This is a genomic window from Viridibacillus arvi (genome assembly GCF_001274945.1).
Lineage (GTDB): Bacteria > Bacillota > Bacilli > Bacillales_A > Planococcaceae > Viridibacillus > Viridibacillus arvi.
In genome coordinates, this window is record NZ_LILB01000001.1 from 140,351 (window position 1) to 198,021 (window position 57,671).

Consider the following 57,671-nt stretch of genomic DNA (forward strand, 5'->3'; position numbering starts at 1 on the left):
CGCTCAAATTGGTAATAAAAACTATAAATTCAATTATACGTTTAAAAAGAGGTGGAAAAATATTTTTTATTACATCATGAAGTGATGAAAACCGTTGATACTTCAATGTTTATAGAGGGAGGTTAGTTGAAGAAGGAAAGGACTATTTGAATCATAAATCGAATAAATAATAATAGAGGTATGTAGATGTATAACTTTGAAAATGAAATTAAACAAATAAAAAATAAGCAATTAGACGATTTTTTTGGTAATGACTACTTTCATGATGGATTCATTCTTTCCATAGATTGGATTGATGAAAATTCTGTAAGGATGAAATTCTCCTGCGAAAGAGAGTGGGGATACTTTAAGAAAATAATTTAAGTACATTTTACAAAACTTAATATTCTAAATATATAGATTTTCAAGAAAAGCTTTACAATAAACTAAATTATCTGTATTATTCGTATAAATTAAATATATTTACATTGATTGGAAATAGTAAGGAACACTTATTGTATAGAGAACTGTTGGTTGGTGGAAAACAGTCAGTAAATTCCCGAACTCGTCCAGGAGTATTTATGCTGAAAATAAGTAGGTATAGACGGCAGCTACCGTTAAAGTATAAGTGGGTTAATACTTTTTAACCAATTAGAGTGGTACCGCGAATCGAACTTCGTCTCTTTATTGAGACGGAGTTTTTTTATTTTTAAGGAGGTTAAATCATGACATACGAATTTATAGAAATAGAAAACAAATGGAAACATTATTGGGAGAAAAACAAAGTATTTGAAACAAATGTCTATGATAATACAAAACCGAAATATTATATTTTAGACATGTTTCCATACCCTTCAGGTTCGGGGTTACATGTTGGGCATCCCAAAGGCTATACGGCTACAGATGTTATAGCACGTATGAAACGAATGCAAAGTTATAATGTTTTACATACGATGGGCTGGGATGCATTTGGCTTACCAGCTGAGCAATATGCGATGCAAAATAAGCAACACCCGAAATTTATTACGAAACAAAATATTGATACGTATCGTCGCCAAATTAAAAGTTTAGGGTTTTCTTACGATTGGGATAGAGAAGTTAATACAACGGACCCTAATTATTATAAATGGACACAATGGATCTTTATTAAGCTTTTTGAAAAAAATTTAGCTTACATGGATGAAGTGTCGGTGAACTGGTGTGAGGAACTAGGTACAGTATTAGCAAATGAGGAAGTGATTGACGGGAAAAGTGAACGAGGTGGCTATCCTGTTATAAGAAAACCAATGAAACAATGGGTTTTAAAGATAACAGAATATGCGGACCGATTACTTGAAGATTTAGAGGATCTAGATTGGCCTGAAAGTTTAAAGGAAATTCAAAGAAATTGGATTGGCCGTTCTGAAGGGGCACAAGTGAAATTTAAAGTTACTGGCAAAGACAAAAGCTTTGAAGTCTTCACCACTCGTCCAGATACATTATTTGGTGCGACTTACTGTGTATTAGCGCCAGAGCATACATTAGTAAAAGAAATCACAACCAATACACAATGTGAAGCAGTAGAAGCATACTTAGAAAAAGTAGCGTTAAAATCTGACTTAGAGCGTACTGATTTAGCAAAAGAAAAGACAGGAGTCTTCACAGGTGCGTATGCAATAAATCCAATCAACGGTAAAGAGGTGCCAATTTGGATTGCTGACTATGTATTATCAACATATGGAACAGGTGCAATTATGGCCGTTCCTGCACATGATGAGCGAGACTACGAGTTCGCAAAAGAGTTTGATTTAGATATCACACCAGTACTTGAAGGTGGTGACATCGAAAAAGAAGCGTTCACTGGTGACGGTGCACACATTAACTCATACTTCTTAAATGGCTTAAATAAAGAAGACGGTATTGCAAAAGCAATCGCTTGGCTTGAAGTAAACGGATTCGGTGAAAAGAAAATTACGTACCGTTTACGTGATTGGTTATTCTCTCGTCAACGCTACTGGGGTGAACCTATCCCAATTATTCATTGGGAAGATGGTACAATGACGGCTGTTTCAGAGTCGCAGTTACCTCTAATGTTACCTGAGACGAACAATATTTATCCTTCTGGCACAGGTGAATCCCCTCTAGCTAATATTGAAGAATGGGTGAATGTTGTAGATCCTGCTACAGGGATGAAAGGCAGAAGAGAAACCAATACAATGCCACAATGGGCAGGTTCTTGCTGGTATTATTTAAGATATATAGATCCTAATAATCAACATGCAATTGCAGATCCCGAGTTATTAAAAGAGTGGCTACCTGTAGATACATATATTGGTGGTGTAGAACATGCGGTTCTTCACTTACTGTATGCACGTTTTTGGCATAAAGTATTGTATGATATTGGTGTAGTTCCAACAAAAGAGCCATTCCAAAAACTTTATAATCAAGGGATGATTCTTGGTTCTAACAATGTGAAAATGAGTAAATCAAAAGGGAATGTAGTAAATCCAGATGATATTGTATTGAGTCATGGAGCAGATAGTTTACGTTTATATGAAATGTTTATGGGACCACTTAATGCTTCAGCACCTTGGACAACGAATGGGCTGGACGGAGCCAAGCGTTATTTAAAACGTGTTTGGGATTTAGTCATCGATAATGATGGTCAGATAAATTCAAATGTAATTATGAAAGAATCTTCCGATGAACTTTTATTTGAGTATCATCAATTAATAAAAAAAGTGACGGAGGATTTTACAGAGTTTAGATTTAATACAGGAATTTCCCATTTAATGACATTCCAAAATACTTTAAGTAAAGAAGAAGTACTTCCTCAGGATATTATTGAGGGCTATATTAAGTTATTATCACCAATTGCGCCGCATTTAGCTGAAGAATTATGGAGTAAACTTGGTCATGAAGATACAATTGCCTATGAAAATTGGCCAATTTCTAATGAAAAATTTTTAGTGAAAAATGTTTCTGAAGTTGTTGTGCAAATTAATGGTAAATTCAAAACTAAAATAAATATGCCGATGAATCTTGATCAGCAACAGGTAGAAGACTTAGTGCGAGAAGACACAAAAGTTAATATTGCGCTTGAAAATAAAACGATTATTAAAGTGATTTACATTCAAAATAAAATAATAAACTTCCAATGCAAAAATTAATGTATAAATAATGAGTTGTATTTAAGTTGGGGGTTAGATTAATGGGAAATAGAAGAGCAACAGTTGCTGATGCAGCGGATATTGCTAAAGTTCATTTAGATTCATGGCGTACTACTTATGATGGAATCATACCTGCTATTTCTTAAACAATTTAACTTATGATGAGCGTTCTTCGCTATGGAAAACAAATATTACCCGTGCAAATAATATGGTTTTTGTAGCTGAAAATGGAGAAGGTCAAATTATTGCTTTTGCTGATATAAGTAAAAGAGAAAAGAACTTAGAGGAAAATACTACCGATTTAACTTCGATTTACTTTTACAGTTTTTAAAAAATTAACTAGAAGTTGAATGGCTCTCTAGAACCTGTTGGAAAATGTTTTAAATCTTTTTTACTAAACTAAATTTCATTTATCATCAAACCCAACCCACGATTTTTATCTATGTTCAAAATTCGTGGGTTTCTCCTATTATAAAATCAACGTTCATATACTACTTTTAGTTGAACTATATTCCAAACCTACACAAGTGATGGGTGGAACAAAATAACCATACAGAATAGTAAAGATGAACCTTTGTAAAATTGAAGTGTATATCCATGAAAAAAATATATTGTGAAACATTTCACTTAAACTAACGGGGCAGGTTTGTTCAACAGTGAGTGTTGAAGAAAAATCCATTACTACAAATAATTAAATGATATACTAATCATAAAATACGTTAAAAAGAGAGGATATACAATACAATGGTTGCAAAGACTAAAGAGGATTTTACTGGATTAAAGGTAATTGGTGAAATTTGTGGTGCTATTCGAGATGAATTAGTCCATAGTACGAAACCTGGAATTACCACAAAAGAACTCGATGAAATTGCGAGAGAGATGTTTGAAAAAGCAGGAGCTCAATCTGCCCCGAAAAGTGAATACGATTTTCCTGGTTATACGTGCATTAGCATAAATGAAGAAGTAGCGCACGGAATTCCGGGGAAACGGGCAATTCAAGAAGGGGACATTGTAAATATTGATGTTTCAGGTTCAAAAAACGGGTATTTCGCAGATACCGGAATTTCCTTTGTAGTAGGGGAAGGAGAGGCAATTTTACATAAAATATGTGACGTTGCTAAAGGAGCATTCGATGCTGGACTTAAGAAGGCAATGCCAGGTTCAAAAATAAGCGCGCTTGGAAAAGCTGCACACAATGTAGCAAAACAGCATAGCTTAACAGTCATAAAAAACCTTACTGGACACGGTATTGGACGTTCGATTCATGAAGAACCAAAACACATTTTAAATTACTTCTCTCACTGGGATAACGAAATATTAAAAGATGGTATGGTAATTGCCTTTGAGCCTATGATCTCTACATTTGAAGAGGAAGTTTTCCAATCCGAAGATGGATGGACCTGCCTAACCGATAAAAGCTTTGTGGCTCAATACGAACATACGATTATTCTTACCAAGGAAGGACCAATTATTACTACATTGTAAGAGCACTAATACCACAATAAGGCGCGATTGTTTAATAACGTCGCTGTTCTTCTTAAACTAACGGGGAACTTTACTTTAAGATTATTGGGTTGCATATGCAGCTCTTTTTTCTTTATTGAACTAACGGGGCAGGTTAGTTGAAGAAGAAAATTTCCAATAATCGGGCGAAATATATAGAATAAAATATTTTGAGGAGGATTAAATTGAGTAATCTTGTAAAAATTAAAGCCCTTAAATTCCCTGATATTCTTCACTATGAGTGGGAAGGCGAACTGCTTCTTCACACCTCCGATTATTTACTTGTCCTATGCAAACCAGGTCGCAAATTAATTCATCATACCAAAAATAAGATTTTTACTATCGAAAATACCTCTTTAGAGTATTTTTCCTTGAAAGAATGGTTCACGGCTGCGATGGAAGTTGAAGATGGAAAAGTTGTATCTACATATTGTAACGTGGCAAAACCTTCTATATTTAATAACGAAGAAATAAGTTTTGTTGATTTAGATTTAGATTTTATCCAGGAAAAAAATAAAGAATGGATAGTGGTTGATGAGGATGAATTTGAATCAAATAGTATTAAATTTGGGTATTCAATAGAATTAAAGAGGGAGACACTAAAAGCACTAAAAAGGTTAAAGGAAGAAGTGACACGGGGAAATTTTCCTTTCAACAATCAAGTGGCGTCTATATTTGAAAACCAAAATTCTTAGACCCGGAGTAGGTATTACTTTTCCTATATAATCGAGCAGATTGTGAAGATTGTACTTAAACTAACGGGGAGCTTTACTTGAAGATTATTGGGTTGCATATACAGCTCTTTTTTCTTTATTGAACTAACGGGGCAGGTTAGTAGAACAAGAAAAACAATAATAGCGACTATATAGAGTGTCAGTAATCAGTGATTGGGGTTAGTGATATGGGGAAGAAAATATGGTTATTAATTAATGAGAGTTTGAGTGTCTTAAAAAAGAAGACATATTCCCTTTAGCGAGGGGAATATGTCTTCTTTGTCTTTTTTTATGCAATAGATGTGCTTTTTGTAAACATGTTGGTGGTACCCCATATAGTAATACAAAAAAAGCCTTCAAGAAAAAATATTAAAGGTAAATGTAAAAGATACATTCTATTTCTTAAATGGAATATTCAACAATTCTGGAACTGTGACAAATTCATATCCTTGCTCTTGCAGTTTTGGGATAATTTGGTGAAGCGATTCGATCGTATTCGTTCGATCTCCACCCGATTCTGCCCCATCGTGCATGAGAATAATCGCGCCTGGATGAATGTTGTCTACTACATTCGAAGCAATAACTTCCGGCGGGTCTTCCTGCCAATCCAACGAATCAACCGACCAGGCAATCACGTAATAGTTCATTTCCCTAAGCTTCTCGACTAATTCATTGTATAAGAAGCCATATGGTGGTCTAAATAATTTTGTCCTGTATCCAATAATGTCGTTAAGAGCATCTTCCGTTCTAGTTACTTCCCTCTCTAGGGTTCCGAGGTCGGATTCTTTGACAAGGTTAGGATGGGAATAGGTATGGTTTCCGATTACATGACCCTCGTTTTGCATTCGCTTGACAATTTCAGGGTTAGCAACGGCTTTTGAACCTAACACGAAGAATGTTGCTGGTACATTGTACTGTTTTAATACATCTAATACATCATTTGAAAAACGTGGATCAGGACCATCATCAAAAGTTAAAGCAACTCGTTTTTGATCAGTAGTACCTTGTAAGAAAAATATTTCTGGATACCGTTGTTGTAAAATTCTTAGGTCAACAGGCTGCTGAGGATCCCGCCCGGAATTTTCAGATCCTCCTTTAAGGTCAGGTAAATCTTCTTCCGGATCAGCTCGTAAGTCCGCTTTCAACCATTGCCTCGATACATCTACCAAGGGTCCCTCATTCGCATAAACAGTCATGATATCTGTTATATGCAAACAAAATAAAAACCCCGTAAGCAACAACCACTTGAATATTCGTTCTTTCATCCATTCATCTCCTTTTTATATTGATACCCGTTTTAGCGATGGCTATTCTAACCTGAATGTGTTTTTATTTCTCATAGTTGTTTAGCATAATAAAAATTTCATTTTTTGTTCAACTAACGGTTTTGTTGAACTTATTTAACTAAAGGGGCAGATTAGTTGAACAAACACATGATTTTTATGAACTGGGCAAGCTACCTTGACTGATAAAATAAGGTGGTTATTCAAATATGAAAAAAAAACAAATTACCTCTATTTTGATTTCACTCGTTTTGGTATTAACGTTTATCACTTCGGGAGTGATGTTGTCGAATACAGGTAAAGCTGAAGCTGAAAAAGTAAGTTCTGAAGAAGAGCATTCCGATTTTTATGATGTATTATTAGTTTTATTAGACCCTGAGGCTAGGAAAGTGATTAATAAGGAATATCCAAATCGTAGTTATGCACTTTGGAATGCAGAAATCTTAGAAGTAAAACGACTAACTGGCGGGTATTCTCAATATGATTTTACTGTGAAAGTAAAATATGATACGTATACAGGTCCATTTAATCCACCTGAAGGTCCTATTACAATAACCTTTCATGTAACAACAGATGGAGTTTCAGTAGCGAAAATTCAAAAATGAGTCTTGATACAGCTTTGTATCTAATTCAACTAACGGGTGCTTTAGTAAAAGATCCAGTCTAATCCAAGAATGATAACGCTCTTTTCTGTTGAACTTATTAAATTAATGAGCTAGGTTTGTAAAAGAATGCAGGTACAAAGGTTTTTCTGAAACTAAAAAATTAGAATCCTGGGGGAGAGTAAAATGAAAGATATTCATGATGAAAGCACCTGGCCCGTTTGGGCTAATGAGACAATAGACATTGTCGAACCAAATCCGAAGTGGGTAGAAAAAGGTATTCAGGAAAAAGAGCTTCTGCTTAATCTTCTTTCAAGTTTCGGCATAACGGAAATTCAACATTATGGAAGCACATCTATTCCTAATTTACCAGCTAAACCTATCATTGATTTAATGGCTAAAATTGATTCATTTCAAAAAATTAAAGAAATATCTTTATGGTTAGCTAATCACGACTGGCATTATGTACCACCTAACTTAGATAATCGACCTTGGCAAAGATTTTTTGTGAAAGTAATTAACGACAAACGAGTAGTACATCTACATATTTTACTTGAGGGAGAAGAACGGTGGGATAATCAGTTGCTTTTTCGTGATTTATTACGGAATAATCAGCAGTTTATTGATGAATACGCTATTCTTAAAAGAAATTTAGCAGAAAAATACAGCAATGATCGTGAAGCGTACACTAAAACAAAAACAAAATTTATCAATTATGTTCTTAAGTCTTAGTTGTGAACTAATATAAGTTTGTGAATAAATATACTTAAACTAACGGGTGCTTTAGTAAAAAATATCAAGTAGTTTACTTACTATTTAAGAAAAAACCACCAATGTAATTGATGGTTTTAGTTTATTTATAAGGATTGTCGTACTTATGATAACTATTTCCACCCATAAGTTCGACTTTAGTTTCAGCGTCTATAACAACAAATTTATGGAACTCTTCTGTTTCATTTTGGTGAAAAGATGCAAAAAAATACATTTGCCGATTAGGGTTTACATGAGTCTGGCTTTGCAGATTCATTCTAAAGGAGTCATTAGAAGAAACACGTTAGCTGTATGTAATTATAGGTATAACCTTACATAGAACAAGAGAGGAACGCATTTTTTTGTAGTACCTCTCTTATTTATAAAGAACTCAATAGTTATAGGAGGATTTGTTTTATGAAAAGAAAAGCAACATTATTGATCTTATTTCTCTTATTATAAACCGCTTGTAGTAAGTCCAGTAGTGGTGAATTCCTAACTACAAATATGTATACCGAATCATTAAATGAGGATGAAACATATTATATGGTTAGTGCTATTGAGTGGACAGGTAAAAACCCAGCGGTCATTAATTCCTTGGAGCTAATTAAAGAAGATGGAAAACCTGTATTATTCGAAGACGATGGCATTTCTTATAAATTTTATGGTGCCGATTCTCAAAAGTCGGAAGGAACATATACATTTGACAATATAGGCGATTTAAAAGATATAGAAGGACTTAAAGTCAAAGGTAAGGGGAAAATCGTAATAGGAATGACATTAGGTAAAGTAACCAAAGACAGTAATCGTAAACTCAAAGTGAACTATACGATAAACGGAAAAGTCCGAGAGCAAATAATCCTATCCCATACATATAAAGAACTTAGTACAAGGAAGTAAGTGATTCTATTAAAGTAGATGACCGAGGAAGTATGTATCATCTATTCCGATATTTAGGTATTATTATAAAAAGGAAGAATATTCCGATATAAGTATATGAAAAGAACAGAAGACGGTTGTGAGGAACACAATCAAACTATATGAATTAACTCTTAATAATAAGAGCTGCTGTATATATTAAATACTAGGAGATGATTAAATGGGGAAATTAAGTAAAAGTATAATGTTAGGTATGTTAAGTACTGGATTACTATTATCCAGCGTAGTTGTAGTAGACACTGAATCTACTGTTCAAGCAGCTAGTACTAAAACTAGCAATGTAAAAAGCAAGGAAGTTAGTCAAAAAGCATAGGAGGAGCTGTAGCTATATTTTCTATTGCAAGTTCTGCATGGGACGCTTTTAAGACATTAGTGGGCTATGCACCTATAACGGGTGGGTCTAGTGATAAAGTACAAGTTAATATTAGATATGATATTAATAAAAAATTTACTTATTTGGACACAGCAGGGAAGTACCAACTAGGTGCAGTTACCGAACGACTTTATATACATTTTGTAGATACCTATATGTACTTTAATACTAGTCAAGGGGGAAAATCTACTACTCATAAGAATTACTTATATAATACGTATACTACACCAAATGATGCTGAACCTTGGAAAAAAGCATTATACTGGGCTGGAGATCCTTGGTCTGAATATTTGAATGTAACAATTTACGGAAAGCCTTTTTATTTCTAAATAAATCTATTCTGGTAAAGGTGTTTATTTAGCCCTTTACCATTTCTAATATATTTAAGTAATTAATAAAATATTTGATTATTTTTAACAACTAATTGTAGTGCCTACATTTTCTATTAAAGGATGTGTTAAATTGACTAAGGTTTTAAATTTAGGAATTTGGTTTTTGTTTTTTATTTTGTTTGTTACTTTATTTTACATTGTTCTTGCCTTTATAAAAAACAAACAACGAAAGTATATTACCAGAGCATTATTGATATTCCTTACCTTACTCTTAACAATAGTAGCCTTTTATTTTCCAGTAAAAAATCCACTTCAACAAGCTAAGCAAGTGACATTTACAATAGAGAATGGAGTAAGTGAAGATAAATTAGAAAGTAAAAAAGTAAATGAAATTAAACAGATTATACAAAATCAGCATTTAATTAAAAATACTTCAAAAACCTTAGTAGGAACTTCTCCATATCCTTTTAATGAGGGAATAAATATACATATTTCTGGAAATGAAATTTCTTTTAATATGCTTGTCTTTATTCGTATCGATAATCCGAAAGAATCGTATGTAGAATACAATTCTCAATATTATTCTATACTTAAATCCGATAAATTTGTGCAGGATATAGTTAAGGTTATCAATCGCTTAGAAAGTTGATCCGAGAAGTCGCATAGGATTTGAATCCATTTGTTGCATTATTAGGAGCATATCGTTTAGTCAAGAATCTGTCGCTATTCTTGACTAACACCCTAAAGCAAAAACAAGTAACGAACAGTTATGATGATTTTTTTTGATTTTATGATGAGTATAGACTTTCTTAACTTTATAAGAAGGGGTATATATTTTTATGTCTTTATTCCGAAATGGAGACCGGAGATAACTAATTTTATCTGCGGGTTTCATTGTTCACAAAATGGTAATTTAGCGAACAATGTAGAATTGGAAAAAAGTATATAGTATAATAAGTATATAACTTTTCATACCAAAAGGAGCACTTTATATACTTAACTGAATAATCTAAAACGCCCTCCAGCTTAATTTGTTGGAGGGCGTTTTTTCTGTGATCTTCAACATTATTCCTTTATTGAGGAGAGTGAAAAAATTATATTACAAACATCAGTTATGACAAACAGTACATCTGATTTGTATGCTGTACTGCAATTCATAAATAAACAATTCATTTACAAAGTTAATAAATTGACAATATTATTTAACTTTTAGATTAATGTTCACGCTTTTATTAGATGGATTATTTAATACAATTTCAAAAGACAGATCGAAACAAATGGATAATACGATACATATGCTAAAAAGTATTGAATTTATTAACAAACCTTGATTATTTACATTTATTAATAAAAATTTACAAATCATTAATGATAAAGAATCATTACATTAACAAATAATGTAAAAATAGATGTTACAATGAACAAGCTATCAGATGTAATTTAAAACTGTTTCGGTAAAAACATCTAATTTAGGAGGATACTCTAATTGTCAAAAACTAAAGTATTGATTATCACTCAAAATTTTCATCCTGAAATTGGTAGCCACGCAAATAGAATGAATAATATTTTTCAATTACTACAGATAGATGGCTATGAGGTCTCTGTCTTGACTACGGAACCGTCTTATCCAAACAAACATCTTTATGAAGATGAGAAGTTTTGGAATAACAAATCGTTAAATGATCATGAGAATATTCATAGAGTCCATGTTAAAAATAGAAAATATGCATTTAGTATGTTAAATAGGTTAATCCACTATATTGAAATTTCATTAAAAATGCTATTTTTTGTTTTATTTGATAAGCAAAAATATGATGTAGTATTTGTTACATCGCCAGCTATTTTTATGGCGTTTGTTGGTGTCATAGCGAAAATTAAGTATAAATCAAAATTTATTTTAGATATTAGAGATCTTTGGCCCGAATCATTAAAAGGGGTTGGAGTTTTTAATAACAAGTGGATCATTAAGTTTTTTTCGATATTAGAAGTTTATTTATATAGAAAAGCAAACTACATCGTCATTAACAGTATTGGTTTTATGGATTATATCGTAAAAAAGTCAAAAGTAGACCGCAACAAAATCATATTCATTCCAAATGCTGCTCGAGAATTTGAGGTGAATGCAATAAACAAAAAAGATGACCAATTTAAAGTCATCTATACAGGTAATATTGGACTCGCTCAGGATGTAGAGTTCCTCAAAAAATTAGTTCAACACTTGAATCAAAATCATATTTCGATCACTATCGTTGGCTATGGACAAAAGAAAAATGAGCTATTCAAGTTTATTAGCGATAACAAATTAGATAATGTAACAATCGAAAATCCTACTACTCGACATGAGTGTTTAAAGTTAAATGCAAAACATGATGTTGGTGTACTAGCCTTAAATAATAAGGAAGTATTTGATACAGTTTTACCAGGTAAATTAATCGATTATATGTCATCTGGATTGCCAGTTGTAGCAGCTGTTTCAGGATATTCAAAAGAGCTTATAGAAGAGAATCAAACAGGCTTTGTTTCTGAAAATCGAGATGCTGCGGAAATTGTAGAATATATTTTGATGTTAAAAAATAATCCTAAAATACGAAACAAAATAGCAAATAATAGTATGAATTTGATTAGAAAACATTTTTTATGGGAAAAAAATATAAAAAAATTAACGTGTTTATTTGAAAAGGATTATAAATTAAGAGAAAGAGAACCATTAAACAATAGAATAGATAGGGATTTAACATTATGAGTAAAAACGTATGTATGTTTGTTTGGAACAATTTCACTAATGATGCCAGAGTGCTGAGGGAATGTACCGCGTTATCAGAAGAGGGCTATAAAGTAGACCTTATTTGTATTCATGATCCAACTGATAAAAAGATGAAATTTGAAGAAAAGAGAAGTGAAAACTTTAATGTCTTTAGAGTTCGGAGATACCCCATTCTTTTTACAATACTTCAATCATGTCTCAGATTTTGTTTGAAGTATAAATTAGTAGGAGGAGTTGCGGCATTCATTTGGGTGTTTTCTGTTTATTTTCTGCCTTTAGCCACGCTCTCATTAACTTTTCTTGGGTTGCTTCTTCTAAAGACAAAGGTTAAAACAGTGTTTATTAGAGGGAGTATAATTTGTCGGATGATTATAAGGGGCAGCAAGAAAAAATATGATCTGTATCATTCCAACGATTTAAATACTTTGCCCCAAGGATTTATATGTTCCAAATGGCGACTGAAAAAGAAAGCACTTATATATGATTCCCATGAAGTTCAAACAAGTAGAACGGGTTACGATAGTCCAATTTATGGCATGATGGAACAGTTTTTTATTAAAAGAATCGATTCTATGATAGTAGAAAACCATACAAGAGCTAAATACAACGAAGACTTATATGGATTTTATCCGAATGTAGTGCATAACTATCCTTTTTTGCAGACAGAAGTTTCAAATGAAACAGTAAATCTTCATAAAATGCTTCAATTACCTGTAAATGAAAAGATCTTACTTTACCAAGGGGGAATTCAAGCGGGTAGGGGCTTGAAACAATTAATACAGGCCGTTCCAAAATTTAAGGAAGGAACACTTGTATTAATTGGAGACGGTAGAATAAAACTTGATTTGGTGAAGATGGTGAAGGAAATGAATCTTCAGGAGAAAGTAAGGTTTATACCAAAAGTACCACTTACTGAATTACCGAAATATACAAAGAATGCTTATATCGGTTTTCAAGTATTGAATAACACAAACTTTAATCATTACTCAGCTTCTTCAAATAAACTATTTGAATATATGATGGCAGGTGTACCAGTGGTTGCATGCGACTTTCCTGAAATCAAAAGAGTAATTGAGGGAGAAAATACAGGGATATGTATCGATTCTCATAATCCAAGTGCTATTGCTGATGCAGTGAATAGACTAATAGAGAATAGTGAATTACATAACCAATTAAGAGAAAACAGTTTAAAGGCTAGTAAAATTTATAATTGGGAAAGTGAAAAAGGATTGTTTCTAAATGTTTATACAAAAAGAATGTCTTCATATTTTAAAACGATGGAAACGACTATATCTCATTAAAAATAATAGGAGTGTTAATTTTGGATTTAAAAACAAATGACACATCTGAAGAGCTAGATCAACTAACGAAACGACTAATTTATGAAAAACAGTCTAAAATAAGCATTTTTGAAGAGCTTTTGAGAATATACGAAAGTGAAGAAAAGTTGCTATCGTCGTATAAACAATTATCTGCCCAACATTATGCAATCAGTAATTCAAAACTAGCAAAAGTAACTTATGCATATTGGAGATTTTTGAAAAGAATTAAGCGAGGCAAGAAAAATGAAAATAGCTAATTTGGATGAGCAAATCAATCAAATCAAATCGAGAAAAGAACTAATCGAGTATGCTATTAAAAAAGAAAAATATGAGATCAATCATTTATTAGAAAATAGCAAGTTACCAGATAATATAACCATGGAACCAGTTTCTTTATTCAATGACGAGGCAGATATATCAATCAAAATGGATAAAGAAGAGTATTTATCTTATAGAGAAGAAGTTGCTGATTTCGAGTATTTTGAAAGTATAAAACCATTGCTTGAAATGATACCAGATAGCAACGGAAGTCGTTATTACCAAAAGTATAAAGTAAATGTCGGAATCATAGCAGATGAGTTTTTATTTCAGTCCTACAAAGATGTAGCAAACTTTTATCCGATTACATTTTCTAATTACAAAGACTATAAAAATAAACTAGATTTCTTATTAGTTGTTAGTACTTGGAAGGGCTTGGATAAGGCTTGGGAGGGTTTAGGAAATCCTTCATCAAGAAAAAGAGAAGAAGCACATAAAATAATACATTTTTTTAAAAAGAATAAAATTCAAACTGTGTTTTACTCTAAAGAAGATCCTGTTAATTATGAAGCATTTATTGGATTAGCAAGAAGATGCGAGTATGTATTTACGACAGCAGTAGAGAAGATTGAAAGTTATCAAAAAGACTGTCGTCATAACAACATTTTTGTATTAGAGTTTGGTGTAAATCCGCTTTATCATAATCCAATTGGGATAAAAAATATTCAAAAAAGTAGTGATGTTTTCTTTGCTGGATCGTGGCTAAACAAATATCCGGAAAGGCAAAAGGAAACAATCGAAATATTTGATGGAGTAATTAAGACTAATAGAAGATTAAAAATAGTCGATAGAAATTTTCAGCTAAATAAGCCTAACTATTTCTTTCCAACAAAGTATTTACCATATAGTTCACCAGCTATAGAACATGAATATCTTCAAAAAGTTCATAAATTATATGATTGGTCTATCAACTTAAACTCAATTAAATTTAGTGAAACAATGTTTGCGAATAGAATTTACGAATTACAGGCAATTGGAAATATTATTATCTCTAATTATAGTGTAGGGGTGAATGATAAGTTTCCAAACGTATTTCTTGTGAATCATCAGAACGAGTTAAAGGATATTTTGAATGGTTTTACTAGTGAAGAAGTGTATAAACATCAAGTAGTGGGCATTAGAAATGTTATGTCTTATCATACTACGTTTGAAAGATTTGATTATCTATTAGACTGTATTGGTTTTAACAGGCAGCTACATTCAAAGAAAGTACTGGTTGTCGCAAATTTAATGAGTAAAGATGTAATACTAGATTTCGAAAATCAAACGTATATAGAAAAGGCTTTAATAACTGTAGCTGACTTTAATGAAGAAATAAAACAAGACTATGACTTTATCGCTTTTTTTAATTCAAAATACAATTATCAAGAGTATTACCTAGAAGATATGATAAATGGATTTAAATATACGAATTCTGATTATATTGCAAAAAATAGTTATTATGATGGCAACGAGCTTGTCGAAGGTGTTGAACATACTTATATCAATGAGATGAAGGATAAATATAAAACAGTGTTTTGGTCAAAGGCTTTCCAATCAAATGAATTGTTGAATATGAACCAAAAACAGATAAGAGAAAATGGCTATTGTATTGATCATTTTGAATTAAATACAGCATATAAAAAAGATCATTTAGAAAGTGATGATAGAACGTATGAATTATCTGTCATTGTTCCTGTTTTTAATAATGGAAAATACTTGTTAAACAAGTGTTTTAATAGTCTTAAAAGAAGTAGCATTTTCGAAAAGATGGAGATCATCATTATAGATGACGGTTCTTCAAAAAAAGAGACGATTGCAACGATTAATAGAATTGCTAGGGACCATCCTAACATCGTCACCTATTTCTATCATGAAGGGGGAAGTGGGAGTGCTTCAAGAGCTAGAAATAAGGGAGCGGAACTTGCTACTACCGAATATGTAACGTATTTAGATCCAGACAATGAAGCCGTTAATGATGGCTATGCCAAATTGTTAAATGTATTAAAAAATGATAATGAATTAGATATAGCCATTGGAAATATGATTAAGCTAAATAATTTGAAAATTGGTAATTTTAAATACTTTGAAACTGTAATTAATGCTTGTCAGAGCAACATTATCAATTATCCTAAAAAACTATTAATGGATACCGATTTAAGGACACAAAGTATTCAAGCATTAATAGTGAAAAGGGAAATCATCCTTAACAACAATTTGAAAATGATTGAAAATGCAGGTGGACAAGATACATTGTTTTTCCAAGAACTACTGTTGCATTCAAGTAAAGGGGCTGTGATTGATAAGGATATACATATTTACTACGCAGCTGTGTCCGGATCTGTAACGAATACGGTAACGAAAGCGTTTTTTGAAAAGTATTATACATTAGAGAAAGAAAGACTACCATTTTTGATAAAAAACGACCTGTTGGATTTATATATGGAGCGAAGATTTAACTTCTACTTTAGAAATTGGTATCTCATTAGAATTAAAAAAATTAAGCATGAGGAACAACAAGAAGCTATTGATACGCTCTACAAAATTTATTCATTGTATAAAGAATTTATAATCCAAAAATCCATGGATATAGAAAAATTTGCTGCTCTATATGAGAAAAGAAAATATAAACAGATTATAAAATATTTTTCTAGCATGAATTGAAATGTTGGAATTATTTTGAAAGGAAGTGAGATGTAAAAGACAACTTTTACTTTGCAAAAAGCGAATGCAAATTGAGGAATTTCATTAGTACATCATCTATTTATTGAACTTATTACCATGAATATTGGAGGGAAATAATGATGAAATTATGCACTATTGGCCTAGGGTATATCGGCTTGCCGACATCTATCATGTTTGCAAAACACAATGTAGAAGTAGTAGGAGTAGATGTGAAGAAGGACGTAATAGATGCATTGAATAATGGTGAAATTCATATTGAAGAGCCTGGTCTACAGACAGCACTTGATGAAGTCATTGCAATGGGTACTTTTAGAGCGTCAATTACTCCTGAAACGGCTGATGTGTTTATTATTGCTGTTCCTACACCTAATAATCAGGACCTATATAAATCTTGTGATTTGACCTATGTTAATAGTGCAATAAAATCTATATTACCTTATTTAAAAAGAGGTAATATAATAATCGTTGAATCGACAATTGCTCCTCGTAGTATGGATGATGTTATCAAACCGTTAGTAGATCAAACAGGCTTTGTAGTTGGTAAAGACATTTTCCTTGTACACTGTCCTGAAAGAGTACTGCCCGGTCAGATTTTCCATGAGTTAGTGTTTAATAATAGGATAGTTGGCGGAATTACTCCTGCATGTGAAGAAGCAGGGGCTATCGTTTATAGCACTTTTGTAAAAGGTGAAATTATTAAAACGGATGCGAGAACAGCGGAGATGTCTAAGTTAATGGAGAATACATTTAGAGATGTGAATATAGCACTTGCAAATGAATTAGCGAATGTATGTCATCGATTAGAGATAAATGTATTAGATGTAATCGAAATGGCCAATAAACATCCACGTGTCAATATACATACACCAGGTCCAGGTGTAGGAGGTCACTGCTTAGCTGTCGATCCATACTTTATCGTTGCAAAGGCACCAGAAATTGCTCAGTTAATAAAGTTATCACGTACTGTTAACACCTCTATGCCTCAATTTGTAGTAGAGAATGTCAATAAACTAATGAGTAATGTCGAAGGAAAAGTTATTACTATTTTAGGCCTCACATATAAAGGTAATGTGGATGACATTCGTGAAAGTCCAGCAATTGAAGTATTCAAACAATTACAAGCAGAGCATAATTATGAAGTACGAGCTTATGATCCACACGTTAAATTAGATTGGGTTATACAAGATTTAGAGCTAGCGGTAAAAGACTCTGATCTCATCGTTGTATTATCTGATCATGATGAGTTTAAGGAATTTGGAGATCCGGACTTTTCCACTATGTCAAATATAAGGATTTTTGATACAAAAAATGTAGTCAAACGTGTTCCCAATTATGTTGAATATATTAATTATGGAAACCTTTATAACTATACTAAAAAGAAAGCAACTGCTGTATGAATTTTGTACGACAGATATTAAAAGAACAAATTTCTCATCTTAATTTGATATTTCGATTAAGCTTATATGAAGAAAAAGGAAAGTATGCAATGCACTATTTGGGTGCTTTATGGCAAATATTAAATCCATTCATTCAAATTGGTGTATATTGGCTCATTTTTGGTTTAGGAATAAGAAAGGGTTCTCCTGTTGAGGGAACCCCATTTTTTCTATGGCTGATTATTGGGTTAGTACCGTGGTTATATATCAGTAGGACAATTACACAAGCTTCAAATAGTGTTTATGCAAAAGTAAACTTAGTATCTAAAATGAACTTTCCTGTAAGCGTTCTGCCTACCATTATTATCGTTGGGAATTCAATCTCTTTCATACCTATGATTATCCTAACTCTTGGCATTGTTTTAGGATATGGTATTTTCTCTGGTATATATTTATTACAATTACTCTATTATTTAGTTTCACTGTATGTCTTTCTGTTTGCAATGACACTGCTATTATCAACAATTACAACTATTATTCGTGATATTCAGATTATAATACAATCAATTGTTCGGTTAATGATGTATTTCTTACCAATCGTCTGGAATGTTCACAACTTCCCTGAATTGTTAGTCAGTATGTTGAAATTGAATCCTTTATTTTATATTATTGAAGGATTTAGACATTCTCTCTTAGGAGGGGAATGGTTTTTTGAGGATATTCCATATACCATTTATTTTTGGAGTATAACTATCCTAATACTTACAATAGGTTCATATATACATTTGAAATTTCGTGATAGATTTGTTGACTACCTATAGTCGGAGGAAAAGATATGAATCCGAAAATTCGATTTATGAATGTGTCAAAAAGTTTCAGTTTATATAGTAAGCAATCTGAAAAACTATTTGATATTATTTCTCTAAAAAAAGATAGAGATCATTTTTTTGCACTTAGAAATATTAGTTTTGAGGTGAATGAAGGAGAAGCCATTGGTCTTATTGGATTAAATGGTTCTGGCAAATCTACTCTTTCAAATCTATTAGCGCAAGTTATACCTCCAAGTTTAGGTAAGGTCGAAATAAATGGAGAAACATCACTAATTGCTATTTCTGTAGGATTAAATAATTCATTAACAGGGTTAGAAAATATTAAGCTAAAATGTTTGATGCACGGTTTAAGTAGCGCTGAAATTAATAAAATAAAATCAGCTATCATAGACTTTGCAGATATAGGAAAGTTTATTAATCAACCTGTTAAAAACTATTCTAGTGGTATGAAGTCCCGTTTAGGTTTTGCAATATCAATTCATACAAATCCTGATATTCTAATTATAGATGAAGCATTATCTGTGGGAGACCAAACATTCTATAAGAAGTGTCTAGATAAGATAAATGAATTTAAAAGCCAAGGAAAAACGATTATTTTTGTAAGTCACTCATTGTCCCAAATAGAAGCGTTTTGCGAAAGAGTGATGTGGATTCATTTTGGGCAAATAAAAATGTTCGATGAAGCAAAAAAAGTAATTAGTGAATATAAAAAATTTATAAATTGGTTTAATTCCTTAAGTGAAAGTCAAAAGAAGAAGAGTAGAAATGAAATGTTAGAAGATCAATACAAAGAAGTTTCTAACGGCCAAGCACAACTTGTGAAGAGTAAACGTGGAAATTCGAATTTGGGGTTTGTTCTACAAATATTAATATTAATATTGATAGTGATTTCAAGCGCTACTTATATGTTTTAATCATGAGGTAAGGTCAAAAGAAGCAGTCTAACCAAATATTAATAGATTAAACTAATAAGAGGATATATGTTCATACATTGAACATATATCCTCTTATTTTAAATAATTAAAGTCATTATTTAGGGGTTACATTTTTGTCAGTTAGAATATGAAACGCCCTTTTAATTATTTGGCTTTTTTAAGTTAAATCTTTTGTAGAGCTGTTTTATTTATAGAAACAAAAAAGAAAACGATATATATATATATCATCTGTTATTTGGTATTTAGGTAGTAAATTTATACTAGATTTTTAAAGTGTAATCATTCAAAATGAATATAGTAAAGATAAATAGGAAAGGGAGGCATGTTACATGAATGATTTGATGACTCGAAATAATGTGAAGGTAATGGGGCAGGGAGAGCAAACAATTATTTTTGCGCATGGGTTTGGTTGTGATCAGAGCATGTGGCAATATATTGCGCCTAAATTTGCAGAGAACTATCGTGTAGTTTTATTTGACTATATTGGGTCAGGAAATTCAGATTTTACAGCGTACCAATCCGAAAAATACAGTACGCTTCAAGGTTATAAGCAGGATGTATTAGATATTATTGAAGAGATGGATCTTCAAAATATACTGTTCATTGGCCATTCTATTAGTTCGATGATTGGTATGCTGGCAGCGATTGATCGACCAGATTATTTCGATAAGTTAATAATGATTGGGCCATCCCCTTGTTATTTAAATGATACAGACGGTTATCGTGGTGGCTTTGAACAAAATGATATTAAAGAATTACTTACTATGATGGAGATGAATTTTGCAGGGTGGGCTAGTTATATGGCGCCACTTGCTATGGACCAAACTAAAGATCCTAAGTTAACCTATGATTTGGAGAATAGCTTTGTATCAACGAACCCACGTGTTGCAAGAGAATTCGCGGAAGTAACATTCTATTCAGATTATCGAGAAAGCTTACCATTATTGAAAGTTCCAACCCTTATTATTCAATGCTCGAATGATAGCATTGTTCCAATTGAAGTAGGGCAGTATTTAAATAAGTGTATAGAAAATAGTACGCTTCAAATTATAGAAGCTAAAGGGCACTATCCACATATAAGTCAGCCAGTAGAAACAACTAATATAATAGTAGATTATCTAATGAAATAATTTGTGTAAGGGAGTTCAATGATGGAGGTACGATTAAAAGAGGCACCTTGCGGGTTCATATCTTTTGACCATAGTGGATATATAAATGAGGTCAATAATACCTTCCTTGAATGGATGGGCTATAAGCAAGAAAATTTAGTAGGGAAGCATATTGAATCGTTTTTGACGATGACCAATAAACTTATTTTTCATTCTTATTTTTATCCTAATATTAATTTACACGGGTATGTAGAAGAGCTGTTCATTAACTTTACAAACCATACTGGTGAGTCCATTCCTTATTTAATGAATGCTAAGCGATTTCGGCAGGATGGTAATGAAGTGATAGACTGCAGTTTAGTTCAAATGAAGAAGCGAATTGACTACGAATTAGAGTTGCGATCGACTAAAAAACAAATGGAAGAGGCTTATTTAGAAAAAAATCGTGCTTTAGCAAAACTAGAACAAATCTATCTTGAAATTGAAAAGAAACAGATTGAACTAATGGAAATCAATTCGGGTTTAGTCAAAATATCAAATACAGATAAGCTTACTGGTATTTCCAACCGAAGATTCTTTCAGAAAAAACTAGAAGAGCAGATTGTGATATACCGTACCGTAGAAAAGACGTTTTCTTTACTTATTATTGATATTGATCATTTCAAAAAGGTAAATGATACATATGGTCATCAAATTGGAGACATTGTACTTGCGAAATTAGCTAACATCCTAAAAATACAAGTACGAACAGATGATATTGTAGCTCGATTTGGTGGCGAAGAATTTACAATAATTCTTCCGGATACTGATTTTGAAGAAGCAATATTAATTGCTCAGAAGTTAAATAGAACGATTGAATTAGCGGAATGGACAGAGACTGGGAATTTAACTGTAAGTATAGGGTTAGCAACTTTTTCCGAGAATGATACAGAAGATTCTATCGTTAAAAAAGCAGATCAAGCGCTGTATGTTTCTAAGGAGAAAGGTAGAAATCGAGCTACTCATTTTAGAAACTTATAATTATATATTTAATCATACTAGAATAAAGTTCACTATACTGAATTGTAATTTAGCGTTTATGTCTATGGGTTCTTATTAAAAAAGCTCCTCAATAAAAAGTTGGTCAGCAGTAAACGGCCAACTTTTTATTGAGGAGCTAAATTTTTTTAGTTAGTAAAACAGTTTTGATTGAAGAACGTCTAATGCACGGTCAATATCTTCTAGATCTTCTTCTGAAGTATGTTGTATGCGATTTAGGAAGCGAGATTCAACTAATTTAAATGTTTCATTCATCATAGCTTCTCCTTCATTTGAAAGACGAATATATTGCTTCCGTCGATCTTTCGTATCACTTAATTTTTCGATTAGATTTTTTTCACTTAACTTTTTAAGTTCGCGACTTGTATTCGGCATAGATAAATGTTGGCAATCACTAATTTCACTAGGGGTAATAGGCTTTTGACTTACTGTAATAGATTCTAAAATGTTATATTGCACTGGCGTGATGGAATCTGATTTAGCATCTTTTGTTAATTCATGTGTCACACTATGAACAGAAGCTGTAAATGAAACCCATTTATTAAATAGAGCATATTTGTCCATAAATTTCACCTCTTACTGTGAAGATAACAAAAATATTATCATATTACAATTATCATTTGACAACTAAAATACGGAGGTGTATATTTTAGTTATCAAATGATAAGTGAAGAGGTGTATTATGAAAACATTGGTAATTTATACATATCCTAATCGTAAAAGCTTGAACTATGCATTTTTACAAAAAGTTATTAAAGGAAGCAAAGAGAATCCTAACATCACAGAGTTACAGATTTTAGATTTATATGAAGAAGGTTTTGATCCACTTCTAGTATTTAATGAGAATAAAAGAAGACGTGATATGTATCGTGATCCATCTTTAGAAAAATACCGTAATCAAATTACTTGGGCAGACAAAATTGTTTTTGTATATCCTATCTGGTGGGGGAGGCCTCCTGCGATGCTTATGGGATATATTGATCAATTATTTTCAGCAAATTTTGCTTATAGAGATAAAAAAGGACTGTTACCAGATGGTTTACTGAAAGGTAAGTCTGTTGTCTGTATTTCTACAATGAAGGGACCTGCAAAGTATCCACTTTTATGGTTGAATAATGCACATAAAGTATTGATGAAAAAAGCGTTATTTAATTTTGTAGGTATCAAAAAAGTAAAGTTTTTCGAATTTGGCAATATGGAAAGTCCAAAGGGAAGGCAAACAAAAAAGTTAGAAAAAGTTTATCAATATTTCAAAAAAGTAGAACAATAAGATTTTTCTGTTAGAGACAAATATTATCGGAAAAAGAAAGAAGCCGACTCAAAACAACAAATTTGAGCCGGCTTTAATTCTCTATTTAATTGCTTTTTTCATTATAAAACTTAAATGTCTACCTGCTTGTTTATCCTGACGATACGAGAATCCTTCAGGGTTCATATAAGTACATGTCTGATCAATTGTAATTCGATCTGCGGGGATTCCAGCAAGTTCACATTGTTTTTTCACTGTTTGCTGATTATCAATGTGATACTTGTGTGTTTCATCATTAAAATAGATAAAATCATCTGCATAGCCTAGATTTTTGAATTTTACATATACATCAGCATCAACTTCAAATTTCTCTTGGCTTAGTGCAGTACCAATATGAATATGCAAATCATTTGGACTACAGTTTTCGACTTGTATTAAGTGATTAAAAACGTTTAAGGATATTTCTTTTACTGTACCTTGCCATCCTGAATGAATGACCCCGATAAGACCAGTGACTTCATTATAAAAAATCACAGGGACACAATCAGCAGTAAAAGAACATAATAATAGATTCGGCTCATAAGTATACAGGGCATCTGTATCCGTAATAGTGGTATCAGTACAATCTGCACCACGGCCTTTATCAGAAAGCGTTACCTTATGCAAATTCGAACTATGTGTTTGGTTGGCGCAGACGAAAGCTTCTACCTCACAATTCAACGAAGTGGCTAATTTTCTACGATTCTCCATCACATTATCTTGATTAACACATGCATGAAGAGCCATGTTGTTGCTTTCAAGTTCGGTTGCATCTTTTAGGGTTATTCCTGCAATTAATTTCTCATTGTTTAAATATATGTTTGTTTTCATACTATCACCTCATATTAATTTATATGAATCGTTTGATGATGTATATTATCCTTTGAAATTACCAATACATCAATGCTTCAGTTAGCTTTTTTAAATTTTGAACGTTAATTATTTCTGTTGTTAGAAAATTACAGCTAAATTTCCCTTTTTCGTGTAATAACTATTTTGAGAGAATTTTATAAGATTTACAGCAATATTACTTAACTAAGGATTTAATTAAAAAATCATAATTACTCCGATACTTACAAAACAACATTGACTTTTGCTCTTCTTTCGATTAACTTTATTAAGTAGACCAATCGTTATAATCTTTATTTAGAGGTGATTTTTTGACTAATAAAAATCAATCACGTGAACGAATTTTAAAAGCAGCTACTCGACTATTCCATTTAAATGGCTATCATGCAACGGGTTTAAATCAGATCATTAAAGAATCAGGTGCTCCTAAAGGTTCTTTATATCACCACTTTCCAAATGGTAAAGAACAATTAGCTATTGAAGCAATTCAAATATCTGCTTCTCGTATTGCAGCTGAAATTAAAGATCATCTTAATACGATTGAAGATCCTCTTGAAGCTTTCCAACATCATATTGACGTTATTGCAAAACGTTTTGACAATATAGAAGATGAGGATAGCTTAACAATTGTGCCTTTCGGTCTCATTGCATCTGAAACAGCTTTAGTAAATGAAAACATGCGTATGGTTTGTGAAGATACATTTCTATATTGGGAAAATTTATATAAAGAGAAGTTGTTGGCAAATGGATACAGTGATGAACAAGCCACAAATATTAGTACGACATTAAATGCCCTTATTGAGGGTGGTGTAACACTATCTTTAACACAAAAATATAGCGGACCACTTAATCGGGTAGGACAAATGCTTCCATTATTACTGAAAAAGTAAGGAAGCTTTTATTTATCAATTTTATATAGACTGGTCTATTAATTATAATTGAAAGGATGTTTATTTTGACAACATCTACACAAATGGAACAAGTAAGAAATCCAAAAGCAATGGCATTTGTATTAATGTTTGGTGCTTTTATCGGTTTGTTTAGTGAGACAGCATTAAATATGGCACTCACGAATATTATGGAGGACTTCTCTATATTAACAGCAACAGCACAATGGTTAACAACAGGTTATTTATTAACATTAGGTATTCTAGTACCTGTATCTGTACTTCTAATTCAATGGTTTACAACTAAGCAATTAGTTGTTAGCTCTTTAATTTTTTCTATTATTGGGACCATTTTAGCAGCATTAGCACCAAACTTTACTTTCTTATTGATTGGTCGTCTGGTTCAAGCAATTGGTACAGGTATTTTATTACCTTTAATGATGAATGTCATTTTATTGATTTTCCCAATTCATAAACGTGGCGCTGTAATGGGTTTAATGGGACTTGTTATTACTACAGCTCCTGCAATTGGCCCGACAGTAGCGGGGGTAATTGTTGATACATTGGATTGGACATTTATCTTTTGGATTAGTTTAGTTCTTTATGCGGGGCTTATTGGTTTTGGATTGAAAAATATTGACAATGTATCTCGTATTACGAAACCGTCAATTGATGTACTTTCAATTTGTCTTTCGACGGTTGGTTTTGGTGGATTAATTTATAGTCTCAGTTCGATTGCTGAAAAATCATTTTGGTCGACACAAGTATATATACCATTCTTTATAGGGTTTATTGCACTTTTTTTATTTATCCTTCGTCAATTAAAGATGGAACAACCTATGATTAATTTACGAGTTTTTAAATACCCTATGTTTACACTAGGCACAATGTTATTGTTTAGTGGAATGTTAATTGTTTTAGCTACTGCTATTTTATTACCAATTTTTTTAAAAGGTACACTGTTATTAAGTGCAGCGTTAGCAGGACTTGTATTATTACCTGGTAGTTTATTAAATGCTTTACTGTCACCAATTGTAGGGAAATTATTTGACCAATTTGGTGCGAAGAAGTTTTTACCATTAGGCTATTTATTGACACTAACAGGTAGTATAATCTTTGCCGTGACAATCTCTGCTGACACACCAATTTGGCAAATTATTTTGGCGAACATGGTTTTATTTACGGGAATCTCAATGATTATAATGCCAGCACAAACAAATGGCTTAAATCAATTGCCTCGTAACCTTTATGCAGACGGATCAGCTGTTATGAATACATTACAACAAATTGCGGGTGCAACGGGAACAGCACTTGCGATAACATTGATGACTAGTGGCCAAAAAAGCTATATAGAGAATTTTCCAGATTCTTCACCAACAGAATTCCTATCTGCCGGTATCAAATATACTTTCTATTTTATAACAGCAATTTCTCTCATAGGTTTCATCTTCTCTCTTTTTGTAAATCAAGAACGTGCAAAAGAGAGCTAATGAGGTATACTTAATCTAATGAGTACTTAAACTATCAAAAGCTAATCGTATATTTGCTAGTAAGCTTGTTCAATTAATAAGTAAGTATAATGCATGATAAATATGAAGAACTCCCTAATATCTTCATTTTTTACTAGAGCTTGGACAATAACTGGTGTAAACTTAATCAAGTGGAAGAGCTTTTTCTGTGATTTGTTTGTAGTGAATGCATTTAACACAGAAAAAGTCTTCCTTTTTCTATGTGTTCATTTACATTAGATATTTTACGCCCTATTAGAAAAGTTAAAATATTAATAAAAGGAGTTTGTATGTTTAAGACTTATATACGTAATGATCAGAGACTATATTATTTTACAATACTATTAGTAATCACAATTATGACCTTGGGTTTGTTGATTAAGAACCACCTTATTGAAGAATTAGGGGTTGGTTTTATTTTCCACCTATCTATTGTTGTGATTATTTCTGTAACCTTACTGATCTATCCAAAGTATGGAACGCATCGTTTTAGAACAATTATTATTATTGAAGCGTTCATCTATTATTATGGCATTTTCATTTTGTATCCAGAGACTTGGTCAAACTTTATTTTCCTATGTTTTATTCCCGCAGTTGCCATTATGTTTTTTGATTCTAAACTTTTTCATTTTTCTTTATTTATTAACTCTATATTAATTGCAATTACATTCGGTTTTATTGCGTTATTTGATCACGGTCTGTATACCTATATAAAACAAGATTTAGTAAGTAATGCTTTTAACTATGTAGGTAGTCAAGCTCTCATATACTTTATTTTCTATTTAACAAATCTACGTGTAAAAAAACAAGAATTATACTATGAACAAATAAAACAAGCAGAGCGTTTGAAAACAGCAGGACAATTAGCAGCAGCTGTTGCACATGAAATTAGAAATCCAGTAACTGTTGTTAAAGGATTTTTACAGTTATATGAACAAGATTCTCAATTTAATGATGCTATAAAGAGCCAATTTACTTTAATGATTGATGAATTAAATACAGCTGAGAGTGTGGTTTCTCAATTCTTGTCTATCGCAAAGCCAGATGAATATCTAGATATTGAATCAGTGAATTTAAAAGTTGTTCTTCAAAGTGTAACTGATTTACTTAATTCTTATGGGCTACTAAATAATAATAATATCGAATTAGAAATAAAAGAAGATTGTTACATAGCAGCTAACAAGATAGAATTGAAACAATTACTTATCAATATAATAAAAAATGCACTAGAGGCTTCTGAGATTGGGGAGTCTGTTATTGTAACTGGTGGAAAGAAACAAGATATAGTAGAGATTCAAGTAATAGATCATGGGCATGGAATGTCCGACACGGAAATTGAGTGTCTTGGTACACCTTTTTACTCTCTAAAAAGTAAAGGGACAGGTTTAGGCATGATGATTTGCTACAATATAGCAGCAAAGTATAAAGGGACAATTGAATTCCAAAGTGCAATAGATGAAGGAACTACTGTAACTATTTGCTTCCCATCGAGAAATTAAACAGCTTTCTAGGTTTCACAGTACTACTAACCGTCACTTTGTTGACGGTTTTTCTTTTGTTATACAGCAATATCAAGATTTGATATTGCTGTTATTTAAGCTACTAGAGGAGTAAGAAGTATTAATCAAATTTCATTAAGATTTTACAAATAGTAATATTCGTACATGAATGACAAGTAAACATGTTTTGCTCCAGATGATTTGTATGAGAAAATGAATAATAAGTTATTAAACATGAATGTGAGTAGCGTATTAAAGAAGCCTAGAAAGGACCGAAAGATGGATTTTTCAATGAGTGAAAAAAAGATAAAGATTTTATGTGGAGAAGTCGCTTTTAAAAAGGGTAAATCTTATTATCAAGCTGGAAAAGTAAATCTTCCTCCTTTTCAACAAGATGATTCGATAATCGAAGCCGGTGTAAAAGCGGGAGCTGATTTTGACGTCACAGTGAGAGTAGATGACGATGGAGAAATTGTAGCTCAGTGTAGTTGTCCACCAGTAGGGTTTGTGAAAACGTACTGTCAGCATATTGCAGCTGTCCTACTTGCTATTGAAGAGAAGCAGCAAGTTGAAAATGCCTTGACTACCAGAATGCTGGACTTATTTGAAAATAAATTGAAGCAGCCAAGTGGCCAGGGATTACATTTTGACAATAGACAGTCACTTAATGTTGAATTTACTTGCTTACCAGTTTTACTTCCTAATATGGAGTATGTAATTGGAATTGAGATAAGGTTAGGTTCTAATGTATTACATAACATCTACAAAGTAACCCAGTTTCTTCGTGAATTAGAGCTAAGAGAACCGTTTGAATATGCACCGGGATTGGTTTATGTACCTGAGCTCCACAGCTTTCCAAGAGAATCCGATGAAGTCCTTCAATTTTTGATAAGGAGTCAACGTGTAAAAAGTAATAGTGACATACAAGATGATTTGGTTTTAATTTCTGCAACTGATTGGGAACAGTTGCTTCCTTTATTAACTGCTGCACCGTCAGTACGATTCATGCAAGGGGATAATCTATATAAAGGGGTACAAATTGGACAAGATCTTCCTTTAAGTTTTGAATTTGATGAGGCTAATACAGTTGACTACCGCCTGAATGTTAAAGGTCTTGAAAAGATAATCGTTTTAAAAGCATATAGCTATGCTTTTTCAGAAGGCTTATTGTACAAACTACCTCAAGAAGATTGTCATCGATTAGCAGAATTAAAAGACATGTTGGATCAGTCTGGAAAGCACCAACTCGTTATTTCAGAAAATCAAATCGATCATTTTATGAGAAATGTCATACCTGGCTTAATGAAACTTGGACAGGTGAATATTGCAGAATCCGTTTCAAAAAGAATGGGGGAAACTCCACTTCGAGCCAAATTATTTCTGGACCGTGTAAGACATAGATTGCTTGCAGGTTTGGAGTTCCATTATGACCAAGTCGTTATTAACCCTTGTGAAGAAACGGAACAACCCTTTCCACATTTTCCAGGGATTAAGCGTCAGCGAACAAAAGAAGAACAAATTATCAAGCTACTACTTGAAAACTCATTTACTCAAACGTCTGGTGGATTTTACTTATATGATGAGGAAGCAGAGTATCAATTTTTGCATCATAACATTGCGGAATTAGAAAAATTAGTTCAAATTTATGCTACTACTTCAGTGAAAATGCGGATTCATAAAGGGTATACGGGTCCAAGGATAAAAGTTGAGGTAGGAGAAAGAACCGATTGGATTGCATTTCAATTCGATATCAAGGGTATTTCGGAATCAGAAATTCAAGAGATACTCACATCCTTGGAGGAAAAAAGAAAGTATTACAGAATTCCAAATGGCACATTAGTATCTTTGGAAACACCTGAATTTTTAGCACTATACCAAGTTGTAAGTGATTTGGAACTGTCCTCCAGAGATTTCATTGGGGAAGAAATCCGAGTCCCATTAATTAAGGGGATGCAATTAATCGATTCACTTAATCAAGGTGATTTGGTCGATCCTGGTGAAAACTTCTCTAAACTTATGAAAAACTTAAAGGATCCAGAAAAGGTAGAAAATGCAGTGCCTAGTACTTTAACTACAGTACTTCGCGATTATCAAAAAGTTGGTTTCAGTTGGTTCAAAATGCTGGCCAAATATAAATTCGGTGGTATTCTGGCTGACGATATGGGGCTAGGAAAGACTGTACAAAGCATTGCTTACATCGAATCAGTGCTACCGGATGTTCGGGCACAAAAACTGCCGATATTAATCATTGCACCTTCGTCTCTCATCTATAATTGGAAGAAAGAGTTGGAAAAGTTTACGCCACATATAACAGTGCAAATCATCGATGGCAACAAAGCGACAAGAGTTTCCTTGTGGAATAAGTCCATTGGTGCCGATGTAATCATCACTTCGTATCCTTCATTACGAATGGATGTATCTCTTTACCGAAAAGAGAAATTTCATACATTATTCTTGGATGAGGCGCAAACCTTTAAAAATCCAGTTACCAAGACTGCTAAATCGGTGAAAATGATTCAGGCAGATTATCGGTTTGCACTAACGGGAACGCCAATAGAAAACTCATTGGATGAACTGTGGTCAATATTTCATGTCGTATTTCCAGAGTTGTTGCCGAATCGAAGGGCCTTTAGCGAATTAAGCCGAGAAAATGTGGCAAAACGAGTACGTCCTTTTATATTGAGACGTTTGAAAAAAGAAGTCTTGAAAGAGTTACCAAATAAAATTGAAACAATGCAATTCTCGGAGTTACAAGAAGAGCAGAAAATATTATATGCCGCTTATTTAGCCGAATTAAAAAATGAAGCTTTGAAGCATTTAAGGAATGGCAGTTTTAAAAAAAATCGCATAAAATTTTTATCTGGGCTGACCAGACTGCGTCAAATATGTTGCCATCCTGCATTATTCGTAGATGAATATGCAGGAGGATCGGCAAAGTTCGAACAATTGAAGGGGATTATTGAAGAATGTCGTAATTCAGGCAGACGTGTGCTAATTTTTTCACAGTTTACTCAAATGCACAGCATTATCAGGCACCATTTAGCCTACCAGGGTGTACCTTATTTTTACTTAGATGGACAAACGCCTCCAGAAGACCGCGTAGAATTATGTGAGCGATTTAATAATGGAGAAGGGAACATATTTCTTATTTCCTTAAAAGCTGGAGGCACTGGTTTGAATTTGACAGGAGCTGATACAGTGATACTTTATGATCTTTGGTGGAATCCTGCAGTCGAACAACAGGCTGCAGACCGAGCACATCGTATGGGTCAAACAAATGAAGTACATGTAATCCGTCTGGTAGCAAAAGGTACGATAGAAGAGAAAATATACGAGCTTCAACAAAAAAAGAAGCATCTCATTGACGAAGTAATTCAGTCGGGCGAAGATTCCTTGACCTCTATGACAGAACAAGATATACGAGAGATTTTGATGATTGAATAGATGCATCTGAAGGAATTATAGAAAACAAATCCTCCAAATTCTGAGCGAATTGGAGGATTTGTTTGTGTTAATTGGATTGCGTAAATATACGGTGTAGCCACAATAATAAAGATGACTTTACTGGCACAAGAATATAATCATTTACTTTGAAATTACAAATAAACCACCGCAGTGAGAAATGCTTTGGAATTCACATTTAGCTACATCAAGTAATGAAGTTTTTATTTCGTCATAAACAAAATAAAACTCATCATCATCCCAATAGCTAATACTATCTTTTCTGCAATTTTCAAGATTTGCTCGTGTTTGAAAAGCAATATCGCCTATTAATATTTTTCCATTCTCAGACAGCAAAGATAGTAAGCTCTTAATGAAAACTACTTTTTCATTATCTGTTAGGTGGTGTAATGTATACGTACTTACAATAAAGTCATATTCATTGCCTTGAAATTGTTCAGGTAAACCATTTGAAATATCCCACTCCATCAAATTAGCTAGTGGCATCTTAGATTGGGCTATTTCGATCATCTTCGCAGAAAAGTCTAATCCATCTATGTGATGATCATTTTCGTATAGTTTATTTGTTAAAACACCTGTCCCGAACCCTATATCTAATACCTTTGCTTGTTTTACCTGCATAATTTCATTAAATATAGCACTTAATATATTTTTATATCCTGCAAATGGATACAAATTATTATCTTCGCTTACTTGTACAGTTTGATCATAATCATTTGCCCACAAATTGAAACCTTGTTTATTTAACATGAAGCTCCTCCTATAATGTGAACGAGCTTTCAAGCATGCCTATTAAAGTTAATGCTTGATTAGTCGCCCATCAGTTCTCCTAAGTTCTTATGATTTTGAATAGTTGAAATGTTTTTCATCATAAACCCCATCTTTCTTAGTAAAAACAATATTAACATAATTCTGAATATTTTAATACCATATTTTAGTATAAAGATAATATGGAGTAGAAACAAAAAACTGTACGATTTTTTCAGATAAAAATGAGCCCCTCTAGCTACATCCAATCACCTGCTTTTAAAGTAGGTTGAGAAAAGTCGGTTTTATGTTTAGATACGTTTTGAAATACCAGAAGATCACTATATCAAAAAGGTCTTTCGCCAAATCATTGAGTTGGTGAAAGGCCTATTTCTTTAAATAATTTGATAACTACATTGACAAATATTCCTTATTTATTTAGTATTTTCATAAATTGGTTATAACCAGTTTGCAGGAAAATGAAATTAGTTCCAAGGAATAGGGGCGATAAATGATAAAACTATAATATCCTTAAAGAAATTTTGTCGTTATGAACATGTATTAACTTGAACCTGGTTAAAGGAATGAAATAATACTTTGTGAAAAAAAGAGGGAGGATGATCGGTTGAATCTAGATCGATCAAAAAGTAGTCGCATTCTATCACTTATTTTAGAGGAGGAATTGTGAGGATGAAGAAGAAATTTATTGTGAAATGTCTTTTATCTATGATTTTGATTTCACCGTTAGTGGTTGATCAAGTTCACGCAGAGGTTTTGGATAAAGAGCCGAATGTCAATAGACAATGGAAGCTAAAATACCAAGAGAAACTTAATAAAGAGTTACCAACTGATGGAGCAGATTGGGTACTTGATAGTTATGGTGATGATAGTCCTTGGCATGTAGACCATCTTGACGATGATGGCGAATTTTTTAAAATCAAAGGAGGAGATGACTTTTTTAAGCAGCTTAATAGTTTTAATTTATTACGAAAACAAATGCAATTTGGAAAAGATGGCTGGCTAACTGCAGAGTTTGCGGTTAGAGACTATGATAAAGATGGAATACCAGATACCGAGGCAACATTAAAGAATGTTGAATTAAAAAAAGGCGACCATGCTGCTGAATTAAAGACTAGCTTTGATTCAGGTCTTATCATTCGCTCTACTGAAGTTTTACCATCTGAATATAGAGTGGAATATGTGTTAAGAAATATAGACTTTGGTGGAAAAAGAAATGACAGTTTTTATTACGATGATAAGTTTAATGGATATACAATGGATCAGCGTAAATCAAATCATCCATGGAAAAGAAGTGGGGAATTTACTGGAGATTCCAATCATACCAATAATAACTTTGGAGATATAACAAATGAAAACGGTTACTATTTCTTGTCAATTATGGACTATGAAAAACCTGCACCCCACAATAATGTTTTTATTCACAACCATAGAAAAGTAGGCATGGATGCGTACAATACCAATGCAACATGGGCAAGTGCATATGCAACGTGTAATCCTGCTACTGGAGAATTATATAAACAACTTGGTGATAAAAGTTCAAATAATGCAATAAACGGCCTTTTCTTTGCAGGAGATACGTTTAGAGATCCATCGATGGGTTATAATTCATTTTTGTTTGAAACCGAGTGTGGTTCCCTATCTGACACTGATACAGAGTACTCTATTATTTCCAATGCTGAAATTCAACCTGAGCTAATGCCTGAGGAAAGTTATAAATTCGCTATCGAGCGAAATAAAACAGGTTATGTTATGGAAATGACAGGAAACTTTAAATATATTGGAAAAAAAACATTGAGATATGAACGTGAATTTATTCAGGATGGCAGACCAATCTGGCATTATAATAACACTCCGGAAGAATATGACGGACAATATAATTCGTCCCTCACTTTTACTGGGCCACATGGCAGTTACTCTGTAGAACAATGGCCAAAAGGTTCTGCGTACCCAGATAACTTTGTTATTGGAATCCCGCATATCAATTATTATGAAGGATCTGCTGTAATCGATGAAATAAAACTCTTTGTCCCAAAAACTAATCCTAAATAGCATTCTTTAATCGAACTAGCACGATCTATAATCTTGGGCTTTAATCTGCAATATACATCGTGATGTTTCTCTTACATCCTTTATGGAGTTTCAGCTAAAACTCCTTTACATTGTCAGAATACTTTGATAATATGAAAATATCAAGTGGTTATAACCAGGTCAATGCATAAAACGATCTGGTTATTTTCAAGAGTCGTATAGCAAGGAGCTGTAAAGAAATATGGATAAGAACAGTAAAGTGCCACTTTATTTGCAACTCATGGAGGTGCTAATCAAGAAAATCGAAGGTAAAGAATATGTTGAGAATGAGCAACTACCTTCGGAGCGCGAGCTTTGTGAAATTTATAAATTAAGCCGGATAACGGTAAGGCAAGCACTTCAAGATTTAGAGCGAGAAGGATATATTTACAAATTACATGGGGTAGGCACCTTTGTAGCATCGAAATCATATAATCAAAATTTAGTTAAATTATATAGTTTTACAAATGAAATGGAGAAGTTAGGGAAGAAGCCTACGACAGAAGTGTTATCTTTTAATGTATTTGCGATTGATGATCGATTAGCTAAAAAAATGAATTTATATCCGTTAGAAGAAGTATATAAGATCGTACGATTGAGATTTGCGGATGGTGAACCACTGATGCACGAAACATCTTATTTGCCTAAAAAAATATTTCCGAATTTAACTGAAAATGATTTAAATGAAAGATCGATGTATGAGATATTTCATCAGGATTATCAAATTGGGGTCACAAAGGCAACAGAACGACTATCGGCTACACTTATACAAGAACAGGAAGCTAAATACTTAAAGGTTAAAGGTAATCAACCTGGAATGCTGATTAAGCGATATGCATACCATCATGATGAATTGATTGGGTATAACATAAGTGTGGCACTTGGGGATAAATTCTCGTACACCGTAGAATTAACGTAAAGAAGAGTCTATTGAAAACTAATGATTTAAGTTAGTCCAATATAGATTTTTCATTTCAATACAGTGGTTATGACAACATAACCACTCAATAGATTAAACTATTTATTTAAAATAAGGAGGATGAATATTTTAATTTTGATAAAAAAATTTCAAATAAAATGAAAGCGCTTCAATTATGTGGTGATAATTACCAACAATATGCTGTTTGGGATGAGTTGATTTCTCTCACACGATCCCCATACGAGAAAATATGATCTGGTTATTTTACTTGAAGTCACTTCAGATCCATCTGAGTTAAAGGTTGTTGTATTAACAGATAAACGTGATGCTGTAGTCAAAGAATTTGGTGATTGGGTAATTCCTGTTAGTTCTGAAAATGTAACTATATCAACTAAAAAGGAATGATATTATGCTGAAAAGTATGCTGACGAAAGAAACAGTTGTTGTAGAGGATACATGTGATACATGGCAAAATGCGGTACTAAAAGCCGGAGAGTTATTGAAAAATACAGGGGCCATTGAGGAAAGTTATATTACTGCGATGGCTGAGTCCGTTGAGAAGAACGGTCCGTATATGGTAATTGCCCCTGGAATTGCCTTGCTTCATGCGAGACCGGAAGATGGTGTGAATGAGGCATGCATGAGTTTACAGGTATTAAAAAATGGAGTTTCTTTCGGTCATAAAGAACGAGATCCGGTAACTTTAGCTTTTGCATTTGGTGCGGTAGATGCAAAATTGCATCTACAAGCATTACAGCAGTTAATGGAATTATTTAATGATGAGGAACGATTAACGAAACTTAAAAATTGTGAAAATGTAGAAGAGGCATTAGTACTTCTAAATGAATAATAAACTAGTGAAAAGGGTGAGGTAAAATGATGGCATTAAACTATATTGACCAAATTGAAGAGATTATTAAACGAGTGAAGGCTACTCAAATGAATGCAATTAATGAGGCATCCCTATTAATCAAGGAGGCAGTCAAAAACGATAGATTGATACACATTTTTGGCTGCGGACATTCCCAAATGTATGCGGAAGAAGTTTTTTATAGAGCCGGTGGTCTAGTAGCTGTTAACGCGATACTTGAACCCGCTTTATCTTTAAGACCTGAAGCGACAAAAAGTACTTGGTTCGAAAGATTGGATGGCTATGCCAAAAAGATTCTTGATAGTGAAGAGACGGAAAAAGGCGATGTCATTATCATAGCATCTACGTCAGGCAGGAATTCAGTTCCAATTGAGATGGCGCTAGAAGCTAAGGAAAAGGGATTAAAGGTCATTGCGTTAACTTCAAATGAATTTACAAATGACGTTACCTCTAGACATGCTTCAGGGAAAAAATTAATCGATATCGCGGATGTCATTCTAGATAATTGTGGCGTTAGTGGAGATGCAGTTATCGAAGTAAAAGGATTTGCAACAAAGTTTGGACCAACATCTTCTGTCATTGGGTTTATGATCTTGCAAAGTATTATCGCACAAACAATTAGCAGTTTATTGGAAGAAGGAGTAGAGCCAAGCGTATGGGTTAGCTCAAATTTAGACAAGGGAGATGACATTAATAAAGAACATGTTAAAAAATACAAAAGCCGAGTGAAATGTCTATAAAACTTGAAAAATAGGAGGAGAATAGTTATGAAAATATATACAGTATGTGGAATGGGTTTTGGAACAAGTCTAATGGTTAAAATGACAATTGATGATATTTTAAAAGAAATTGGTGAAAAAGCAAATGTTGAGGCAATCGATATGGGCTCAGCGAAAGGTTTGAGTGCAGATTTATTTGTTACGTCGAATGATATGAAAGGGTCGTTCCCAAGTGTGGATGCCCCAGTAATTTATTTAAACAATATGGTGGATAAAGCAGAAATTAAGGAAAAAGTTACATGCTTTTTTGAAGCGTAAAATAGTAAATGAGCTGACATGCAAGAAGATTGAGGAACGATCACAAAAAGAAATGGGGGGATGTATATGCTAGAATTCATAATTCAATTATTGACAACTCCGGCGATCATGCTTGGACTAGTAGCCCTAATCGGTCTATTAATTCAACGCAAGGCATTTGGAGATGTTATTAAAGGAACTTTCAAAACGATTTTAGGTATTCTTATTTTAAGCGCTGGGGCGGGTATTATTGTTGATTATATTACACCGTTTAGTGAAATGTTTACCCAAGCTTTTAATTTGACGGGAGTTGTACCTTTTGATGAAGCAGTAATAGGTGCTCTATCAGAAAATGTTAATGAAATAGCACGTAATACATCATTAATATTGGCATTTGGGTTCGTTGTAAATATCATTCTAGCAAGGTTTACACCATTTAAATATATCTATTTGACAGGACATATGCTTTGGATTATGTCGGGTGCATTAGCATGGGCATTTTATGATTTAGGGTATTCTACTACAGAAGCTGTATTATGGGGTTCTTTAATTCAAGGATTAGTTTTAGTCTTATTCCCAGCTCTAGCACAACCAGTTATGAGGAAAGTTACCGGTAATAATGAAATTGCATATGGCCACTTAACGACAAGTGGTGTTGTTTTATCTGCATATGTAGGAAAAGTATTTGGAAATGCTTCGAAAGATTCAGAGGAAGTTAAAATGCCGAAAGGTCTTGAAATGTTTAAAGACACAGCGATTTCAATTTCAGCAGTGATGTTAATTTTATACCTAGTAACTACCCTTGTGGCAGGACCTGAATTTGTCAGTACATTAAGTGGGGAGCAGAATTGGTTAGTGTTCTCTATTATTCAGGCTTTTGGCTTTACTGCTGGAGTTCTAGTATTACTTCAAGGGGTCAGAATGTTCTTGGGAGAAATCGTACCGGCATTCAGAGGAGTTGCAGTTAAATTGGTTCCAGGCGCTAAGCCGGCTCTTGATGTGCCTGTAATTTTCGGATTTGCTCCAACCGCTTTAATGCTCGGTTTTGTCTTTTCCGTAATCGGAATGATTATAGGAATGTTTGTATCGAAAGCATTTGGTACGGTTATTCCTTTACCTTCTATTATAGGTGGATTCTTCACAGGAGGAGCAGCAGGTATATTTGGAAATGCACTAGGAGGAAGACGTGGGGCTATGGTCTCTGGTGTAGTATACGGTTTGGTATTAACTATTCCAGTAGCATTGTTCTATCCGTTATTTGGACTAGAGGAATATGGAATTTCCGGTATTGCCCTTCTTGTGCCAGATGGAATTATAGTACTCACATTGCTTAAGATATTCTCAGATCTGAATATCATTCCTGTCGTTGTAATCGTATCCATCCTAGGCGTGCTTGCAACAGGATTAATAAAAAAGAAAAAGAAACAAGAAAATGAAGTAGAAAAATTTGCTTAAGTAAGAGTTCAACTTGTATTACGGAATAGCAATGGGTTTCTAAATGCAAAGGAGAAAAAGACGGGATCTATCAATACTCAAAAAATAAACTGAAGTATAAGTGAAATTAAAGTGGAAAAGTTAGATTGATCATTAAAAGCTTCCCTCTATTATTCAGCCTTATGATTTATTTCTGTTAGCAAGTATTCGGATTACTTAATAAAGGAGTTTGAGCAGCATGATTGAAAAAAACTTTAACGTAATAGATGAAGCAGGTATTCACGCACGTCCTGCATCCGTATTGGTTACTGTAGCAAGTGGTTATGAATCAGAAATAAAAATAATTTATAAAGAAAAAACGGCAAATTTAAAATCAATTTTGGGTGTGATGGCTCTTGGAATTCCATTTGGTGAGGAATTTAATATTAATGCGGAAGGATCAGACGAAGAAGAAGTATTAAAAAAATTAGAAGAAACATTGATAACGGCAGGATTGGTAAACGCATGAGGTTACAACGAATCGCGGTAAGGCTTTGGCATCATAGTAGAATTCCTTCAACTACCATACAAGCAGATTAGTTTGTGGAAAAATTCGAAGTCTTTAGTATTAGAACAAATGACTTAATTCAATTATTCAATTAACGATGGTGCTCGAGCTGTCAGAGCTCATTGTAATTTATAATGTTGCTTTTAAAATTCTTAGTTTTAGGTGCCTATGACATTGGTTTTATTAACAACAAATAGTGTAACATTCATATCCAGGCATAGGCACCCATCACATACATTAATACATAACATTTTCCGTAAATACTGCCGTGAGCAGTATTTTTTTAGCTCTCTTTTAATAGATATTTCCACGTTTTTAAAAGTATTTGTCAATGGATTGTGCTTCCAACCTCGTGGGCTGTTTAGCGAGTAAAACGTGTGATTACCCCTGAATAGTAAGTGGAAGATGAATCTGAAAATAGCGTTTTTAAAGCAGTCACGAGTGTTATACTTTCCTTTCTTTCGTTCGTTCTGCCACCCAAAAGTCATTGATGAAACGGTGATTTTATATAGTAATGTGAATAGAAAAGGGTAACCATGAACTTGGTTACCCTAAAAAAGTTAATTTTTTTCTGGAGAAAATGTTTTACAATCCGTTTCTTCACTATTGGATGCTTGGTTACCTTTTTGACTTACTACATAAATTGCTTCAGCAGTACATTTGTTTCCAGAGCCCCAATACGTACAGTTATTCACTTCGCAAAGAACCTGTTGAGTCATAGTATCACACCTCCTCTTTCGTTTATCTTTAACAAAAATGAAGTAATTAATACTTGATTTGGAAAGGGCAGCAAAAGTATTTCTTTACTACGACGCATATATGAGTGTATTTTTGAGTGTATTTTACATTACAGATATGCTTATTTAGAAGTTTCTTGAAGTTCAATTTTAAGCACTTTTTCACTATCGGTAGTAAACTCAATTCTTACAAAAACGCCGAACTCTCTGTTACCTTCTTTTAACCATAATTTAAACTTTTCAGTTGTTGTATCCTTTTTCGTTTCTCTACCTTGGTGGAGGTAATCAATTATTTTTGCATTGGGATATTTTGAATTTGCCTCTATTAAAGCAAGCTTTCCCCATTTAACGTATGCAGGACTCTCTTGGTGCGCATAAGCATTTGTTGGTATATGTAATGATGTTGAATTGGCTATAATAAAAATTCCAAGTGCGATAAACGTTTTTCGCATAATTGACCATCTCCTTTTCATATAGAATGAGTTATTTGGTTAAATTCATTCTCTACGGACTAATCTTAAAAAAAAACCTAACTGCAGAATTTAGACAACTAATAAAAGACTCTTACTATGTTAAAATAAAAGTAAAATATAGAAAGATATAAAAATACATAAAAACTAATGAATTTAAGTAATAATAGTTGACTATAACTTAGTAATCTTATAGGATTTAATTGACTGGTGAATCAGTCTAGCGAATTGACTAACATTCAAACATAAGATAAGCGCAAACATGAACGAAACAACATCAGCCTTCAATTGCTTTAGAAATGATTGCTTTTGAAATATTGAATGATGGACGTTTAACAATTTTACATACAATTTCAATTGGATATAGAGTAGAAAAAGCTTCTGTTCAAGATGCATACATATCATCAAGAAATCTTTTTGAACAACTTTTGCACTTTATAGGGGAAAATCGAAATTTTATGGGAATCCTACTTAAAAGAATCCATTCTCAGCTGATTTTTCAATCGAAAGTGGACAAGATAAAGAAAGATCCAAGAAGCTTTTGCAAATAATATTCGAAGAGCTTCTGCCTTGAAAATTTTACAACGTCCAGCAGATTCTTGTTTCAATCTACAAATGAGGAATTGCAACAAAAAATCGGTCAATTTGAGTTTTTTGGACTGTTTGATATGTAATCAAAGGAGGAAAACATAATGAAAAAAGGTAAAATTTTCTTCGCTTTTGCTGCAACTGCGGCACTTATTTTAGGTGCATGTGGCAATAGTGAGACAAAAAAAGAAAATAATAATACATTAAGCGCAATTCAAGAAAAAGGTGAAATGACAGTAGGGATTATGGGAACGTATGCACCTTATAATTTCATGAACAAAGATAAAGAATATACCGGTTTTGATGTGGATATTGCAAAAGAATTGGCAAAACGCCTAGATGTCAAAGCAAAATTTGTTGCTCAAGATTTTTCGGGGTTAATACCAGGATTGCAAAAAGGGAAATATGATGCTTTATTAAGCCAAGTAACGATTACGCCAGATCGTGAAAAACAAGTTGATTTTACGGCACCTTATATTACAAATGATGTGAAAGTTATTGTAAAAGAGGATAATACTTCTATTAAGTCGGTAGAAGATTTCAAAGGTAAAAAAATCGGTGTTGGCCTTGGTACAAATGACGAAGCATTCCTACGAAATGAATTAATGCCAAAAGTCGGGGACTTCAAAATCAACACATATGATGATGTCATTACAACGTTAAAAGATCTAGATGCAGGCCGTGTAGATGCGACAATTAATAATGTTTATGCATTAAAACCAATCATTGAAAAGAATGGATTTAAAGTGAAAGCTGTCGGTGATCCGATTAAATCTGATAAAGCAGCAGTTGCCGTGAAAAAAGGTAATAAAGAATTAGTTGAAGCGATGAACAAAGCATTAGCTGATATGAAAAAAGATGGAACATATAAAGAAATCTTCGTAAAATGGTTTGATGAAGAACCAAAAGCAGATTTAGGAAAGTAGGAAGTTTAGATGGATATAGTTATTGATAATCTTCCTTTTTTACTAAAAGGTGCTTATTATACACTATTAATAACAGTGGTTTCAATGTTCTTTGGCTTAATAATCGGTTTAATAACGGCGATTGCTCGTATTAAGGGCAATCGTTTCTTCCGCGGAATTGCGAAAATTTACGTATCGATTATTCGAGGAACTCCACCACTTGTGCAAATAGTCATCGTCTATTATGGGCTTGTAGATTATGGTGTCGAATTAGATGCTTTAACAGCTGCATATATTGCGTTAAGTATAAATATTGGTGCCTATGTTTCTGAAGCATTCCGTGGTGCAATTCAATCTGTACCATCTGGTCAAACAGAAGCTGCACTTGCAACAGGGATGACAGAAGCACAGGCGATGCGTCGCATTGTCATTCCACAAGCGATTCGCTATGCTATTCCACCACTTGGTAACACATTTGTTGGTATGTTAAAAGAAACATCACTCGTATCAGTTATTGCGGTAACGGAACTTATGCGTTCTGCTCAGCTACTTGTAGCACAGTATTATGTATATATGCCGTTCTATTTAGCAATTGGATTGATGTACTGGATTATGAGTACAGTCTTTACATTTATATTAAATAAAATCGAAAAAAGATTATCGGTTTATTAAGGGGGGAACGTAATGTTACAAATAAAAGACTTGTCAAAGAGCTTCGATCAAAATGAAGTCTTAAAGCATATATCATTGACGATTCCTGCCCATCAAGTTGTTGCAGTTATTGGACCAAGTGGTTCAGGGAAAAGTACATTTTTACGTTGTTTAAACGGACTCGAAACTATTTCAGGTGGTAGTGTTACTGTTAATAATCATTTATTACAAGCAACAGATTCGAAAAAGGTTCGCCAAAAAACAATTCACGCTATAAGACAAGACACAGGTATGGTGTTTCAGCAATTCAATTTGTATCCGCATAAAACGGTTATTGAGAATGTTATGGAAGCTTTAGTAGTCGTGAAAAAGCAATCAAAAGAGCAGGCAAAAAAAATGGCCTCTGCATTATTAAAACGTGTTGGCTTACAAGAGAAAGAAGATGCTTATCCTTCAAGATTATCAGGTGGCCAGCAACAACGTGTAGCCATTGCTAGAGCACTTGCAATGGAACCAAAAATTATGCTATTCGATGAACCAACATCTGCACTGGATCCAGAACTAGTCGGTGAGGTTTTACAAGTAATGAAAGAACTTGCTGAAGAGGGCATGACGATGGTAATTGTTACACACGAAATGAAATTCGCAAGAGATGTGGCAGACCGTATATTATTTATGGCAGATGGACAAATTGTCGAAGATGCAGAACCTAAAGTATTCTTCACACATCCATCAACAGAACGTGCTCAGAAATTTTTAGAAAAAGTAAATGAATTTTAACAGAAGAAAGGTTGATTAATATGCAAATAAAAGCAAAATGGCAAGGTGGACGTGCCTTTGAAGCAGTAGGGCCAACAGGATACCCAATGGTAATGGATGCAACTGCTAACTACGGGGGAGAAGGTAAAGCTGCAACACCAACTGAAATGTTACTTAGTTCTTTAGCAGGTTGTATAGGTATTGACGTTACAATGATTTTAAAACCACATTTAGATAAAATCGATTCTATCGAAATTACAGTAGATGGTGAACGACGTGAAGAACTTCCAACGGCTTTCACAGCAGCAACTTTATTGTTTGATATAAAAGGCGACATAGATGCAAAAAAAGTTTTACGTGCAATTAAGCTTGGAGAAGAGAAGTATTGTGCAGTTTCTGCGTCTTTGAAAGCTGAAGTTACTTATCGTTTAATGTTGAACGGTGAGGAAGTAGCGATTACTGAATAAGATTTATTTAGGAGCTGCCTAGAATATAGGCAGCTTTTTTTGTATACAATGGTTTTTTGTCTACATATTAGATTGGCTTATTAATCAACTGTAACGGAAAGTTCCTTAACAAGTAGTGTAGGGGAACCATAGCCGTCTGGAAGGAAGTATAGGTCTTTACATGTTTCCTCAATATCCTTCATCAATTCATAGAAGTTACCTGCTATGGTCATTTGTTTAACTGGCGAAGCAATTTTACCTTCTTTAACATGGAAACCAGTCGCCTCAACGGAGAAATCTCCAGAAATTGTATTCGCACCTGAATGAAGACCAGACAAGCCAGTAATAAGGATTCCTTCAGATACTGATACGAGTAAGTCATCTAAAGTTCTTTGACCTGTTGCAATGTGCATATTTTGTGGTGCGATAGAGAGCGTGCTTTTGTAAGAAGGTTTATGTGCATTTCCTGTTGTTTCGCAACCTTCTAATTTTGCTGATTTCCTGTTATGGAGTAATGTTTCAAGAGTTCCATTTGAAATAATTGCTCGTTTTTTTGTAGCAACACCTTCTCCGTCAAAACTTGATCCAGACAGTGCCTCTGAGTGGAATGGATCATTTAGTAATGTCACAAAATTTGATGCAATTTGTGTTCCTACTTTTCCTTTTAAAAGTGACTGATCTTTCTGTGCGTTTTCTGCAGAGAAGATAGGCGTAAATGTTGAGAGTAATGCAGCAGCCGCGTTATGTCGCATTATAATAGGATATTTTCCAGACGGAATGGATTTTTCACCGAGATTAGATAATGCTTCTTCAGCAGCTTCTTTGGCAATTTCATCGGCATCTAGCGATTGGAAATCACGAGTCATTTTCCTGAAGCTACCTGTTTTCATTTCTTCGCCGTCTTTAACGACTGTTGAAACGAATATGATAATTCCATTCTTTTTCTCTGTTAATGAAAGACCTTTACTGTTTGCTAATGATTGTTCTCCTGAGAAATTTTGCAGTCCACAATAGTCGAGTGTTACAATACGCGGATCATAAGAACGTATTTTTTCTTCAATAGACTTAATTAATGCAATCTTTTCAGGGATTTGTACATTCGCAAGTTCTTCACTATAAGATTGATAGTTAGTATATTCACTACTTCCATCGAAAATATCAGTTCCATCATCCTCATCAAGCAATTCTGCATTTGCTTTTGCATTGTCTATTAAAAATGATATCGAATCCTCATCGATTTTTTCTGTATAGGCATAACCCATTTTACCGTTATAAAGACCCCGCAAACTAAGTCCACCATCCACAGATGTTTCGTAGCTATCAATTTCTCCTTCAAAAATCATACATTGAAATGATTCAGCTTTTTCATAGAATACTTCAGCTTCTTTGAAACCAGCATCCATTGCTTTTTGAAGCAGTTTTTCTTGGAATTCAGTGATTTTCATTACTTATTCCCCCTTTGTCCCACCGACCGTAATTTCACTGACACGAATCATTGGCTGGCCGACATTAACTGGAAGGCTGCCACTCATCGCTCCACACATACCTGCGCCGTGTGCAAGGTTATTCCCAACGCGATCAACTAACTGCAAGGTTTTTGCTCCGTTCCCTATAAGTGTTGCTCCCCGTACAGGGTGTGTAATTTTTCCATCTTTTACGATGTATGCTTCTTCAACCGCGAAGTTATAGTCACCAGTAGCTGGATTAACTTGACCCCCACCCATATATTTTGCGTAAATGCCATACTCTGTTGAAGCGATAATATCTTCTGGTGTTGATGTACCTGGGGCGATATACGTATTTGTCATACGTGATGTCGGACTGAAGCGATAAGACTGGCGGCGTGAAGAGCCAGTTGATTCAGTTTTCATACGACGTGCATTCAATTTATCAATTAAATAACCTTTTAAAATACCATTTTCGATTAAGACATTTTTTCTTGTTTTCTCACCCTCATCATCAATATTAAGTGAACCCCATTCGTTTGCTAGGGTACCATCATCGATGTAAGTGACGATTTCCGGTGCAACTTTTTCGCCAACTCGATTTGCGAACACGGAATTGTTTTTTGCGACAGCTGTGGCTTCAAGTCCGTGTCCACAAGCCTCATGGAAAATAACGCCACCAAATTCATTGTCAATGATTACTGGGAATTTCCCACTAGGGCATTCTTCTGCATGTAGCATTGTTACTGCTATACGTGCTGCTTCTCCTGCATAGTGAGTCAAATCTAGGTTTTCCATAAATTCAAACCCGGCATGAGCACCAGGTCCGTAGAAACCAGTTTGCAGTTCATTGCCTTCTGAAGCAGTTGCTTGAATGGCTAGTCTACTGTGGACACGAGTGTCTTCAATAAATTTTCCTTCCGAGTTAGCAATGAGTATATTTTGTTCTTCGTCCATGTATCTTACAGTAACTTGACGAATGCGTTCATCATAATTTCTAGCAATTTCATTTGCCTGTCTCATAATAGAAGCTTTCCTTGCATGTTCTACAGTTTGAGGCATTTGCGCGATTTGGTGAATTGGGTCAAATATCTCTTTTTGGAGCGGGTGAATCGTACCTGTCCCACCGCCTTTTATAGCAAGTGCAGCCCGCTTAGCTGCGAGTAACAAGCCTTCTTCAGAGATATCATTCGTATATGTGTAAATACTTTGAAGACCAGAAAAAATACGTATACCTATTCCAAAATCACGACCAGATATACTTTTTTCTATTTTGTTACTTTGTAATGCAATGTTATTTACATACTTATCTTCAATGAATATTTCAGAGAAGTCACCCCCCGTCGAAAGAGCCGCATTAAGCACGTTTTCAATAATAGATTGTTTGATCATTTACCTTGCCCCCTTTATTAAATTATAACGTAAAAGGGGATTTGTAGTTGGAATAAATAGAATTTTTTGTATGTTTTAAATTTATTTTCAAGGATACTATTGATTACAATAGTGATAAAAGTCAGTGTACTTAAGATTTAAATATCCAAAAGATTGACGACAATAACCCTTGAAAATAAGCCTTAATAAAAAGGATTTTTATATTATATATAGAATTTGATATTTAGTACAATAATTGGAGGTTATTAGAAATGGGTATAGTGATTAAAAAACTTCCAGACTATGAGGTAGCCTATATTAGGCATGTTGGAAGTTATTTTGAACCTAGTAATCATTGGGGAAGACTAGGGGAGTGGGCAGCAAGGAATGGGTTGTTTCCACCTGCGCAAAATTATATAGGATTGTCTCTTGATAATCCTGAATTTGTAGCTCCGGAATTGTGTCGACACGACGCTTGTATTACATTATCAAAGGATTTTGTAAAAGAAGAGCAATCGGAAATACAATTTAAAACAATAACAGGGGGACTGTATGCTCTATATCAGTTCTATGATACACCTGATAAATTAGCCAACGCTTATCAAGCCGTTTTTGGAGATTGGATACCTCAAAGTGATTATGTTGCAGATGATAAGATTAGTCTTGAATTTAGTTTGAATAATCCTTTAGATGATATTGAGGGGAAATGCAAAGTTGATTTGTATGTACCTATAAAGAAAAAGTTATCTAAAGATGAAGTGATTACAGAATTTGAGCAAGCACAAGACTGGGTTAATAGCTTGAAAAAGCATCCTGAGAAGGACTTTTTCGAACCCATTGAGAATGGTAAATGGTCTGTAGCTGAAATTATTGCGCATTTAGCATTTTGGGATAAATATGTACTAGAAGCAATACTGCCAAATATGAAACAGAATACTGATATTAAGAGTATAGACTTTCAAGAATTAAATGATCAGGCATCTAACTATGCTTTATCAGGTATATCAGGTATGAGCCTAATAGATCAATTTGTAGAAAGTAGAGAACGTTTAGTAGCAAAATTAAGAGGCAAATCTGACGCTGAATTTCATGTGCAATTTAAAATTAATGGAGATGAGATTGACCTATATTCAGGGGCGCCTTTTTCAATGTATAACTATATTAGCAGCTTTATTTGGCATGATAACCATCACAAAAAGCAAATAATTGAATTTTTTAATAGTAAGTATTCTAAAGATTTTCAGGTGAAATAAGAAACAGGAGTTAAGCTGTTTTAACATGCTTAACTCCTGTTTTTTTAAGATTGATTATATTAAGCTATCTTTTGTTGTATTTTCAAATGCTTTACTAAGTGTACTTGATACAAGTTTTATAGCATCTGCACCTTCTTCAAGTAGACCAGCCATCCAAAAGAAACCATGAATAACACCATCGTATCGTTTCAGTTGAACAGGGATGTTCGCTTCTTGCAATTTTTTTGCATAAGCTTCACCCTCATCTCTTAAAGGATCATATTCAGCGGTAATAACTAATGCAGGTGGTAAGTCCTTTAAATTAGTTGCTTTTAGAGGAGAGACGTAAGGACTTTCTCCATCACTATCACTATTTAAATAATGGTTCCAAAACCATTGCATTGTGTCTTTTGTTAAGAAGTATCCATCTGCGTAATCCAAATAAGAAGAAGTATTTAAATTATAATCTGTCACAGGATATACCAATACTTGTTGAATGATATTGTTGACATCAAGGTCACGCGCTTTCAATGATACAACAGCTGCGATATTTCCCCCGGCACTATCCCCGCCTACTGCGATTCTAGAAGCATCTATGTTTAACTCTTTTTCATGATCTATTAACCATTCTATCACTGCATAGCTATCATCAATCGCTGCTGGAAACTTATTTTCTGGCGCTAATCGGTAGTCAACAGATACGATTACACATTGCGACTCGGACGCAATTTGGCGGCAAGGAATATCCACTGAATCAAGGTTTCCAATAACCCAGCCCCCACCATGGTAATAAACAAACACAGGTAGAGCCTCTTCACTTTTAATTGGTGTATATATTCGAACAGGAACTTCTCCAACATTCGTGTCTAGAGCTCGATTGACAACACTCTCTATCTCTACACGCTCACCTGCTAATTCTTCTATAGCAATACCGTTTCGTGCTTCTTCTGGACTTAATTCGTGCGTTGGTGAAGTACCTGATTGTTCTAATTGCTCTAGCAATAACTTTACTTCTGGCTTTAATGCCATATTAAATGCTCCTTCCTCTAAATGAGAGATATAGATTAATATGAAAAGTATTAATACTTTATTCTATCAATCGTTTTATTTTAATATTTAATTAATTTGGCCCTAAAATATTTGAATAAGGAAATGATCTACCAACTCGCTAATTCTAGCTATACAACAAAAATTTATTAAATAATGCTAAAATAGCAATACCTCTCATACATTAGAAAGCGACAAAAACTCACCAAGTTTATGTTGTGGAAATTGAGGGTAAAACATTTAAAAGGGTAGTTAATCAGTTAAAGGGAGGAAGATAATAATGAAAGCAATAGGAAAAGTATCATCTCTGCTTGTTATTATCAATTTACTATTTGCCTGTTCTAATGATAAGGCAGAAGTAAAGACAAATGATGAGAATAGTGAAAGTAAAACTCAAGTTCAAGAGGAAAAGGATAAGAACACTAACGGAAAAATTGAACAAAATGATTCTGTCGAAAAAGAAGTTGTCAAAACGAATAATGTTCTAACTGAAGATGAAATATTGAAGGCAATCAAAACACAGTTGAAAACGGATTTATCTAAAATATTGCCAAGCAAATTACCACTATCTAAAGGAAAGCATTTAACAGCAACAACTAAATCATCAGCTAATTATTATGAAGTGGTATTTATGGAAAGTGATAAGCCGATAGCTATTAATAATAAGGCATTAAAAAATAAACATAAAGCAAATGTGATTGCTCGACTAAACGTTAAAAAGTACTCTAATTTGACAAAATCGAGTGAACAAATAGCATTTGAAGATTATAGCAAGCTCGGAGGACAAAAAGTGAATCTGGGTTACGGCATTACAGGTTATCAGGATGCTGGAGCTGGTTCAGTATTTACAAGTTGGAATGAAGGAAGATGGGCACTTAATACACGCTCGCTAACAACGAAAGGGGAGCAAGGGGTAAAATTAGCGAAAGAAGCAACAAAATTATTAGAAACTAATACACTCCCAATTCCTAAACCAAATGGACTCGTTCACCTTGATGTAGAGCGCTCAGGTAACAGAATTACTTGGCAAAAAGATAAAATCGTGTATACCATTGATCAAGTAAAAGATCCTTTAGACGCTTTAAGAATTGCAACTTCTTTCGAAAACTAAATCATTAAGAAATGGAAAATAGAGCTGATTCTACCATGAGGAGAATCGACTCTATTTTTTTATCCCAAGACCCAATGGTTGAATAAAGTCGTCATTATTTATATAACACTAGTTATTTACTTTTTTAAGCATTGAGTAAATGAATGTATCGTGAGCTTTACCATTTTGGTACATATAGTCGCGAAGAATGCCTTCTTTTTGAAACCCAACTTTGGTAAGTAACTTACTAGAGGCTGCATTATCAACAAATACTATAGCCCCTATACGAGTTAACTCCATATCATCAAAACCGTAAGAAAGAATTGTAGATACCGCTTCTAAAGCATAACCATTTCTCCAATGGTCTGGATGAATTTCATAACCTATTTCTGCTCGTTTATGATTAGGTGACCAAGCATGAAAGCCAATTGTTCCAATTATGCCCTTTATGCCTTTTCTTTGAATACCCCATCGTATGCCTCTTTTTTCAGCATAGTTTTTTGAAAAAAGTTCGACGACTTTTTCTGCTTGTTGTATATCTTTAAAAGTATCTTGTCCATAATAACGTGTAACATTGTCATTAGAAAAATATGCGAAAATATCTTCTGCGTCATCTGTAGTTATTTCTCTTAATAGTAATCTTTCTGTCTCTAATATAGGAAACATCTTATTACACCCCTTGTTCTTCATTTGAATATCTTTGATTACCTTAAATATTCCTATAACACTAAGTTGAAACCTCATACAACATGTAATGTTTTGTAGGATTTGATTTAAAAAATATTACTAAAATCCTATAACTTAACAATAATAGTAACTTAAATCTTTGCAGATATGAAGAAACAATTGTTTCTTTATAGGATAAAAATAATTAATTTCCCAAAAAATGTATGTATTTTCATATATGAATATGTGTAAGATAAAGGGGAATTACAGCTAAGATTTATATCCGATTTAATATTTATAAAAACTATATTGGAGGAACAGAATATGAGACTATTGATCATTAGACATGGAGAATCAGAAGCAGATATTCTGAACGTACATGAAGGAAGAGCAGATTTTGAACTTACAGAAGTTGGACAACAACAAGTGATTCTTTTATCAGAATGGGTAAATAATCATTATAAATTAGATAAAATTTATAGTAGTTCTTTGAAAAGAGCGACTCAAACAGCCTTATTATTAGGCAACAAACAGCAAATTGAAATCGAATATGAAGAAGATTTAATGGAATGGAATAATGGATTAATAGCTGGGCTATCAAGAGAAGAAGCGGAAGAAAAGTATCCTATAGTGAATGGTCTAGCACCTCATGATGCTGTTTATGAACAAGAGTCTATATTAGATTTTAGATATAGAGCAGAAAAGATACTTTCTAAAATCATTTCTGAAAATCCTGATGGTGCAACTATTGCGATTGTAAGTCATGGAGGAATGATAAACAAACTATATCAATCATTTTTAAAGCTTCCATTTGATACAAATGCGATTTTTCATTGTGGTGACACTAGCTTGCACGAATGGACCATTAAAGATAATAAAAGGCATATAGTATTTTCAAATTGCTTGGAACATCTAAATAAATTATGTATAAAGAGCTGACGAATTTTCGTCAGCTTTTTATTTTTGAATATTAAGGAGAGGCAAATAATATTGCCTCTCTTTTTCAATTAACCATTGTTCATAAAATACAAAAACCAAACAGCGTGATTTTGTTCATCAAATGATACTTGCATAAATTGTTGCTGTATAAATGAATTATTAGCTTCTCTAGCAACACTGTGATAAAAGTCTACGGTTTCTTGTTCATCCTTAAAGGCATGAAGAATGCCACTCCGATAATTAGTAGGACAATTCACATTCATTTTAGGAGTGAACTGTGTCCCTGTAAGTGAAAAATAGATTTGTGAAAAAATCTGATAATGTCTCATTTCATCACTTCTAATTTCTAAAATTCTATCTCGAATATCTTTATTTGGGGCTTGTTTTGACAATACTTCATAACACTGAATAGCTGTGAATTCCCCGTCAAGGGCTTTAGCAATATCAGCTAACAACTTGTTCGGTACTTGTTGTTGTAACGAATTATAATTCAAAATCCATTCACCTCGTTGGATATTTTATGTAATGTTATGAGGAAATGTTACTTGCTTAAGCATGATTTATCGAACAAAAAAGGATGAAGATATTATCTTTCATCCAATGTAAGAATCATTAATCTATAAATGATGAATATCCCAAGGTACCCCCCTGTGATTAAGAACAGAGGATCGAGAAAAACCTTGTGGATTGTAGTCATAAACACAGCATTGTCAACGATGATTTGATATATGGATGTGGATGCAATACTTCCAAAAATAATGGTTGATATAACTGCGATTATATTAAAAAGCATTGCGATCAACTTATTTTTATTCTGAAGATAAACCATAATAATAGGTAAAACTATGCTAGACAAGACTAATAAAATCTTCAAAATGCCACTCCTTTAATTAAGGCTATAGTTAGCTAATTATTACCTTAAATAAACGTATATAAACAAAAATATAATCAATTTTTCTTGCATGAAGAATAATATTGAGTAATAAAAAAATTAGGAGTGACTTGTATTAGTAAAAAGGCTGTAACTAACAAATATTCTATTAATAGATGGCGTTTAGCAAGTTAGCTTAATTAGATACATAATCTCCAATTTATACTTGTTTGAGGAGAGGAGGTATGGCTAGTATTAAAAGTTTATCAATGGAAACTGCAGAAGAACTTTTAATTTAAAAAAAGTGGCAATCAAGCATCAAAAAATAAATGATCTTTTTAAGACCCTTATTTCATTTTCTCCTAAGTTAAAAATACTAATTTATTTGAAATACTCGCGTCATTTAGACATAGAGTAAATCTTATAAATTTCTTAATTTCTTATCAGCACGCATCCATTGGAAAGCTAGTATTAGTAGTAGTAGGCCAGTAATCCAATAAAGCCAAATAATGCCTAGAAAATCCATCATGATAAAGGCAATCAATGCACCAAATGCCGCTCCTATATCTGAAGATAATGTATATAGAGAGAGGACAGTCATCTGTGATTTACCAGTTGCCACATCAGTCGCAATTGAATCACTCATTGTCACTAAAAGTGTTATAGATAATTGGAATACAAAAATAAAGAAGATAAATAGTATAGTTGAAAATTTTAAAGGTAAAATGAAAAAGCAAACAGAGGCCATCAGTAAAGCAAAGATTAAGACTTTACTTCTTTCCCATTTTTGATCTGACCATTTTCCCAGTAATGGAGCTAAAAAAGGTTCCCATCCTGTTCTTATTGCTTGGAATATCCCAGCAAGTGATGCTGCTCCTAAAGATAACCCGAAGATTAATAGATATTCTTTAATTTGCATACCGATTAAATTACTTAAAGTAGAATTAAAAACGCCAAATATGACAAAGTAAATGATTATTCCTGTAGTCAAGGATAATACGATACGTTCATCTTTCCATATACTTTGATGTTTTTTCTTTTCCTTATTCATCGATGCCTCTTCATCTTTTGTTTTTGGTATATACTTCAAAACAAAAGGGATGCTACAAGCGCCTATGATTGAGAACACTGTTGTAACAGATTGAATGCCAATTTGCTCAGCTAATATTCCTCCAAACAACATCCCAATTAGCGTACCTAATCCCCAAAGACCATTAAATAATCCTACATATTCACCTCTTGTTTTCTCAGTACTATATGTAATGATGGTCAGATATCCGCCTAAACGAAACAAAGACCATGAGAACCCCCATAAGCACCTTGCTATGAGAAGAAACCATATGCCTTTTAAGTATCCATAGGAAAAAGTAGAGATTACAGCTAATACGACTGCTAACAAAATCCCCATTCGGGTGTTTACTTTACGATAGAACCAGGCAATAAAAGAATTAATGACGATTCTGATGAAACGATTAATAGATAAAAGTACGCCAACCTGCCATAATGCTGTTAAACCAAAGAATTTCCAATATAATGGAAGGACAATGAAAAGCATTTCGTTGCCCAATAAACAAACAGCCATTACGAGTGCAATAACAATAACAGGTTTTTTCGAAGGTACATTTTCAATCATTTGATGTAATAACCTTCTTTCTTATTAAAGCAGTTACATTTCAACCCCCAGATAGAAGTGGGGAAATGGTCGTGAAAGCCCGTTTGACCAACAAACCATCGAAGGTTTAGTTCACTATTGATGGAAGTGCTAACTTATAACAATATTGTATGATCAAATTCTTGAATCCATTGCTTGTTCGCAAAGTCACGTCCCGCAATTCGGATGCTATCGTGGAATACTTGCACATACAGCCCTTGACTGCCATCTGAGTTCACTACTGTGTCTCCACCTTCTCCATCCGGGCCCCATGTATTGTAAATTGCTCCTGTACTAACGAAAGTTGTACCCTGTTTCACCAACATATTAGGGTTACGAAGATCCCAATGAGAATGCCCTGCAAAGATAAAAGCGTGTTTCAGATTTGATAATATTTTTCTTACTTCTTTATCTTGTATAACACCATTTTGATAGTATTCTAAATCTGTTTCGTATGTAGAATAGGGTAGTGGCTGATGTAGGAATAAGAAAACAGGCTTGTTATCCTGTTTCAAAGCGATTACCTTTTCTTCTAACCAGTTTAATTGTTGCTCGCTTAATACAGCTGAATCTTTTGTAGGGCTACCAATAGGACCCCAACTCTCCGTCCCTAAAAAAAGAAAGGGATATTCGTGTATCATTGCATCATCATATACGTTTTTAAGGTTACTGAAATTCAAAAAACGTTGAATGGAAGGATCATTTCCATCATTTTTGAAGAATTCATGATTACCAATTGTATAATACGTCTGTTCTGGATGAGGATTTTCTTCAATGATTTTTTTGAATATTTCATAGCTCTTACTTTCGCCATTATTTACTAAATCACCATTAATAATTAATGCCTCTACCTCAGGATTTATATCATTCATATCTTGTAAAGCAGAAGCAAGTTTTTGTTGTGACACTACATCAAGTTCAGTAAGCTGAATATCACTAATTACAAAAAATGAAAATATAGGTTGTTTACTACTCATTATATGTACCCTCCTAAATAATCTATTGTCTATAATGCCAAAGGTTTGTTTAGTTTCGGAACACAAAAATACATTAGTTCGAATATTCAATTTAATAGTAACACCAAAAGTTATAGAGTCAACCCATTCAATTTTAATGTTGAGGAAGAGTAAAGGAAGGATTCATTTTTAATTTCTGTACTGTTCTTATCGATATCCACCAGACAATTTCGCTATTTTAGTAATCTTAGGTAATTCAAGGTTGTAAAGCTATTTGTAATGTGGTTTTAGGATATTCAAGCTGGAGTATTATTTTATTGCTGGTGCATTAAGTTCTGAGTTAATTATTGGAAAATTAAGTTGACAATTAGGATGTTTAACTATATATTATCCGTAGTCATAATATTCTGATTACAATCAAGTACCGTGATATTTTTTTACTAAAACTTATACCTACAACCCGTTGGCGGTATATACAAAATGCAATATTGTGAGTTTAGCAATAATTTATTAAATGAAAGCGTTTGCATTTTTGAAACACATTAAAAGATACATTACGCCGATTGTTCATGTGGCGAAGGTGAAGCCGAAAGCGGAATCAGCTGATTTTGTTGATGTCGAGTGGAGGAAAAAACGATTCTTGAACAAAATGCTATTTTTGAAGTTTCCAAGTATCCAATAAAAGATGCAGATGTAATTCGGGGTAAGAAGGTCTCGCCCGAAAATGTCTAAACGGGCAAGGATTTGGACAAGGCACTCACTTATAAACGATTGATTTCCTATGGTGGTTTGCTGAAAGAGATACTTAAGGAATTGTAACTTAGAGATGCCGAGTATGGCGATCTGATACTTATTGACGAGGATTCAGACGGGGGGGAAATGGCGCTATTGATGTCATGGCAAGCTTAAAAAGTAAGCAATTGAAATACACAATAAGGGGGACAATATGAAATTTTATCTTTCATCTTTTAAAATTGGAAATGAAGAACGGAAACTAATCGAATTAACGGGAAATGGGAATAAAAAAGTTGCATATATCAATAATGCATTAGACTTTGCGACTGATTTAGAAAGAAAAAATAAAAGTGATATTGCAGACGTAATCGAACTGCAAAGACTAGGTTTCTCAGTGGATATTTTAGACTTGAAAATGTACTTCCATAACCACGAAGGATTGAAAGAAAAGCTTGATCAATACGATGTTATTTGGGTAAGAGGTGGCAATTCTTTTGTTCTTGCACAAGCAATGAGATTAAGCGGTTTCGATGAAATCATTAAAAAGTATTATAGAGAAAAAAGAGATATTCTATATGGTGGATATAGTGCAGGTGGTTGTATCCTTGGACCAACTTTAAAAGGCATACACTTAGCAGACGAACCTGAGCAGAAACCTTACGGAAATGAACATCAAGCTATATGGGAAGGTTTATGCATTTTGGATTATGTAATTGTCCCACATTATAAATCAGACCACAAAGAATCTAACGATATGGACCGAGCAATTGAATTTATGATCGAGAATAAAATTCTATTTAAAGCATTGAGGGATGGAGAAGTACTCATAATTGAATAGGGCTAATTCTTAATAAAGGAAAGTATCGTAACATATCTACTTACGCTTCATAGACAAATACATATGTAAGGCCAACTAGTTGACATGATAAGAAAATAGCGAAATTTGAGAGATTTTCTCTCAAGAATGAAGAAGTGATAGAAGACACTACTGTTTTTGGTGACTTGAAAACCCATTCGTCACCTGGGCTTACAATGGAATTTTTTCTAAAGGTGTTACGAATGGAAAATTCAAAGGGATACAAAAAAAGAGATAAATGAGGGGGAGATTGTATTGAAGAAAGGATATTTTGCAGGTATTGCAAGTTTATTACTAACTACTAGTATTTTAGGAGCTTGTTCAAGTAATGAGGGAGTAGATGGTAAAAGTGAAAATGTAAGTAACTTAAATAAAACGGGCATGCCAATTGTGAAAGAAAAGATAGAGGTTGATGGATTTGCTGCAAAGCGCTTTTCTTCACAAGATTGGAGCAAGCTTATGCTTTGGGAAGAGTATGAGAAAATGACGAACGTTGAAGTAAACTGGGAAACCGTTTCTACAGAGGTATTGTCTGAAAAGCGAAACTTAAAGCTTGCAGCTGGGGATTATCCTGAATTTTATTTTGCTTCTGCTTTTCCAAAAACAGATTTAATTAAATATGGACGACAAGGTGTATTTTTGCCGTTAAATGACTATATCGATAAGTACGCGCCAAATTTCAAAAAAATACTAGATGAGTATCCGTCGATGAGAAAAGGAATTACTATGGCAGATGGGAACATTTATGGATTCCCTGCAATTTACGATCCGAACTTTGAAGCCTTACATATTGGGACACCTTGGATCATGCAAGAATGGTTGGACAAAGTAGGGCTGAAGGAGCCTGAAACGCCTGATGAATTATACAGAGTATTGAAAGCATTTAAAGAAAAAGACCCGAATGGCAATGGAAAAGCAGATGAGCAAGGATGGGGTGGAGGAGATGGTATTGCCCCATTCATTGACTATTTACGAGGGACATATGGTTTGAATAAACAAGGGACTATGAACAAAAACCTCGACTTTAAAGAAGGTACTGAAGAATTCCGCTTTGTTCCTGCTACTGATGAATACAAGGAATTACTTAGATTCTTGAATAAACTTTATACAGATGGCCTAATTAACAAAGATGTGTTCACGACTGAATCCTTGCAATTTTCTA

Annotated in this window: 55 protein-coding genes, 1 pseudogene and 1 other annotated feature (1 of these 57 cut by a window edge); of the genes and pseudogenes, 43 read left to right on the plus strand and 13 right to left on the minus strand. The window is 33.5% G+C overall.

Features of this window, described 5'->3' with window-relative positions:
• Positions 1-186: 186 nt before the first annotated feature.
• From AMD00_RS23055 to AMD00_RS00645, 4 genes are all read left to right on the plus strand, one after another.
• Positions 187-363, plus strand: a complete 177-nt coding sequence (locus AMD00_RS23055) for a hypothetical protein (RefSeq protein WP_157059144.1) — start codon at positions 187-189, stop codon at positions 361-363.
• Positions 364-458: 95 nt separating this feature from the next.
• Positions 459-666: a binding site (T-box leader), on the plus strand.
• A gap of 38 nt (positions 667-704) precedes the next feature.
• Positions 705-3,128 carry a leucine--tRNA ligase gene (gene leuS / locus AMD00_RS00635; RefSeq protein WP_053415173.1) on the plus strand — a complete coding sequence of 808 codons (2,424 nt, stop codon included), beginning with the start codon at positions 705-707 and terminating at the stop codon, positions 3,126-3,128.
• 744 nt (positions 3,129-3,872) lie between these two features.
• Positions 3,873-4,613 carry a type I methionyl aminopeptidase gene (gene map, locus AMD00_RS00640; protein WP_053415174.1) on the plus strand — a complete coding sequence of 247 codons (741 nt, stop codon included), beginning with the start codon at positions 3,873-3,875 and terminating at the stop codon, positions 4,611-4,613.
• Positions 4,614-4,816: 203 nt separating this feature from the next.
• A complete protein-coding gene (locus AMD00_RS00645) occupies positions 4,817-5,326 on the plus strand; it encodes a DUF402 domain-containing protein (protein WP_053415175.1) in 510 nt (169 codons plus the stop codon).
• 413 nt (positions 5,327-5,739) lie between these two features.
• Here the strand turns inward: AMD00_RS00645 and AMD00_RS00650 are convergent, their stop codons facing one another.
• Positions 5,740-6,609, minus strand: a complete 870-nt coding sequence (locus tag AMD00_RS00650; protein ID WP_053415176.1) for a polysaccharide deacetylase family protein — start codon at positions 6,607-6,609, stop codon at positions 5,740-5,742.
• Positions 6,610-6,836: 227 nt separating this feature from the next.
• Between AMD00_RS00650 and AMD00_RS00655 the strand changes: the two genes are divergently transcribed.
• The 15 genes from AMD00_RS00655 (at position 6,837) to AMD00_RS00720 (ending at position 21,961) form a co-directional block, all read left to right on the plus strand.
• Positions 6,837-7,232, plus strand: coding sequence for a DUF3888 domain-containing protein (locus AMD00_RS00655; protein ID WP_053415177.1), 396 nt, complete (start codon positions 6,837-6,839; stop codon positions 7,230-7,232).
• Positions 7,233-7,415: 183 nt separating this feature from the next.
• The gene (locus AMD00_RS00660) at positions 7,416-7,961 is read left to right on the plus strand and encodes a GrpB family protein (RefSeq protein ID WP_053415178.1); all 546 of its coding nucleotides are present in this window, start codon (positions 7,416-7,418) and stop codon (positions 7,959-7,961) included.
• A gap of 525 nt (positions 7,962-8,486) precedes the next feature.
• On the plus strand, positions 8,487-8,879 hold the full coding sequence (locus AMD00_RS00665) for a hypothetical protein (protein WP_169786288.1): 393 nt from the start codon (positions 8,487-8,489) through the stop codon (positions 8,877-8,879).
• A gap of 199 nt (positions 8,880-9,078) precedes the next feature.
• Entirely contained in the window at positions 9,079-9,231 is a 153-nt protein-coding gene (locus AMD00_RS23060; RefSeq protein ID WP_157059145.1) for a hypothetical protein, read from the plus strand.
• A gap of 59 nt (positions 9,232-9,290) precedes the next feature.
• Positions 9,291-9,620: a hypothetical protein gene (locus tag AMD00_RS00670; protein WP_053415180.1), complete on the plus strand. Its 330-nt coding sequence runs from the start codon at positions 9,291-9,293 to the stop codon at positions 9,618-9,620.
• A gap of 133 nt (positions 9,621-9,753) precedes the next feature.
• Positions 9,754-10,272 carry a hypothetical protein gene (locus AMD00_RS00675; RefSeq protein ID WP_053415181.1) on the plus strand — a complete coding sequence of 173 codons (519 nt, stop codon included), beginning with the start codon at positions 9,754-9,756 and terminating at the stop codon, positions 10,270-10,272.
• Positions 10,273-11,109: 837 nt separating this feature from the next.
• Positions 11,110-12,366 carry a glycosyltransferase family 4 protein gene (locus AMD00_RS00680; protein ID WP_157059146.1) on the plus strand — a complete coding sequence of 419 codons (1,257 nt, stop codon included), beginning with the start codon at positions 11,110-11,112 and terminating at the stop codon, positions 12,364-12,366.
• A complete protein-coding gene (locus AMD00_RS00685) occupies positions 12,360-13,688 on the plus strand; it encodes a glycosyltransferase (RefSeq protein ID WP_169786337.1) in 1,329 nt (442 codons plus the stop codon). Before AMD00_RS00680 ends, AMD00_RS00685 begins: the two co-directional genes overlap by 7 nt.
• 20 nt (positions 13,689-13,708) lie before the next feature.
• A complete protein-coding gene (locus tag AMD00_RS00690) occupies positions 13,709-13,966 on the plus strand; it encodes a hypothetical protein (RefSeq protein WP_053415183.1) in 258 nt (85 codons plus the stop codon).
• On the plus strand, positions 13,953-16,670 hold the full coding sequence (locus AMD00_RS00695) for a glycosyltransferase (protein ID WP_053415184.1): 2,718 nt from the start codon (positions 13,953-13,955) through the stop codon (positions 16,668-16,670). The genes AMD00_RS00690 and AMD00_RS00695 overlap by 14 nt, the downstream gene beginning before the upstream one ends.
• A 140-nt stretch (positions 16,671-16,810) precedes the next feature.
• A complete protein-coding gene (locus tag AMD00_RS00700; RefSeq protein ID WP_053416737.1) occupies positions 16,811-18,088 on the plus strand; it encodes a nucleotide sugar dehydrogenase in 1,278 nt (425 codons plus the stop codon).
• Positions 18,085-18,888 carry an ABC transporter permease gene (locus AMD00_RS00705; protein ID WP_053415185.1) on the plus strand — a complete coding sequence of 268 codons (804 nt, stop codon included), beginning with the start codon at positions 18,085-18,087 and terminating at the stop codon, positions 18,886-18,888. Before AMD00_RS00700 ends, AMD00_RS00705 begins: the two co-directional genes overlap by 4 nt.
• A 14-nt stretch (positions 18,889-18,902) precedes the next feature.
• Complete coding sequence (locus AMD00_RS00710) at positions 18,903-19,811, plus strand: ABC transporter ATP-binding protein (protein ID WP_053415186.1); 909 nt, start codon at positions 18,903-18,905, stop codon at positions 19,809-19,811.
• 350 nt (positions 19,812-20,161) lie between these two features.
• Positions 20,162-20,962 (plus strand): alpha/beta fold hydrolase, encoded by an 801-nt coding sequence (locus AMD00_RS00715; protein ID WP_053415187.1) that lies wholly within the window; start codon positions 20,162-20,164, stop codon positions 20,960-20,962.
• Between the two features lie 18 nt (positions 20,963-20,980).
• Positions 20,981-21,961, plus strand: a complete 981-nt coding sequence (locus AMD00_RS00720) for a sensor domain-containing diguanylate cyclase (protein WP_322787032.1) — start codon at positions 20,981-20,983, stop codon at positions 21,959-21,961.
• Positions 21,962-22,111: 150 nt separating this feature from the next.
• Here the strand turns inward: AMD00_RS00720 and AMD00_RS00725 are convergent, their stop codons facing one another.
• The gene (locus tag AMD00_RS00725; RefSeq protein WP_053415189.1) at positions 22,112-22,543 is read right to left on the minus strand and encodes a MarR family winged helix-turn-helix transcriptional regulator; all 432 of its coding nucleotides are present in this window, start codon (positions 22,541-22,543) and stop codon (positions 22,112-22,114) included.
• 118 nt (positions 22,544-22,661) lie between these two features.
• On the opposite strand from AMD00_RS00725, the gene AMD00_RS00730 reads away from it, so the two are divergent.
• Positions 22,662-23,249 (plus strand): NAD(P)H-dependent oxidoreductase, encoded by a 588-nt coding sequence (locus AMD00_RS00730; RefSeq protein WP_053415190.1) that lies wholly within the window; start codon positions 22,662-22,664, stop codon positions 23,247-23,249.
• 81 nt (positions 23,250-23,330) lie between these two features.
• Here AMD00_RS00730 and pgeF read toward each other — a convergent pair whose 3' ends face one another.
• Positions 23,331-24,098 (minus strand): peptidoglycan editing factor PgeF, encoded by a 768-nt coding sequence (gene pgeF, locus AMD00_RS00735; protein WP_053415191.1) that lies wholly within the window; start codon positions 24,096-24,098, stop codon positions 23,331-23,333.
• A gap of 329 nt (positions 24,099-24,427) precedes the next feature.
• Between pgeF and AMD00_RS00740 the strand changes: the two genes are divergently transcribed.
• The 4 genes from AMD00_RS00740 (at position 24,428) to AMD00_RS00755 (ending at position 31,454) form a co-directional block, all read left to right on the plus strand.
• A complete protein-coding gene (locus AMD00_RS00740; protein ID WP_053415192.1) occupies positions 24,428-25,006 on the plus strand; it encodes a TetR/AcrR family transcriptional regulator in 579 nt (192 codons plus the stop codon).
• 56 nt (positions 25,007-25,062) lie between these two features.
• On the plus strand, positions 25,063-26,493 hold the full coding sequence (locus AMD00_RS00745; RefSeq protein ID WP_053415193.1) for a DHA2 family efflux MFS transporter permease subunit: 1,431 nt from the start codon (positions 25,063-25,065) through the stop codon (positions 26,491-26,493).
• A 308-nt stretch (positions 26,494-26,801) separates the two neighbouring features.
• The gene (locus AMD00_RS00750; RefSeq protein ID WP_053415194.1) at positions 26,802-28,010 is read left to right on the plus strand and encodes a sensor histidine kinase; all 1,209 of its coding nucleotides are present in this window, start codon (positions 26,802-26,804) and stop codon (positions 28,008-28,010) included.
• A 291-nt stretch (positions 28,011-28,301) separates the two neighbouring features.
• Positions 28,302-31,454: a DEAD/DEAH box helicase gene (locus tag AMD00_RS00755; protein WP_456154792.1), complete on the plus strand. Its 3,153-nt coding sequence runs from the start codon at positions 28,302-28,304 to the stop codon at positions 31,452-31,454.
• A gap of 141 nt (positions 31,455-31,595) precedes the next feature.
• Here AMD00_RS00755 and AMD00_RS00760 read toward each other — a convergent pair whose 3' ends face one another.
• The gene (locus tag AMD00_RS00760; RefSeq protein WP_053415196.1) at positions 31,596-32,222 is read right to left on the minus strand and encodes a class I SAM-dependent methyltransferase; all 627 of its coding nucleotides are present in this window, start codon (positions 32,220-32,222) and stop codon (positions 31,596-31,598) included.
• A 687-nt stretch (positions 32,223-32,909) separates the two neighbouring features.
• Between AMD00_RS00760 and AMD00_RS00765 the strand changes: the two genes are divergently transcribed.
• From AMD00_RS00765 to AMD00_RS00795, 7 genes are all read left to right on the plus strand, one after another.
• On the plus strand, positions 32,910-34,289 hold the full coding sequence (locus tag AMD00_RS00765; RefSeq protein ID WP_053415197.1) for a hypothetical protein: 1,380 nt from the start codon (positions 32,910-32,912) through the stop codon (positions 34,287-34,289).
• A gap of 220 nt (positions 34,290-34,509) precedes the next feature.
• A complete protein-coding gene (locus AMD00_RS00770) occupies positions 34,510-35,226 on the plus strand; it encodes a GntR family transcriptional regulator (protein WP_053415198.1) in 717 nt (238 codons plus the stop codon).
• A gap of 409 nt (positions 35,227-35,635) precedes the next feature.
• Positions 35,636-36,076, plus strand: coding sequence for a PTS sugar transporter subunit IIA (locus tag AMD00_RS00775; RefSeq protein ID WP_245639412.1), 441 nt, complete (start codon positions 35,636-35,638; stop codon positions 36,074-36,076).
• A gap of 26 nt (positions 36,077-36,102) precedes the next feature.
• On the plus strand, positions 36,103-36,837 hold the full coding sequence (locus AMD00_RS00780) for a sugar isomerase domain-containing protein (protein ID WP_083446053.1): 735 nt from the start codon (positions 36,103-36,105) through the stop codon (positions 36,835-36,837).
• Positions 36,838-36,864: 27 nt separating this feature from the next.
• Positions 36,865-37,134: a PTS sugar transporter subunit IIB gene (locus AMD00_RS00785; RefSeq protein ID WP_053415200.1), complete on the plus strand. Its 270-nt coding sequence runs from the start codon at positions 36,865-36,867 to the stop codon at positions 37,132-37,134.
• A gap of 66 nt (positions 37,135-37,200) precedes the next feature.
• Positions 37,201-38,568, plus strand: coding sequence for a PTS ascorbate transporter subunit IIC (locus tag AMD00_RS00790; RefSeq protein WP_053415201.1), 1,368 nt, complete (start codon positions 37,201-37,203; stop codon positions 38,566-38,568).
• A gap of 217 nt (positions 38,569-38,785) precedes the next feature.
• Positions 38,786-39,055, plus strand: coding sequence for an HPr family phosphocarrier protein (locus AMD00_RS00795; RefSeq protein WP_053415202.1), 270 nt, complete (start codon positions 38,786-38,788; stop codon positions 39,053-39,055).
• Positions 39,056-39,654: 599 nt separating this feature from the next.
• Here the strand turns inward: AMD00_RS00795 and AMD00_RS22640 are convergent.
• Positions 39,655-39,813 carry a DUF1540 domain-containing protein gene (locus AMD00_RS22640; protein ID WP_083446054.1) on the minus strand — a complete coding sequence of 53 codons (159 nt, stop codon included), beginning with the start codon at positions 39,811-39,813 and terminating at the stop codon, positions 39,655-39,657.
• A gap of 140 nt (positions 39,814-39,953) precedes the next feature.
• Complete coding sequence (locus AMD00_RS00800) at positions 39,954-40,283, minus strand: DUF3889 domain-containing protein (RefSeq protein WP_053415203.1); 330 nt, start codon at positions 40,281-40,283, stop codon at positions 39,954-39,956.
• Positions 40,284-40,600: 317 nt separating this feature from the next.
• Here AMD00_RS00800 and AMD00_RS23375 point away from each other — a divergent pair, with 317 nt between their 5' ends.
• From AMD00_RS23375 to AMD00_RS00820, 5 genes are all read left to right on the plus strand, one after another.
• A complete protein-coding gene (locus AMD00_RS23375) occupies positions 40,601-40,852 on the plus strand; it encodes a hypothetical protein (protein WP_169786289.1) in 252 nt (83 codons plus the stop codon).
• 141 nt (positions 40,853-40,993) lie between these two features.
• On the plus strand, positions 40,994-41,815 hold the full coding sequence (locus AMD00_RS00805) for a substrate-binding periplasmic protein (RefSeq protein ID WP_053415204.1): 822 nt from the start codon (positions 40,994-40,996) through the stop codon (positions 41,813-41,815).
• A gap of 9 nt (positions 41,816-41,824) precedes the next feature.
• Positions 41,825-42,466: an amino acid ABC transporter permease gene (locus AMD00_RS00810; protein WP_053415205.1), complete on the plus strand. Its 642-nt coding sequence runs from the start codon at positions 41,825-41,827 to the stop codon at positions 42,464-42,466.
• A gap of 12 nt (positions 42,467-42,478) precedes the next feature.
• On the plus strand, positions 42,479-43,225 hold the full coding sequence (locus AMD00_RS00815; RefSeq protein WP_053415206.1) for an amino acid ABC transporter ATP-binding protein: 747 nt from the start codon (positions 42,479-42,481) through the stop codon (positions 43,223-43,225).
• 20 nt (positions 43,226-43,245) lie between these two features.
• On the plus strand, positions 43,246-43,671 hold the full coding sequence (locus AMD00_RS00820) for an OsmC family protein (protein ID WP_053415207.1): 426 nt from the start codon (positions 43,246-43,248) through the stop codon (positions 43,669-43,671).
• An 80-nt stretch (positions 43,672-43,751) separates the two neighbouring features.
• Here the strand turns inward: AMD00_RS00820 and AMD00_RS00825 are convergent, their stop codons facing one another.
• Together AMD00_RS00825 and AMD00_RS00830 are read right to left on the minus strand one after the other, a co-directional pair.
• Positions 43,752-45,095 (minus strand): TldD/PmbA family protein, encoded by a 1,344-nt coding sequence (locus tag AMD00_RS00825; protein ID WP_053415208.1) that lies wholly within the window; start codon positions 45,093-45,095, stop codon positions 43,752-43,754.
• Positions 45,096-45,098: 3 nt separating this feature from the next.
• On the minus strand, positions 45,099-46,487 hold the full coding sequence (locus AMD00_RS00830; RefSeq protein ID WP_053415209.1) for a TldD/PmbA family protein: 1,389 nt from the start codon (positions 46,485-46,487) through the stop codon (positions 45,099-45,101).
• Positions 46,488-46,738: 251 nt separating this feature from the next.
• Here AMD00_RS00830 and AMD00_RS23765 point away from each other — a divergent pair.
• Positions 46,739-47,206: pseudogene (locus tag AMD00_RS23765) on the plus strand (AraC family transcriptional regulator); the annotation flags it as partial.
• Between the two features lie 18 nt (positions 47,207-47,224).
• Positions 47,225-47,719, plus strand: a complete 495-nt coding sequence (locus tag AMD00_RS23770; RefSeq protein WP_245639471.1) for a DinB family protein — start codon at positions 47,225-47,227, stop codon at positions 47,717-47,719.
• Positions 47,720-47,773: 54 nt separating this feature from the next.
• Here the strand turns inward: AMD00_RS23770 and AMD00_RS00840 are convergent, their stop codons facing one another.
• Positions 47,774-48,727, minus strand: a complete 954-nt coding sequence (locus tag AMD00_RS00840; protein ID WP_053415210.1) for an alpha/beta hydrolase — start codon at positions 48,725-48,727, stop codon at positions 47,774-47,776.
• 298 nt (positions 48,728-49,025) lie between these two features.
• Here AMD00_RS00840 and AMD00_RS00845 point away from each other — a divergent pair, with 298 nt between their 5' ends.
• Complete coding sequence (locus AMD00_RS00845; protein ID WP_053415211.1) at positions 49,026-49,856, plus strand: hypothetical protein; 831 nt, start codon at positions 49,026-49,028, stop codon at positions 49,854-49,856.
• 108 nt (positions 49,857-49,964) lie between these two features.
• Here the strand turns inward: AMD00_RS00845 and AMD00_RS00850 are convergent, their stop codons facing one another.
• Complete coding sequence (locus tag AMD00_RS00850) at positions 49,965-50,501, minus strand: GNAT family N-acetyltransferase (protein ID WP_053415212.1); 537 nt, start codon at positions 50,499-50,501, stop codon at positions 49,965-49,967.
• Positions 50,502-50,825: 324 nt separating this feature from the next.
• Here AMD00_RS00850 and AMD00_RS00855 point away from each other — a divergent pair, with 324 nt between their 5' ends.
• Complete coding sequence (locus AMD00_RS00855; RefSeq protein WP_053415213.1) at positions 50,826-51,440, plus strand: histidine phosphatase family protein; 615 nt, start codon at positions 50,826-50,828, stop codon at positions 51,438-51,440.
• 68 nt (positions 51,441-51,508) lie between these two features.
• Here AMD00_RS00855 and AMD00_RS00860 read toward each other — a convergent pair whose 3' ends face one another.
• From AMD00_RS00860 to AMD00_RS00875, 3 genes are all read right to left on the minus strand, one after another.
• On the minus strand, positions 51,509-51,934 hold the full coding sequence (locus AMD00_RS00860; RefSeq protein WP_053415214.1) for a ferritin-like domain-containing protein: 426 nt from the start codon (positions 51,932-51,934) through the stop codon (positions 51,509-51,511).
• Positions 51,935-52,732: 798 nt separating this feature from the next.
• The gene (locus AMD00_RS00870; protein ID WP_053415215.1) at positions 52,733-53,944 is read right to left on the minus strand and encodes an MFS transporter; all 1,212 of its coding nucleotides are present in this window, start codon (positions 53,942-53,944) and stop codon (positions 52,733-52,735) included.
• A 134-nt stretch (positions 53,945-54,078) separates the two neighbouring features.
• Complete coding sequence (locus AMD00_RS00875; protein WP_053415216.1) at positions 54,079-54,939, minus strand: metallophosphoesterase family protein; 861 nt, start codon at positions 54,937-54,939, stop codon at positions 54,079-54,081.
• A 511-nt stretch (positions 54,940-55,450) separates the two neighbouring features.
• On the opposite strand from AMD00_RS00875, the gene AMD00_RS23380 reads away from it, so the two are divergent.
• The 3 genes from AMD00_RS23380 to AMD00_RS00885 all read left to right on the plus strand — a co-directional run.
• Entirely contained in the window at positions 55,451-55,600 is a 150-nt protein-coding gene (locus AMD00_RS23380; protein WP_169786290.1) for a hypothetical protein, read from the plus strand.
• A 264-nt stretch (positions 55,601-55,864) separates the two neighbouring features.
• Complete coding sequence (locus AMD00_RS00880; protein WP_053415217.1) at positions 55,865-56,491, plus strand: Type 1 glutamine amidotransferase-like domain-containing protein; 627 nt, start codon at positions 55,865-55,867, stop codon at positions 56,489-56,491.
• A 273-nt stretch (positions 56,492-56,764) separates the two neighbouring features.
• Positions 56,765-57,671, plus strand: the 5' portion of a protein-coding gene (locus AMD00_RS00885) for an extracellular solute-binding protein (protein WP_245639413.1). The gene runs 707 nt beyond the window's last position; the window shows 907 of its 1,614 coding nt (coding positions 1-907); its start codon is at positions 56,765-56,767; its stop codon lies off the right edge, out of view.

Bases quoted from the DNA above. Each gene is read 5' to 3' on its own strand.
- AMD00_RS00650 (WP_053415176.1), bottom strand. From the start codon at position 6,609: ATGAAAGAACGAATATTCAAGTGGTTGTTGCTTACGGGGTTTTTATTT.
- AMD00_RS00845 (WP_053415211.1), top strand. From the start codon at position 49,026: ATGAAAGCAATAGGAAAAGTATCATCTCTGCTTGTTATTATCAATTTA.
- AMD00_RS00795 (WP_053415202.1), top strand. From the start codon at position 38,786: ATGATTGAAAAAAACTTTAACGTAATAGATGAAGCAGGTATTCACGCA.
- AMD00_RS00705 (WP_053415185.1), top strand. From the start codon at position 18,085: ATGAATTTTGTACGACAGATATTAAAAGAACAAATTTCTCATCTTAAT.
- AMD00_RS00760 (WP_053415196.1), bottom strand. From the start codon at position 32,222: ATGTTAAATAAACAAGGTTTCAATTTGTGGGCAAATGATTATGATCAA.
- AMD00_RS00715 (WP_053415187.1), top strand. From the start codon at position 20,162: ATGAATGATTTGATGACTCGAAATAATGTGAAGGTAATGGGGCAGGGA.
- AMD00_RS00790 (WP_053415201.1), top strand. From the start codon at position 37,201: ATGCTAGAATTCATAATTCAATTATTGACAACTCCGGCGATCATGCTT.
- AMD00_RS00805 (WP_053415204.1), top strand. From the start codon at position 40,994: ATGAAAAAAGGTAAAATTTTCTTCGCTTTTGCTGCAACTGCGGCACTT.
- AMD00_RS00700 (WP_053416737.1), top strand. From the start codon at position 16,811: ATGAAATTATGCACTATTGGCCTAGGGTATATCGGCTTGCCGACATCT.
- leuS (WP_053415173.1), top strand. From the start codon at position 705: ATGACATACGAATTTATAGAAATAGAAAACAAATGGAAACATTATTGG.
- AMD00_RS00710 (WP_053415186.1), top strand. From the start codon at position 18,903: ATGAATCCGAAAATTCGATTTATGAATGTGTCAAAAAGTTTCAGTTTA.
- AMD00_RS00820 (WP_053415207.1), top strand. From the start codon at position 43,246: ATGCAAATAAAAGCAAAATGGCAAGGTGGACGTGCCTTTGAAGCAGTA.
- AMD00_RS00785 (WP_053415200.1), top strand. From the start codon at position 36,865: ATGAAAATATATACAGTATGTGGAATGGGTTTTGGAACAAGTCTAATG.
- AMD00_RS00850 (WP_053415212.1), bottom strand. From the start codon at position 50,501: ATGTTTCCTATATTAGAGACAGAAAGATTACTATTAAGAGAAATAACT.
- AMD00_RS00665 (WP_169786288.1), top strand. From the start codon at position 8,487: ATGTATACCGAATCATTAAATGAGGATGAAACATATTATATGGTTAGT.
- AMD00_RS23055 (WP_157059144.1), top strand. From the start codon at position 187: ATGTATAACTTTGAAAATGAAATTAAACAAATAAAAAATAAGCAATTA.
- AMD00_RS00720 (WP_322787032.1), top strand. From the start codon at position 20,981: ATGATGGAGGTACGATTAAAAGAGGCACCTTGCGGGTTCATATCTTTT.
- AMD00_RS00810 (WP_053415205.1), top strand. From the start codon at position 41,825: ATGGATATAGTTATTGATAATCTTCCTTTTTTACTAAAAGGTGCTTAT.
- AMD00_RS00655 (WP_053415177.1), top strand. From the start codon at position 6,837: ATGAAAAAAAAACAAATTACCTCTATTTTGATTTCACTCGTTTTGGTA.
- AMD00_RS00780 (WP_083446053.1), top strand. From the start codon at position 36,103: ATGATGGCATTAAACTATATTGACCAAATTGAAGAGATTATTAAACGA.
- AMD00_RS23375 (WP_169786289.1), top strand. From the start codon at position 40,601: ATGATTGCTTTTGAAATATTGAATGATGGACGTTTAACAATTTTACAT.
- AMD00_RS00755 (WP_456154792.1), top strand. From the start codon at position 28,302: ATGAGTGAAAAAAAGATAAAGATTTTATGTGGAGAAGTCGCTTTTAAA.
- AMD00_RS23060 (WP_157059145.1), top strand. From the start codon at position 9,079: ATGGGGAAATTAAGTAAAAGTATAATGTTAGGTATGTTAAGTACTGGA.
- AMD00_RS00875 (WP_053415216.1), bottom strand. From the start codon at position 54,939: ATGAGTAGTAAACAACCTATATTTTCATTTTTTGTAATTAGTGATATT.
- AMD00_RS22640 (WP_083446054.1), bottom strand. From the start codon at position 39,813: ATGACTCAACAGGTTCTTTGCGAAGTGAATAACTGTACGTATTGGGGC.
- AMD00_RS00830 (WP_053415209.1), bottom strand. From the start codon at position 46,487: ATGATCAAACAATCTATTATTGAAAACGTGCTTAATGCGGCTCTTTCG.
- AMD00_RS00815 (WP_053415206.1), top strand. From the start codon at position 42,479: ATGTTACAAATAAAAGACTTGTCAAAGAGCTTCGATCAAAATGAAGTC.
- AMD00_RS00660 (WP_053415178.1), top strand. From the start codon at position 7,416: ATGAAAGATATTCATGATGAAAGCACCTGGCCCGTTTGGGCTAATGAG.
- pgeF (WP_053415191.1), bottom strand. From the start codon at position 24,098: ATGAAAACAAACATATATTTAAACAATGAGAAATTAATTGCAGGAATA.
- AMD00_RS00840 (WP_053415210.1), bottom strand. From the start codon at position 48,727: ATGGCATTAAAGCCAGAAGTAAAGTTATTGCTAGAGCAATTAGAACAA.
- AMD00_RS00695 (WP_053415184.1), top strand. From the start codon at position 13,953: ATGAAAATAGCTAATTTGGATGAGCAAATCAATCAAATCAAATCGAGA.
- AMD00_RS00825 (WP_053415208.1), bottom strand. From the start codon at position 45,095: ATGAAAATCACTGAATTCCAAGAAAAACTGCTTCAAAAAGCAATGGAT.
- AMD00_RS00765 (WP_053415197.1), top strand. From the start codon at position 32,910: ATGAAGAAGAAATTTATTGTGAAATGTCTTTTATCTATGATTTTGATT.
- AMD00_RS00775 (WP_245639412.1), top strand. From the start codon at position 35,636: ATGCTGAAAAGTATGCTGACGAAAGAAACAGTTGTTGTAGAGGATACA.
- AMD00_RS00870 (WP_053415215.1), bottom strand. From the start codon at position 53,944: ATGATTGAAAATGTACCTTCGAAAAAACCTGTTATTGTTATTGCACTC.
- AMD00_RS00725 (WP_053415189.1), bottom strand. From the start codon at position 22,543: ATGGACAAATATGCTCTATTTAATAAATGGGTTTCATTTACAGCTTCT.
- AMD00_RS00730 (WP_053415190.1), top strand. From the start codon at position 22,662: ATGAAAACATTGGTAATTTATACATATCCTAATCGTAAAAGCTTGAAC.
- map (WP_053415174.1), top strand. From the start codon at position 3,873: ATGGTTGCAAAGACTAAAGAGGATTTTACTGGATTAAAGGTAATTGGT.
- AMD00_RS00745 (WP_053415193.1), top strand. From the start codon at position 25,063: ATGTTTATTTTGACAACATCTACACAAATGGAACAAGTAAGAAATCCA.
- AMD00_RS00750 (WP_053415194.1), top strand. From the start codon at position 26,802: ATGTTTAAGACTTATATACGTAATGATCAGAGACTATATTATTTTACA.
- AMD00_RS00800 (WP_053415203.1), bottom strand. From the start codon at position 40,283: ATGCGAAAAACGTTTATCGCACTTGGAATTTTTATTATAGCCAATTCA.
- AMD00_RS00855 (WP_053415213.1), top strand. From the start codon at position 50,826: ATGAGACTATTGATCATTAGACATGGAGAATCAGAAGCAGATATTCTG.
- AMD00_RS00770 (WP_053415198.1), top strand. From the start codon at position 34,510: ATGGATAAGAACAGTAAAGTGCCACTTTATTTGCAACTCATGGAGGTG.
- AMD00_RS00880 (WP_053415217.1), top strand. From the start codon at position 55,865: ATGAAATTTTATCTTTCATCTTTTAAAATTGGAAATGAAGAACGGAAA.